Origin of the sequence: Curtobacterium ammoniigenes NBRC 101786 (assembly GCF_001571045.1) — a bacterium.
Lineage (GTDB): Bacteria > Actinomycetota > Actinomycetes > Actinomycetales > Microbacteriaceae > Curtobacterium > Curtobacterium ammoniigenes.
The window spans coordinates 173,015-230,685 of the sequence record NZ_BCSV01000004.1 but is presented as its reverse complement, the minus strand read 5'-3'; the positions used below and the strand labels follow the sequence as shown (position 1 = coordinate 230,685).

The following is a 57,671-nucleotide window of genomic DNA, read 5'->3' as shown; positions in this document are numbered from 1 at the left end:
GATGACGAGCAGCACGCCGGACGACAGCACCCCGCCGACGATCGTGCGGAGTCGGACGACGGCGCGGCGCGTCGAGAGGAGGGCGCCGGAGAGCGCGCCGATCGCAACCATCGAGTTGAACAGGCCGTAGCCTCCGGCCCCGACGTGGTACACCGTCGAAGCGAACGCCGAGAGCAGGACCGGCATCGTCAGCGCGAAGACGGAGAAGAAGGCGACCATGATCACCGGGACGATGATCGTCGGCTTCGAGATCGCATAGCGCAGGCCCTCGGCCAGCTGCCCCTTCGATCGGGGGATCGACGGCATCGCGTGCAACTCAGACACTCGAAGGAACGCCAATGTCACGACGACGGCGACGCACGCAGCGGCATTGATACCGAACGACCAGCCGGCGCCGACGGTCACCAGCAGGACCCCGGACAATGCAGGACCGATCATGCCGCCGAGTTGGAACACGCTCGAGTTGAGGCTGATCGCGTTCTTGAGGTGCTCGCTCCCGACGATCTCCGTGACGAATACCTGACGGGCGGGGTTGTCGATCACGGTGACGATGCCGATGAAGAACGCGATCACCCAGATGTGCCACGCATGGACCACCCCCGTCAGCGTCAGGGCGGCGAGGATGCCGCTGAGGACCGCGAACGACGCCTGCGTGAGCATCATCAGCGCCCGTTTCGGGTACCGGTCGACGAACACACCCCCCAGGAGTCCGAAGAAGAGCATCGGAGCGAACTGGCATGCGACGGTGATCCCGACGTCGGCGACCGAACCGGTCAACTGCAGGACGAGCCAGTCCTGCGCGATGCGCTGCATCCAGCTGGCGGTCATTGCGACGACGTTCGTCGCCGTGAAGATCCGGAAGTTCGGAACGCTCAGTGCGATGAGGGTGTGGCGCCACGGCGGGCGGGTCGACTGGACGGGGAGCGGTTCGGTCGGCGGGGAGAGGGGTGCGGCGGTCGTTGGCGCGCTCACGGTGGTGCTCCGACGGTTGAAGGCGGGTGGTTCCGTATTCGAACATAACGGTTCAATCATCATTGCCTTCCCCTATGGTTGGAATCACTGCATTGCGATTCGTAATAGGTGAGGTGCGAGATGCTCGACCCGGTCCTCCTCGAGACCTTCCTCGCGGTCGCGGACACGCAGAGCTTCACGCGGGCGGCCGAACGCTTGGGGCTCAGTCAGCCGACCGTGAGCCAGCACGTCCGCCGGCTCGAAGCAGCGGTGTCTCGCACGCTCGTCGCCCGCGATACGCGCGGCGTCGCGCTGACCGACAACGGTGACGCGATGGCCGGCTTCGCCCGGACGATCCTCGCGGCGCACCGCACCGCGGACGCATACTTCTCCGGCGTCGCCGCGCGCGGCCGACTGCGGTTCGGCGCGGCCGATGACCTCGCGCAGACGCAACTGCCGAGGATCCTGCGGGACTTCCGGCGCCTGCACCCCCAGGTCGACCTCGAGCTGACGGTGGCGCAGTCCGGACAGCTTCTGCGGCGCCTGCACGCCGGGCACCTGGACCTCGTGTTCATCAAGCAGACCGCTGGTGAATCCGCCGAGGGGACGAGGGTCGCGACCGACCAGATGGTGTGGATGGCGCAAGACGGCATCGCCGTCGAGCCGGATCAGCCGGTGCCGCTCATCGTCTACCAAGCGCCGAGCCTGAGCCGGCAGATGGCGATCAACGCGCTCGAGGCCGCGGGGCGAACCTGGCGGATCACCTGCAACACTCGCGACGTGAACGGCGTGCTCGCGGCCGCTCGGGCAGGGATCGGCGTCGCGGTCTTCCCGCACTCACTGATCCCGCCCGATCTCGTGAAGGTCTCGGTCCGGCTCGCGTTGCCAGAGCTGCCAGCGGTCGACTATGTGCTGATCGCGAATCCCTCCGCTGCGGCCGAGGCGACGGAGGCCCTGACCAGCGCGATTCTCACCCGGGGTGTCACGCGCGCGATCTGATTCGTCTCGTCGCTTCCGCCTGACTCGGACTGCACGAGCCCCAATCAGCGGGCTGCTCGAGGCCCAATCAGGCGGCGTCAGAGGCCGAGGTGCGGCGCGATCTCGCTCCCCGTGAGGTTCGGAACGTGGATACCGGCAGCCGGTCCGGCTGCGAGCGCGACGGCGTAGAGCAGAACGACCGTGCCGACGATCGCGAGCACGAGACCGAGCAGTCCGGCGGCCCGATGCCATGCCGATGCGTCCTGACGGCGCAGTGGTATCGCTGAGAGCACGATGCCGAGCAGTCCGAGGAGCACCGCCGCGCCGTGCACGGTTGCGGGGGTGGTGAACCAGATCCCAGCGATTGCGATCGTGAGGACACCCGCGAACGCTCCGATGAGCGCTGCCGGGCCGGATCCGACGCTGATCGCGAGGTGGTGACCCGAGGGTGCGACAGCCGCCGTGGCGGGTCCGATGGACGGTCCAGGAATCCGGTCCGCTCCGCCCCGTTCAGCGCTGCGGGCTGCTCGTGTGTCGAGTCGGCCGGTTCGGGCCGCGCCGCGCTTCGAGCGCTCAGCGCCCGCGTCTCGCGTGGATCGTGGGGCGACGTCGTTCGGCGCGACGGCAGCCGTCGCGGATGGCGCCGGTGGTGCTGCTGCGCGGCGGCGACCGCTCGGCGCCGCCCCTCGCGCGCGTCGACGCCGACGATCTGTTGCCCCGTCAGCGACATGACGCCGTTGGCGGCGGGGTGTGGTCTCCGCTGCTCCGGAATGGTCCGGCGCTTCCGATACTGGCGACGAGGCGCTGAGCACCGCCCGTGCCGACGCGTCGTCGTTGTGCTCCTGGATTTCGGCCGCGTCGCCGGCGACGGCGGCGCGGAACGGGAACGGGAATGGAGCTGACGGTGCGTCGCCTTCCCCGGCAGTCGGAAACGCAACCGGAGGCGCGACCGTTTCGTCCGCCGTCGGGACCGGAACGGGAGGCGCGATCGTCTCGCTGGCCGTCGGGACCGAAGCGGAAGGCGCAATCATTTCGTCCGCCGACGGGACCAGTACCGATGACGCGGAGGGCTGAAGGGACGCCGTCGTCGCAGTGGCGGGGAGCGAGCGCGGCTCGGCGAGCTCGGGGTCTGCGCGACCCGCACGAGCGGGAGGCGCGGTCGGGGTGGTGCGGATCGGCTGCGGATCGGGGGAGGTCGGCAGCTCGCCCGGGGTCAGCATGTGCTCGAGTCCGGGAACCGAGAACCGAGGGCGTCCCGGTGCTTGCGGAATGCCACGCGCGGGCGGCGCCTCGAGCGCGCCGGCTGGCGCGGCGGGGTTCGCGATCGACGACGGCGTCCGCGCGAGCGCCGCGGCCGGAGCGGCACCGCCGAGAGGCGGTGACGTCGGTGCTGGGGGGAGGGCGTCGAGGTCTGGTGCGTGCTCGGGGATGACGACTCGCGGCCGCGGTCGAGTTCGTTCCTCGCCGTTCGTGCGTGTTGCGCTCGGGTCCGACCCGACAGTGGCGGCCGGGGGCAGGGGCGCTCCGCCGGCGCTCGAGAGGGACCGGTCGGCGGGAGGCGGCGTGGTCACCCAGGCAGGGATCACACGCCTCGCCTGGGACGGTTGCGGTTGCGGTTGGAGGCGCGCGGCGGGAGGTGCGGGAGCGTCGGCAGCGACGTCCTGGTTGTCACTCGCGTCGGGTGAGCGATGGGGAACCACGGGAGCGCTCCTTGAGGAGATCTTGTTTGAAACTCTGTTCTATCCACAGCGCAGGAGCCCCGCATGCCCCAGTGAAGGGGGTGCGGATAGGGTCGAGATCATGGCAGCTGTCGAATATCGCAACCTCGGTCCCTCTGGTCTTGTCGTCTCCACCGTGGGGCTCGGATGCAACAACTTCGGCCGCCCGGGCACGGCCACCGAGACGCAGGCCGGTACAGACGCCGTCATCGGGGCGGCGATCGACGCCGGCGTCACGTTGTTCGACACCGCTGACATCTACGGCGGTGAGCCGGGGCGGTCGGAGTCGATGATGGGCAAAGCGCTTGCCGGACGCCGCGAACAGATCGTTCTCGCCACGAAGTTCGGCATGGACATGCACGGCTCGAATGGTCCTGACTGGGGTGCGCGTGGGTCGCGCCGATACATCCGTCTCGCCGTAGAGGGCTCGCTTCGACGACTCGGCACGGACTGGATCGATCTGTACCAAATGCATGCCCCGGACCCGTCGACGCCGATCGAGGAGACGCTCGCCGTCCTCGACGATCTCGTGCGGGAGGGCAAGGTTCGCTACATCGGTCATTCGAACTTCGCGGGCTGGCAGATCGCGGAGGCCGAGCTCACGGCCTCCATCGCAGGAACGACTGCGTTCGTCTCGGCGCAGAACGAGTACAGCCTGCTCGCGCGTCACAGTGACCGGGAGGTCCTGCCTGCCGTCCGCGCCTATGCGCTCGGATTCCTGCCGTACTTCCCGCTGTACAACGGGCTGCTCACCGGGAAATACACCGAGGGCGGCGCTCCTGAGGATGGACGGCTGACCCGGCTGAAGCCCGAGGTTCTCGCGTCGGCGCCGTGGGGGACGCTCTCCGCCTACCAGCGGTTCTGTGATGATCGCGGCATCACGATGCTGCAGGCGACGTTCGCTTGGCTGCTCGCGCAGCCCGGCCTGACGAGCGTCATCGCTGGCGCGACCCGTCCGGAGCAGATCGTCCAGAACCTCGACGCCGGAACAGCGTGGACCCCCTCCGACGACGATCTCGCCGAGATCGAACTGCTCTTCGCCGGTGACACGCGCGCGTAAGCGTCCCTGATGCGGATCGGCCCGCACCCCGAGCGCGGGGAGCGGGCCGATCGACAGTCATCGACGTCACATGTCGCGATAGCGCTTCGCGTTCGCGACGGCGTTCTCGAGATCGATGGCGGCGTACGGCTTCACGTATCCGGGCGTATCACGCTGGATGCGCCAGCCCTCCGACAACCGACCGATGTCGACCGCGTCGAACCCGAACTCGTCGATCAAGTCGGCGACGGTCTTCTTCGCATCCGCATCGTCGCCGGCAACGATCAACGCGCGCCGCCCCTCTGACCCGCTCGGCGTTCCCTGCGTGGTCAGGTCGGCCGCGGCGATGTGATTGAACGCCTTGACGACGTGCGAGGCGGGAAGATGCCGCTGCAGCATCTCGGACGTGGTCGTCGACTCGTCGTCGAGTTCCGCGATCTGACCGTCTCGCTGCGGGTAGTAGTTGTTCGTGTCGATCACGACCTTGCCCGCCAGCGGTTCGACGGGAACGGTGTCGATCGCGTGCAGCGGGATGGTGACGACGACGATGTCGCCGGCAGAAGCGGCCTCAGCGACCGTGCCCGCGGTGGCGTGGTCACCGAGTTCCGTCACGAGATCCTGGAGCGTCTCCGGTCCGCGCGAGTTGGACATCACGACGTCATAACCGCGGCCCACCGCGAGCCGGGCAAGTTGAGAGCCGATATTTCCTGAGCCGATAAATCCGATGGTGGTCATGTCTCAAGCAAACGCTCCATCGGTCGGAGCATTCCAGGTGGCTTCCAATCGGCGTATCCCGCGCGTCCGCACATCGCTCGATGCGGCCCGGAGAGGTGCAGGATGTGTCCATGGCTATCGAGTTCCGCAATGAGACCGACCAGAGCCGGTACGCGATGTACGTGGACGGAAACCTCGTCAGCGTCGCGGACTACCGCATCAACGGCGACTCGATCGCCTTTCCGCACACGTATACCGTGCCCACGTTTCGCGGGAAAGGCTACGCGGCGGACGTCGTCGGGTTCGCGATCGACGACGTCGAGGAGAACAGCGCCCGCCGAGTCGTCCCGATGTGCTGGTACGTCGGCAAGTGGTTCGACGAGCACCCCGATCGCGCAGGCCTGCTGACCCGCTGAACAACGCTCGACGAAGGAGTCGACCATGCAACACATCGTCCCGTTCCTCTGGTACGACGGCCAGGCCGAGGCAGCGGCGACGCTGTACACCTCGGTGTTCCCGAATTCGCAGATCGATTCCGTGCAACGGCTTCCCGACGGTCGGACCGCGGTTGTCGAATTCACGCTCTTCGGACAGCCGTATCGGGCCATGGACGGCGGTCCGGGGCACCCGCACTCGGACGCCATCTCCTTCCAGGTGGACGTCGACGATCAGGCGGAACTCGATCACGCCTGGAACGCCTTGATGGCGGACGGCGGGCGTCCCCTCGCCTGCGGCTGGCTCACGGATCGATGGGGAGTGGCGTGGCAGATCACGCCGCGTCGGCTTGGCGAGCTGCTCGCAACCCCGGACGACGGCGTCCGTGCTCGCGTCTTCGCAGCGATGCTCGAGATGGTGAAGATCGACCTTCCCGCCCTGGAGGCCGCTGCCGCACACGTCGATTAGGGCAGGCGTTCCCGAAGCCAGCGGGGACCGATCGTCTCGGCACCAAGCGCCGAGACGCGGTCCCGGAGTTGCCGATCGGCGGTCACCACATACGCCGGCGCCGCGCCGATCTCGATGGCGCGCCGCGTGGTCTCGACGATCGCATCGTCTCCGGACCCCGGCGCGATCGTGACCTCGACGGCGGCGGAGGATGCGCTCATTGCATGTTCCGCGCCGCGCCCGGAGGGGTCGTCCGCTGCACGAGCTGCTCCTTCGAGCACGACGTTCCACCGCGGCCACCAGTGCGCGAAGGGCAGGCCGAGCATGCTCGCCGGCGTTCCCTCGTGCGCGATCGCCTGCACCCCGGCGAGGAGCCTTGCTGCTGCACCGGCTCGGTCGCGCCACCAGCCATCCGGTTCGCTGCCGACGACATTCGCGGCGTCCACGATGATCGTCGGGCGCACGTCGAGCGCCTGCCGAAGCGCCGGCCAGCTCGAGCCGAATCCGGGGTGCAAGGGCAACGCGTCGACCGCTCCGACTGGCACCCACTCGAGGGCGAGACTCTCGCGATCACCGAGTACGGGTTCGAACGGGCGAGTCGCTGTCGCGAGCACCGTCGTATACGTCCAGAAGTCGAGGTCCAGCACCGAAGTGGCTCGTACGTGGAGCGCTGCGGCGGGTACACCCGCCTCCTCGGCCGACTCGCGGAGTGCACCGCGCACGGCGTCCTCATGCTGGTGGCGGGCGCCGCCCGGAATGCCCCAGGTGCCGCCGTAGTGGCTCCACTCGACGCGGTGCTGGAGGAGCACACGACCGGCACCGTCGTCGACGAGGAGACCCGCCGCCCCGAACAGGCCCCAGGCTTTCCTGCCGTCGGGTCCGTATGCCCACGCGTCGCCCGGATCTCGCGGCCCAGGAGGAGGGCCACTGGGCCGGCCCGGCGGCACGGGAGGGTGCTCAAGCGGCGTCTGCTCGTCGTGCCGCTCGTCACCCATGGGTCAAGCGTCGCACGCGGGAGCCGCCCGTGTCATCGGAGCGGTCATGCAATCGCGCCTGCCGGCACCGCGGTGTCGGGCGCTGGGTCGAGCGCTGCATCCACCATCGCGCGGAGCCCGGCGGCGATGAGGTGCAGTGCGACGACCGGTGTGCCGTCATTGTTCGCCGGGCTGGTCTCGGGCGTCGCCGGCACGTGCACGAATCCGGATCGAACGGGACTGCCCGCGGTGATCGACTGCAGCACGGTGAACACGTGGTTGCAGACGTATCCGCCCGCCGTCGAGGACAGCGCCGCAGGCGCGCCCGCGGCCTGCGCAGCGGCGACCATGCGCTTGACCGGAAGGGTCGAGAAGAACGCGGCCGGCCCTCCTGGCACCGAAGGACGGTCGACCGGCTGAGCGCCGTCCGCGTCGGGGATGCGCGCATCGTCGAGGTTCACCGCGACGCGTTCGGGCGTCAGCGCAGCACGCCCTTCCGCCAGCCCGGTGGCGATCACGATGTCGGGGACGAAGGACGCGATCGCGTCGCGCAGCAGGTGGCCGGCGCGTTCGAACGCGACCGGCAAGAGGAGCGTCTGCAGGTCCGCCGCACCCTCCCAGGCGGCTGCCACCGACTGCACAGCGTCCCAGGAGGGATTCCGCGCAGCGCCCGCAAACGGTTCGAAACCGGACAGGAGGATCGTCGTCACCCCCGCAACGATACGGGTACGTGAAAAGATCACGTAACGATAACGATCCGGTGCGGCTACGCTGACGAGACGGTGTCGATGATGACGCCGGGGCTGGAGGGCTCCCATGGAACGCATCACTCGGGCGGATGACCGGATTCACCGGCCTGCCGGGCCATGGACGCCGACGGTGCATCGGCTCCTCGCGCATCTCCACGAGCACGGTTTCGTCGAGGCGCCCGAGCCCATCGAGGTCGGGCATGCGCTGGAGACCGTCTCGTTCATCCCCGGGATCGCCGGCAACTACCCGTGGACCGAGGATGTCGCGTCGGAAGCCGCGCTCGTCACCTGCGCGCGGCTGCTGCGGAACTACCACGACGCTGCATCCGCGTTCATCCACGACGCAGAGCTCGACACCTGGTCGCAGGCGCCTCGGCTCCCGGTTGAGACGATCTGCCACGGCGACTTCGCCCCCTACAACGTCGTGTTCAACGGCCGATCTGCCGTCGGCATCATCGACTTCGACACGGCGCACCCGGGCCCCCGGGTGTGGGATGTCGCCTCCGCCGTCTATCGGTTCGCTCCGTTCACGACCGCGCCCGACCGCCCTCGATCAGTGACGACATTCCCCGCGCAGCTCTCGCGCGCCGTTGAGTTCTGCCGCGCGTACGATCTCGATCCGGCCGGCCGCGCCACGATCGTCGAGGCGATGGTCGGCGGCCTTGTCGCACTGGTGACCTGGATGGAAACCGAGGCAGCAGCGGGCAACCCCAAGTTCATCAGCGATATCGAACACGGCGACGCCGATCTGTACCGCGCCGACGTCGCCTACATCGAAGAACACGCAGCAAGCATTCGGGAAGCGCTCGCCTGACCGATAGCTGCGGGAGAGGGCGACTCGATATCCTCTCCCGGTCATGAGCGATTCCCCGGCCGACGCCACCCCCTACGAAGTGCTCGGCGTCCTGCCAACGGCCGACGATGAGTCGCTTCGTCGCGCGTATCGCCGAGCGGCACGCGAGCGCCACCCGGACCTCGGCGGCGATCCCCATGCGTTCCGGCAGCTGCAGGACGCGTGGGAGCAGATCGGCACGCCCGCTGCTCGTCGTGCGTACGACGCCGGCGCGACGAGTCGCGCATCGTCGCGCGTCCCCGCGGGCGGCCGGGCAGACGGGGCCTTCGTCGGGTTCGCGCCGCCGTCTCCACGCCGCGACTCGCGCCCTCGGGCCCGGTCGTACGGGCATCCGGGAGGCCGTTCCCGCGAGATCTTCCTCGCCGCCCTTCGCGAGTGGGTCGGTCTCGGCGACCCCATCGACGATCCGTACGATCCAGCGCTGATCCGGTCAGCCCCGCCGGGCGTTCGCCGACTCATCGCGGAGGCGCTCGCCGAAGAGTCGACGGCGGGCCTCGTTGCCGATCTCGGCATTGCAGTGACCGTATGGCACGACGTCGACGCCGGACCCGACGGCAAGCTCGATCACATCGTGCTCTCGCCGAACGGACTCTGGGCGATCGAATCGATCGACTGGGGTGGGCGGGTCCGCGTTGAGCATGGCGAGATCGTCGGCCCGACGCTCGCGCCGGGGGAGCGTCCGGTGCACGCGCTCGTGCGCGCGTCACGCGCCGTGCAGCGCGTCACGCGCATCCGCTTCACCGGCCGCTTGCTCGTCGTTCCGGACAGCGCGGTGGACGACGACATCCAGGTCGTCGGTCATGCGCGCAAGCCGACCGCGTTCGTGGTCCGGCGCAGCGCGCTTCGCGCAGTGCTCAACACCCCCGCGGCGGAGCCCGGGACCGTCGACGTGTTCGCAATTCGCGACCGATTGCAGCAGACCGTCCGATTCATCTGAGGGGTCCGCGCCGCAGCGCACGGCGAGGTAACCGGCCCCGGCCCCATCGCGGCGCAGACCCCGGTGCAGCACGGATCGGGGATCGCGGACCGGGGATCGCGGATCGCGGATCAGTATCCCCGCAGGCGCTCGATCTCGCGTCGGTCGCGTTTGCTCGGCCGTCCCGCGCCCCGGTCGCGCACGGCGAGGAACGCGGTCTCCGTCGGTGACGGCGGCGGGGGCGTGTGGTCCTCGAGGCACGTGGCGGCGACGGCAGCCCCCAACCGTTTCAGCACGATGGCGCGAACCACGACAATCCGGTCGAACCCGTTCTGACGCACCCGCACCTCATCGCCAGGCGCAACCGTTTGCGCCGGCTTGGCGCGCTCGCCGTTGACGCGCACGTGCCCGGCTCGACACGCCGCCGTCGCGGCCGATCTGGTCTTCGTCAGTCGCACCGCCCAGATCCAGACGTCCACCCGGACTCGATCGGCGGCGGTGTTCGGCATGCCGTCATGGTAGGCGTCCCGGCGCGTAGCATCGCGGAATGGACTCGGCCGCCGCAGCCCTCCGGTCTCGGGGGCTCGTCGTACTCGGGTCGGTGCCGATCGGTACCCGTGTGGTTGTCCGCGCGCATGATGCCGACGGCGCGGTCGATGCCCTCGGCACGCTGGCAGCGCGAGATCCCGGGCACGTCACCGTCGACACCCGGCGCGGCCTCGTCGTGATTGCGCTCGAGGCTGTCATCGCGGCGAGGCCGGTGCCCCCGCCGCCCGGCGCACGCGAGCGTGGCCTCGCTCCGCGGTCGGCACCGAATCCGGAAGCATTCCCGTGATGCGACGCTGAGCGCATCCCGGGCATCGCGCGTGCCGCGACCGGTGATTCGAACGCGCGCCCGTACCGTGGAGGAATGGTCGCTGCCAGTCTCGCCGAACTCGGACCCGTGTCTGAGGAACGCACGGCCACCGTCCGATTCGACCGACCGGAGCATTGGCGTCGCCTCGGCGCCGAGGTCGCGCCGCTCGGGTCGCAGCATGCCGCCACGTCGCCCCAGGCGGAGCTGCGCATCGGCAACGAGGCGACGCAGGTCCGGATTCGCTCGCGGCCGAGCGACAACAGCATCGCCGACGAGTGCCTCGCCCTCCTCGCCCGCCTCCCGGGCGCCGGCGACGGGGTGATCGTTGTGGGGTGCGACGTCTGGACGGCGGCCGGTGCGCCAGCGCGCCTCGTCGAGTATGTCCGCCTCGGGGGGAGCACCCGAGAGTCGGTGTTCACATCGCATCTGCTGATCGCGGACGGCCGCAATCGAACGGAATGCGTCGTCGACCGCTCGCTCGTCGGGCTCGGGGATGCCGATGGCGTCGTATTCGCGTTCCTTGAGACGGTGCGCGCGCTCGTCCACACGCGTGGCGGCGACCATCGTCGCGAACCGCTCCCGAGCCTCCCGACCGCTCCGGTGCAGCCGAGCATCGAACTCGACGCGGTGGCGTTCGAGGCGTTGCAGGCCCTCGCGGGCAAGCGGTGGACTCCGAGTGCGCTCCGGTCAGCGGGTGGACGCACGCTCGTCGACGCGGGTCTGGTCTCGCGCTTCGGGGCGGTCCCGACGTCGACGTCGGAGCTCATCGAACCGTTCACGGCGGATCGCGCGCCGCTCGTCCTCGAGCAGCGGAGCGATGACGGCGCCGTGACGCGCCTCCGAGCGTTCGCCCGTCCGCCGCGAAGTGCCGGCGCAGAGGCTGGCTTCACCGTCGTCATCGGGGATGACACCGTGGGCTACCGCATCGGCGCCATGAGCACGCCGGACCTGTTGCGCACGCTGGCCGGGAGGCTCGGCGTGCGCCCGACGTGGACGTGGGCGTTTCGCACGCCGCGGCTCCCGGCGGCCGTGTTCGACGCCCGTGCCGGTGCCGGTGCCCGTGCTGGCGCCGGTGCTCTTGCCGGTGCCGCTGCTCCCAAGATCGCTGCGTCGGAGCGACTTCCTGAGGCGCTCCAGCGCGACGAGGCACTCGCCCGGTTCTGGGCTGCTCCGTGGACGGTTTCCTCGCTCCACCGACCCGGCGATGAGACCGGCGCGCGGATCGTCCGCGCCCATGGGGTCGGGTTCGCGCGCGTCGGTCGCGCCACCGGCGGCCAGGTCGCGTTCCGTGTGGAGGCACCCGCGAACGTCTTCCGGACGCTGGTCGGCGCCGTCACCGCCGCCGAGGCGGGGTGACGGCGCCGATCGAGTGAAGTCAGGCAGCGGGTCCTGCGACCAGCGTCACCGACACGGTCGAGGAGCTGCCCGAGGCCGAGCTGTACGTGACGGACAGCGTCGAGCCGATCGAGTGCGCCTGGATCAGCGAGGTCAGCTGGTCGGCGCTCGTGACACTCGTCCCGTCGATGGCCGTGATGACGTCGCCGGCGGCGAGTCCGGCCCCGGCCGCGGGGGAGCCCGTGACGACGCCAGCGATCTGCACTCCACCGCTCGCGGTCGACGTGCCCTGCACCTCGACGCCGAGGAAGGCTGGCAGGCCGATCATGACGGTCGACGATGCCTTGCCGGCGATGATCTGGTTCGCGACGGAGGAAGCCGTCGTGATCGGGATCGCGTAGCCGGTGACGTCAGCCGTGCCCGACGACGCTGCTGTTGCCATGCCGATGACATCGCCGGAGCTGTTCAGGATCGGACCGCCGGAATCACCGGAGACGACGTCGGCCGAGACTTCGATGAGGTTCTTCAGCGACTCGGTGCCGCTCCCGGAGTCGCTCTGGACGGTGATGCTCTGGCCAGTCGCGACGACGCTGCCGGTGGCAGCGACGAGCTGACCCTGACCTTCTGCGTTACCGACGTCGGTGACGCTCTGACCGGCACTGACCGAATCGCTTGTGCCCAGCTTGACGGGGGTCAGACCTGACGCGTTCTGGAGCTTCAGCACCGCGACGTCAGCGGTCTTGTCCTCGCCGACGACGTTCGCTGTGTAGGTCTTCCCGGTGGACTGGACGGTCACCTGGATCGCGGTGGCGCCCTCGATGACGTGGTTGTTCGTGAGGATCTCGCCATCGGACGTCAAGATCATGCCGGTGCCGGCCGCTTCGCTCTGCGCGCTGTAGTTGAGCTGGGACACGATGGTCACAAGCCCCGCCTTCTGCGCCGCGGTCGCCGCGGTCTGGGCGCTCTGGGAGCCGCTGCCGGCGCCGGTTCCGCTGCCGGGGAGCGTGCCGCTGCCGGGAAGGCTGCCGCTGCCACTGGACCCGCCGTTGCCGCTGATGCCCCCACTGCCGCCGAGGCCGCCGTAGCCGGGGACGGAGGGCGCGCTGTGCGACGACGATCCGCCGGACCCGGACGACGTGGTCTGGTCGGACGGCCGAGTGACCAACCCAAACGCCGTTCCACCGGCCGCTCCGAGCACCGCGAGCGCGGCGATGCCCGACCCGATCGCCAGTCCAACACGACGCCGGTGCGAGCGACCCGCGTCTGCGGCCGGACCGAACGGGCTGCGGGTGCCGTAGCCCTGCGCGGCCGGGCTGCCCATGAGGTAGGGGCCGCGACCGTCGTGCGTGTAGGTGTAGGGGCCGGATCCGTCGGGCGCGTAGAGGTATGGGCCGGAACCATCGAAGGCATACGCGGACCGGAGCGTCGACGGATCCGCGTGGGGTGCTTCCGCGTAGGCGTGGGAAGCGTGTTCGTTGCGGGAGTCGTCGTGGTCGTAGTAGTCAGTCATCTGCTATCTCCGGTGGTTGCTTCGATTGCCCGGTTGGGGCGTCGATGCATCTAGTGAAGAACTCGTTCCGATGAAAAACCTATGAGCGGTCCGAACGTGCGCTCCGGGTCGGGTTGGGGAATTGTGAGTTGATCGGTCCACGACGGCGCGGGGCGCCGGGCACGGGCGCGGAAGCGTGCGCGAATAGGTAAGGTAAGGCTGTCCTAATCCGCTCGATCAGGAGGCCCGACTATCCACCGCGCCCACCGCGAATTGCCACCCCGTCCCCGAGACCGCGCGATGGTCGCCGGAACCGTCGTGATGATCGCGCTCATGCTCGCCGCCGCCTGCGTGGCGAGCCTTGCGGTCGGCGGTCGGAGCATCGCACCCGCCGAGGTCGTCCGGGTCCTCCTGCACCCCGATGACTCGGAGACTGCGCTCATCGTCGTGGGGACGCGGATTCCGCGCACCGTGCTCGGCCTCATCGGTGGCGCGGCGCTCGGCGTCGCCGGAGTGGTGATGCAGAGCATTACCCGCAATGCGCTCGCGGATCCGGGGGTGCTCGGCGTGAACGGTGGCGCGGCGCTCGCCGTCGTCTTGGGCATCACCATCGGTGGCGTGACGTCGCCACTCGCGCAGATTCCGCTCGCGGTTGCGGGGGCGGCTGCCGCGGGAGCCGCAGTGTTCGTGATCGCATCGGGGCGCCGTGGGAAGCCGACGCCGGTGGCCATCGCGCTTTCCGGTGCTGTCATTGCCGGCGCGCTCGGTTCCGCCACGACCGCCGTGCTGCTCAGCCATGCAGCGGCGCTCGACGCGCTGCGCTTCTGGCAGGTCGGCGGCCTCAGTGGTCGTGGCTGGCCAGTCGTCACGGCCACCGTCCTGCCGATTGCGTTCGGGATCGCCGCCACCGCTGCGCTCGCTCGACCACTCGACGTCCTCGCGCTCGGCTCGTCGACTGCTGCCGCGCTCGGGCAGCGCGTCGGGCTCGCCCGTCTCATGGGAGGCGCTGTGGCTGTGCTCCTCGCAGGGACTGCGACCGCCGCCATCGGACCCGTCGCGTTCGTCGGCCTGGCAGTGCCACACCTGGCGCGGCGCGCCGTCGGAGCCCGGACAGGGCCTGTGATCGCGATCACCGCGCTCGGGTCGCCGGTGCTCGTCCTCGTTGCCGACGTCCTCGGCAGGGTCCTGGCGTGGCCCGGCGAAGTACCGGTCGGTGTGCTCACAGCCGCCATTGGAGCGCCGGTGTTCATCCTCATCGTCAGGAGTCGATCGGCCGGGACCCTGTGAGGACCCGGTCGCACCCTGCTTCGCAGGCACCCCTCGGCCCGTCAAGTCGCCGACAGCGCCGCAATCTGCTCGTGCTCCTTGCAGCGCTTGCCGCGTGCGTGCTGCTCGCCGGTGTCGCGCTCTCCGTCGGGGCGGTTCCGTTGACGCCCGGACAGCTCGTGCAGGGTGCATTCGGCCACGGCGATCGCGTGGCAACGCTTGTCGTCACCGTGCTGCGCGGCCCTCGCGTCGCTGCGGCTGCGCTCGTGGGGGCAAGTCTCGCGGTCGCCGGGGGCATCGTGCAGAGCGTTGTGCGAAACCCGATCGCGAGCCCGGACGTGATGGGGATCACGACCGGTGCGAGCGCAGCAGGGCTCGCCGCACTTGCGTTCGGAGGCGCCACGGGCCTCCTGCTCGTCGCCGCGGTCCTGTTCGGAGCGCTGGCGACCGCCGCGCTCGTCGGCGTCCTCGCGTGGCGCGGCAGCATCGAATCCACGCGTCTCATCCTTGTGGGCATCGGCGTCGCGGCACTTGGAGCAAGCGTCACCGGGTGGGTGCTGACGCGTGGCTCGGTCGAGCAGGCGGCGGTCGCGCTGCAATGGCTCACGGGATCCGTGAGCGCGGTCGACCCCCGGGCAATCGGCGTCCTTGCGATGCTGCTCGTCGTCGGGCTTGCTGCCGCGATGCTGCATCGTCGAGCGCTTGCGAACTTGGCGCTCGGGGACCCCATGGCGGCTGCGCTCGGCGTCCCGGTGCAGAGCACGAAGATCGTGCTGCTTGCGATCGCGGTGGTGCTCACCGGTGCCGCTGTGGCAGTCGCCGGCCCGGTCGCGTTCATCGCGCTCATCGCCGCTCCGATCGCGCGCAGGCTGCTCGGCGACGGCCGACCGGCACTCGGCACGGCGGCTGCGGTGGGCGCGGCCCTCGGCCAGGCAAGCGACCTCATCGGACAGTTCGCAATCCCGAACGTCGAGCTGCCGATCGGAGTCGTGACCGGGATAGTCGGCGCACCATATCTGCTTTGGCTTATCGCGCGCAGTCGGTAGTCGGCGCGTCCGAGCAATCATGCGGTAAACCGCACAGCGCAAGATCACCCCCGTTCGGGGGTCCGCACAAATGCCGACAGTTCTATACGCTAATCGCACTGGACTACCCGACAGCGCACTACCCGAAGGTGCGCTGGTCCAGCACCCGAAGGACACCCATGTCGAAAACGCTCGACGCTGCGCCTGCGCGCAAACGTCAGTGGGGGTCCGAGCGGCGCACGCAGCCGCTGGACACCCTCCATGCCCGCCCCTCTGACCGGAAGGTCGTCATCGGACGCCTGGCGATCATCGCCACGATCGCGTTCTGGGTGGCGTACCTCGTCTACACGGTCATCCGGCAGTTTCTCAACTACGGCACTGAGAGCTTCCGGTTCACCACAGAGGCGATCTCGTACCTCGTCGTCGTCACGTTCCTGACGTTTTCGGCGCTCATGCATCTCGTCGCACGGCAGGGAGCGCTCGAGCGCTTCCAGACGCACGTGCGGGTACCGCGCGCCGAGCTCGACCGTCATTTCGGTGTCGGCCACGAAGCGCCGCTGACCGTCCTCGTCCCGTCGTATGCGGAAGAGCCCGATGTCATCGCGACGACGCTCTGGTCGGCAGCGCTGCAGGAGTATCCGGCCCTTCGGGTCGTGCTCCTGCTCGACGACCCGCCCACATCGTCCGACCCGGTGGTCGCCGAGCGGCTGCGCCGGACGCGCGCGGTCACGGCCGACATTCAGGCCCAGCTCGCGGCTCCGTCGCAGCGCTTCCAGGAGGCGCTGCTCAGTGCCGAGGTGGAGGCAGAGCACTCGCCGTTCGCGACCGTCGAGGCGGTCGCAACGCTGCTCGACCATCACCGGTGGGCAGACGCGTGGCTCCGCCGCCACGCCCGCGAGCGTGAGGTGCTCGACCACGTCGACACCTTCTTCCACGACCAGGTCTTGATCGCGCTGGCTGACGAGCTTCGGCTCACCGCCGACGCACTGGAGGCGGCAATCGCCGACGCCGGCGACGAGCCGTTCACGGCGGTCCCGTCGCATCGCATCGTGGAACTGCAGCGCCGCCTCGCGTGGACGTTCACGGCCGAGCTGACGACGTTCGAACGGAAGCGCTACGCCAGCCTCTCGCACGAGGCGAACAAGGCGATGAACCTGAACTCGTACATCGGGCTGCTCGGTGGTTCATACGTGTACGAGGACAGCGCCGAGGGCATCATCCTTCGGCCCGTCTCGGATCAGAAGGTCGCCGATCTCGTGATCCCGGCCTCCGACTACATCCTGACGCTCGACGCGGACTCGATCCTGCTTCGCGACTACTGCCTGCGCCTGGTCTACTTCCTCGAGCAGCCGGAGAACGCTCGCGTCGCGGTCACGCAGACGCCGTACTCCTCGTTCCGTGGGGCCCCGACGCGCATCGAGCGCCTCGCCGGTGCGACCACGGACATCCAGCACATCCTCCACCAGGGCATGTCGGCGCATGGCGCGACCTTCTGGGTGGGCGCGAACGCTGTGATCCGCACCCGGGCGCTTCGCGACATCGAAGAGGTCGAGACGGTCGGCGGATTCGAGGTCAAACGGTACGTCCAGGACCGCACGGTCATCGAGGACACGGAGTCGAGCGTCGACCTCGGCATGCACGGCTGGAACCTCGTCAACTATCCGGAGCGTCTCAGCTATTCGGCCACGCCACCGGACTTCGGTTCGCTGATCGTGCAGCGTCGACGGTGGGCGAACGGCGGACTGCTGATCCTTCCGAAGTACCTCCGGCAGATCCGCGAGCGTCGTGCGCGTGGTGAGCGAGTGCCGTTCACAGAGATCGCGCTGCGGATCAACTACATGGCGAGTATCGCGTGGGGGAGCTTCGGCCTGATCTTCCTGCTCGCGTACCCGTACGACTCCCGCCTGCTCAGCCCCGTCGTGCTCCTCGCGGCGCTGCCGTACTTCATCATGTTCGCTGCGGACTTGAAGTACTGCGGCTATAAGGCGACCGACATCCTCCGGATCTACGGCTTCAACATCATCCTGATGCCGGTGAACCTCGCGGGCGTTCTGAAGAGCCTCGAGCAAGCGCTCACGAGCAAGAAGATCCCGTTCGCGCGCACGCCGAAGGTCCGCGACCGGACCGCAGCGCCCGTACTGTATGTCGTCGCCCCGTACGCGATCGTCGCCTTCAGCGTGTTCACGTTCGTCCGCGACTACTACGCGGCGAACTGGGGCAACGCCGTCTTCGCGGCCTTCAACGCGATCGTGTCGTCCTACGCGATCGTCGCCTATCTCGGCATCGGCAACTCGATCGTCGACGTCTGGATGTGGGCGACCCGCTGGATGTACTTCGACCCGGCACAGAAGGCCGCAGCGAAGGCGGAGCGTCGTCGCGAGCGCGAGGATCGTGCCTCCCGTCGCAAGCTCGCGAAGGCCGGCATCCTCGTCGACGAGCCGTCGACCGAGGCGGCCGTGGACTGGCGGGCGGTGCTCTACTTCGGGCACGCCGGCAAGTCCCTGCCGCGCCACGTCGACATTCCGTCGACCGTCGAGCCCCAGCCAGAACGATCGGCGGCGTGACATGGCTGCGATGAATCGTCCACGGCTGTCCTGGATCCGCGTCATGGTCGCGGTGATCGTTCCGGTCCTGGTCGCTGCCGGCGGCTACTACGGTTTCAACTGGTGGCAGTCGGCGCGTGCCGAGGCAGCCACGAAGCCCTGGTTCGCCTCTTATGTCGACGTGACCGCGACCCCGCAGTACGCCTTCGAAGCACTGAAGAGCGTCTCCGACCGCGATGTCATGTTGTCCTTCGTCGTCGCTGACCCGAACAGCGCCTGCGCGCCGTCCTGGGGCGCCGCCTACTCACTGAACGACGCGTCGAGCACGCTCGACCTCGACCGCCGCATCGCCCGCCTTGAACAGCAGAAGGGTGCCGTGGGTGTCTCCTTCGGGGGCCAGGCGCACGACGAACTGGCGACGACGTGCACCGACGTGTCGAGCCTCCAGAGCGCGTACGCGAGCGTGGTGAGCCGATACGACCTGTCCACCGTCGACTTCGACGTCGAGGGGTCGAACCTCACCGATCACGCTGCCGGACAGCGTCGGGCGGAGGCGGTGGCCGCGTTGCAGAAGGCGCGTCGCGCGTCCGGCCACCCGCTCGCCGTCTGGCTGACGCTGCCGGTCTCGACCGACGGATTGTCGACGGACGGGACGACGCAGGTATCGCAGTTCCTGAAGGCCGGGGTCGACCTGGCCGGCGTGAACGCCATGACCATGGACTACGGGCAGTCGAAGGGGTCGAGCGAGACGATGGCGGCGGCGTCGGAGCAGGCGCTGCAGCAGACGCAGCGACAGCTCGGCATCCTCTATCGGATGGCGAAGACGCCCCTCTCCGCCGCAACGCTCTGGAGCAAGGTCGGCGCGACCCCGATGATCGGGCAGAACGACATCGAGAACGAGGTGTTCTCGATGAAGGATGCCAGCACGCTGAATGCGTGGGCGGTGAAGCAGGGCGTCGGTCGCATGTCCATGTGGTCGCTCAACCGGGACACCACCTGCGGGACGAACTATCCGAACGTGTCCGAGGTGTCCGACGCCTGCAGCGGTGTGAATCAGAACGGTGTGCTCTTCGCCGACACGCTGTCGAAGGGATTCACGGGGCGCATCAACGATGCGGCGTCGAAGATCACCACGGCCGACCCGTCCGCGACGGTGCAGCCGACGGACAACCCGGCGACGAGCCCGTACCCGATCTGGAACTCGCAGGCGGCCTACCTGCAGGGAACGAAGGTCGTCTGGCACCACAACGTGTACCAGGCGAAGTGGTGGACGCAGGGTGACCTGCCCGACAACCCGGTCCTGAGCGCCTATCAGACGCCGTGGAACCTCATCGGGCCGGTCCTCCCCGGCGAGAAACCGATCAAGCCGATCACGCTTCCGGCAGGCACCTACCCGGCCTGGTCCGGAACGGCCACCTACAACACCGGGCAGCGCGTGCTCTTCGACGGCATCCCGTACCAGGCGAAGTGGTGGAATACCGGCGACAGCCCCCAGGCATCGAGCTCGAACCCAGATGGCTCGCCGTGGGTTGCCTTGAAAGACTCGGAAATCAAAGCGATCGCGAACGCGATCAAGCAGGGCAAACCGGTGCCGTCCGGAACGTCCACTCCGAGCGCGAACGGCTGACGCCGGACGCAGCGGCCGGTGCGCGCCGACCCGTATGATTTCGGGTTCGGGTCGTCGCGCGCGCCGGCCGCCACGCTGCGGGGCGCTCGAGTCGTCCTCCACAGCATTCCGCACCGCCGGGAGGCGCAGCATGGTCCCCCGAAAGGGCTCCCGCTGCCCGGGCGGTTTCCGATACCCTGGACGACCAGGAACGAGGAGGAGCCGATGCCAGATCCAGTGGGGCAGCAGCCGACCGGTGACGACCCGCGTCGGCACGTGGTTGACACGACCCTCACCTTCAGCATGGACGTCGGTCAAGCGCTCGCCGCTGAGACCGGCGTCACCGCCGAAGAGCGGGACGCAATCGGTGCGCTCCCGTCGGGGTCCGCGCTGCTCGTCGTGCGCCGCGGTCCCAACGCCGGCGCGCGATTCCTGCTCGACTCCGACGTCACGACCGCCGGACGACACCCGGACGCCGACATCTTCCTCGACGACGTCACGGTCTCCCGCAAGCACGCGCAGTTCCTTCGCCACGGCACCACGTTCAGCGTGAAGGATCTCGGTTCGCTCAACGGCACGTACTTCGACGGTGTGCGCATCGACGAAGCCCTCCTCTCAGACGGAGCGGAAGTGCAGGTCGGCAAGTTCCGCCTGACGTTCTACGCATCCCGCGTCGACCTGGCGCGTCTCGCGACCGCATAGTGGCGGGCCGATCCTCCGCAGCCCGTCAGATCGTCGGGGGCGGTGCTCCCGACGTGGTCGCGTCGCGGGGAGCGCGCACTGCGAACCGAAGCGATCTCCTCACGATCGGTCAGGTCATCGCTCGGCTGAGCCCTGAGTTTCCCGACCTCACCAGCTCGAAGCTTCGCTTCCTGGAGGAGCGGGAACTGGTCACGCCGATCCGCACGAGCAGTGGCTACCGCAAGTTCTCCCAGTCTGATGTCGAGCGCCTCCGGATCATCCTCGGACTGCAGCGCGATCACTACCTGCCGCTGAAGGTGATCAAGGAGTACCTGGAGGCGCTGGACTCCGGCCGCGAGCCGGTCCTCCCGGGCGGCGTCGGCGGACCTCGCCCGACGAGCGCGCCGGCCGAGCGGCGCTACTCTCGCGAGGACCTCATTCGCGTCGCGGGCGCATCGCCGCTGCTCCTCGCCGACGCTGTGTCGTCCTCGCTCATTCCGGCGCAGGACCACTTCGGCGAGGAAACCGTCACGGTGCTGAAAGCCCTCGTCGAACTGCAGCGATCCGGCATCGAGCCGCGGCATCTGCGAGCGTTCCGCGCAACGACCGAACGTGAACTCGGTCTCATCGAGTCGGCGCTCATGCCGGTGCGGCGCCGCCGGGACGGCACGTCGAACGCCCGCGCGGCGGAGCTAGCACGGGAGATCGCAGGTCATCTCGAAACCGTCAGGTCGAGCCTCATCCGCGCGGCCCTCGGGCGCCTCGACACGTGACCGACGGACGCCCGCGGGCTGGACGCCCCACGGTTCGGCGGCTTATCCTCGACACGCCGACGCTCCGACGGCGGATGTGCCGCACGGTCGACCTCCGACTCGCTAGCGTGGACACCGGCACAACTCTCAACCGCGCATTGAACGTTCGGATGGGGGCTCGAACGTCCTGGAAGGCAGTCTCATGAGCGCGAATGACACGTCCGGTAGTCCGGCGGAGCCGGGCCGCTATGACCTCGAACTCCTGTTCACCGACGGCCTGCCTGAGCACGACGAGTCCAACGGGTATCGAGGAACGGTTGCCGCGCGGGCGGCAGGAATCAGCTACCGGCAACTCGACTACTGGGCTCGCACCGGCCTCGTCGAGCCCACGATTCGCGGCGCTGCAGGGTCCGGTTCGCAGCGGCTCTACGGATTCCGAGACATTCTCGTCCTGAAGCTCGTCAAGCGCCTCCTCGACACCGGGATCTCCCTGCAGCAGATCCGGACCGCAGTGAACCAACTCCGCGAGTCTGGAGTGAACGACCTCGCCGAGACGACACTGATGTCGGATGGCGCATCGGTCTACCTCTGCACCTCGAACGACGAGGTCATCGACCTCGTGTCGCGGGGTCAGGGCGTGTTCGGCATCGCCGTCGGCAAGGTGCTGCGCGAGGTCGAGACGAGCCTGGTCGAGCTGGACGCATCACCCGCGGCGGATCCCGCGGACGAGCTCGCTGCTCGTCGCGCATCGCGCGCGTCCTGACGAGCGCCTCACAAGGCGAAGACGCCGAACCGCGCCGGCGAACTCCTCGCGTCGACGAACTAGACGCGCGCGACGCCCTCGGCGTAGTCGCCGATCTTCCCCGTGCGCATGATGCGCTCAAGCAGCTGGTCGAAGTTCCGTGCCATCTCTTGCGCGGACTCGCCGGGCCACACGTGCAGCGGCTTCGCGGCGCCCTGCGCCTGCTGCAGTGACGTGCGCTCGGGCAACTGCGGCGAGAGCACGAGCGGCCCGAACATGTCGCGCAGCTCTTTGATCCGGAACTGATGCTCGAGCGACTGCACACGAGCGCGGTTGACGATGATGCCGAGCGGCTGGAGGCGCGGTGAGAGTCCGCGACGGATCTCCTCGATGGCACGAAGCGCGCGGTCGGCGGCTGCGACGGAGAAGAGCCCTGGCTCGGTGACGACGGAGACGCGGTCGGACGCGGCCCACGCCGTGCGAGTGAGCGCGTTCAGGGACGGGGCGCAGTCGATGAGGACGAGGTCGTAGTCGGCCTCGACGTTCGCGAGCGCCTCCTCGAGCTTCCAGATGTCGCGGATCGACGGGTGCGGGCCGTCGAAGTTGATCGCCGACGGCGATCCGACCATGACATCGATCTTGCCCTGCGAGCCCTTCGTCCACCCGGACGGGGCGATCGCCTGACGGACGATCTTCTCCTTGGGATTCTCAAGCACGTCAGCCACGTTGAGATGGCCGGCGATGGAGATGTCGAGGCCCGTGGAGACATCGGACTGCGGGTCGAGGTCGACCACCAGCGTCCGCAGCCCTTTGGCGAACGCGGCGGACGTCAAGCCGAGCGTGACCGTCGTCTTGCCGACGCCGCCTTTCAGGGAGCTGACGCTGAGAACATGCACGTCGAGAAACGATAGCGCCACTAGGGTTGAAGCACCTCAACCTCCGCTGAAAGGCTCAGTGTGTTCCGGAAGATCCTGGTCGCGAACCGAGGCGAGATCGCGATTCGTGCCTTCCGCGCGGCGTACGAGCTCGGGGCCCGCACTGTCGCGGTCTACCCGTACGAGGACCGCAACTCGCAGCACCGCCTCAAGGCCGACGAGGCCTATCAGATCGGCGAGCCGGGACACCCTGTCCGTGCCTACCTCGACGTCGCGGAGATCATCCGCGTCGCGCGCCTGGCCGGCGCGGACGCGATCTACCCCGGCTACGGGTTCCTGTCCGAGAATCCGGAGCTGGCAGCGGCCGCGGCGGCGAACGACATCACGTTCATCGGCCCGGGGGAGCACGTCCTTGAGATGGCCGGAAACAAGGTCACCGCGAAGGAGCACGCGGTCGCAGCGGGCGTCCCCGTTCTGCGCAGCACCCCGGCCAGTCGTGACATCGACGAGCTGCTCGCCGGTGCCGACGAGATCGGTTTCCCGGTCTTCGCGAAAGCGGTCGCCGGCGGCGGCGGTCGCGGGATGCGCCGTGTCGAGACGAAGGAGGAGCTCCGTCCGGCGCTCGAGGCGGCCATGCGCGAGGCGGACAGCGCGTTCGGCGATCCGACGATGTTCCTCGAGCAGGCCGTCCTCCGGCCCCGCCACATCGAGGTCCAGATCCTCGCGGACGCGACCGGCACTGATGCCGGGACGATCCATCTGTTCGAGCGGGACTGCTCGGTGCAACGGCGCAACCAAAAGGTCATCGAGATCGCGCCTGCGCCCAATCTCGACCCGGCCATCGGCGCCGCCCTTCACCGGGATGCCATCGCTTTTGCGCGGTCGATCGGCTACGTGAACGCCGGAACGGTCGAGTTCCTGGTGGATACCGTGGGGGACCGTGCGGGCCAGCACGTGTTCATCGAGATGAATCCGCGCATCCAGGTCGAGCACACGGTCACCGAGGAGATCACCGACGTCGATCTCGTCCAGTCGCAGATGCGCATCGCGGCCGGTGAGACTCTCGCGGATCTCGGACTGACGCAAGAGACCGTCGCCGTGCACGGAGCCGCGCTGCAATGCCGGATCACGACCGAGGACCCGACCCAGGGCTTCCGTCCGGACACCGGGCGCATCACGACCTACCGCAGCCCGGGCGGGTCGGGAGTCCGTCTCGACGGCGGCACCGTCGCCACCGGGGCTCAGATCAGTCCGCACTTCGACTCGATGCTCGTCAAGATGACGTGCCGCGGGCGAACATTCCCGGCGGCCGTCGCTCGCGCTCGTCGGGCCCTTGCCGAGTTCCGGATTCGCGGCGTTTCGACGAACATCCCGTTCCTGCAGGCGGTGCTCGAGGACTCCGACTTCGCGCGTGGCGACGTCTCGACGGCGTTTATCGAAGAGCGGCCACAGCTGTTCAGCGGTCATGTCTCGAGAGACCGCGGCACGAAGATCGTGAACTGGCTCGCCGACGTGACGGTGAACCAGCCCAACGGGGACGGGAGCGGGGTCGTCGACCCGATGCTGAAGCTTCCCGGCATCGACCTGTCCGCGCCCGTGCCGGAGGGCCAGCGCGACCGCCTCCGCCTCCTCGGTCCGGCCGACTGGGCCCGGGCGCTGCGCGCGCAGACCGAGCTCGCGGTGACCGAAACCACCATGCGCGATGCGCATCAGTCCCTGCTCGCCACCCGCGTTCGGTCGAAGGACCTCATCGCCGTGGCGCCGTACGTCGCCCGGCTGACCCCCGAGCTGCTCAGCATGGAGGCGTGGGGCGGCGCCACGTACGACGTCGCCCTCCGCTTCCTCGGTGAGGACCCCTGGGAGCGCCTCGCCGCGCTGCGTGCGGCGATGCCGAACATTCCGATCCAGATGCTCCTCCGGGGCCGCAACACGGTCGGCTACACGCCCTATCCGACCGAGGTGACCGACGCGTTCGTCGCCGAAGCCGCCGCCACCGGCGTCGACATCTTCCGCGTGTTCGACGCGCTGAACGACGTGGCCCAGATGCGACCCGCTCTGGAGGCCGTGCTCGCGACCGACACGGCCGTCGCCGAAGCCGCGCTCTGCTACTCCGGCGACCTCCTGAACCCGGCCGAGGATCTCTACACGCTCGACTACTACCTCCGTCTCGCGGAGCAGGTGGTCGAGGCGGGGGCGCACGTCATCGGCATCAAGGACATGGCCGGGCTGCTGCGCGCGGGAGCGGCCGAGACGCTGGTGCGGGCGCTCCGGGAGCGATTCGATCAACCCGTCCACGTGCACACGCACGATACGGCGGGCGGGCAGCTGGCCACACTGTTGGCGGCCTCCCGAGCGGGCGCGGACGCCGTCGACGTCGCGAGCGCGCCGATGGCGGGAACCACCTCGCAGCCGTCGATGTCGGCGCTCGTCGCAGCGCTCGCGCACACGGATCGGGATACGGGGCTCTCGCTCGAGGCGGTCAGCGATCTCGAGCCGTACTGGGAGGCTGTGCGTCGCGCCTACAAGCCGTTCGAGTCCGGACTCCCCGGGCCGACGGGGCGGGTCTACAAGCACGAGATCCCCGGAGGGCAGCTGTCCAACCTCCGCCAGCAGGCGATCGCGCTCGGCCTTGGGGATCGGTTCGAGGCGGTCGAGGACTGGTATGCCGAGGCGAACCGGATCCTCGGGCGCCCGACCAAGGTGACCCCGTCCTCCAAGGTGGTCGGTGACCTCGCCCTGCAGCTTGCGGCGATCGACGCGGACCCTCACGATTTCGAGGAACATCCCGACAAGTACGACCTTCCCGACTCAGTGGTCGGGTTCATGGCCGGCGAGCTCGGCGACCTGCCTGGCGGCTGGCCGGAACCGTTCCGCTCCAAGGTGCTCGCCGGCCGCACTGTCTCGATCGAGATCACGCCGGTGCCCGCGAGCGAAGCCGCGTCGCTCGCCGAACCTGGACCCGAGCGCCGCGCGGCGCTGAACCGCCTGCTGTTCCCCGGCCCGACGAAGCAGTTCGAGCGCGTTCGCGAACAGTATGGCGATCTGTCGGCAGTGAACACGGTCGACTACCTGTACGGCCTCCGTCAGGGCGAAGAGCACGTCGTCGAGCTCGCGCCGGGCGTGTCGCTCTTCGTCGGTCTGGAGGCGATCGGTTCCGCCGACGACCGCGGCATCCGAACCGTGATGGCCACCCTGAACGGGCAGCTGCGGCCGGTGGCCGTACGCGACCGGTCGGTCGCCGTCGCGACGAAGGACGCGGAGAAGGCCGACCGGGCCGACCCGGGACACGTCGGAGCGCCCTTCGCGGGCGTCGTCACGCTGAGCGTCGCGGTCGGCGACACGGTCGAGGCCGGGCAGGCCGTCGCGACCATCGAGGCGATGAAGATGGAGGCTGCGATCACCGCACAGCATGCAGGAACGGTTCGCCGACTCGCGATCCCGACGACACAACAGGTCGACGCCGGCGATCTCCTGGTGGTGCTCGCTCCCCGATGACCGTTCGTCCGATCCGCCTATTCGGCGACCCCATCCTCCGTTCCGCCACCGACCCGGTGCGCGTCGGCGCACCCGGCATCCGCGACCTCGTCGACGACCTCATGGACACCGTGCGCGAGCCAGGACGCGCCGGCGTCGCCGCGAACCAGATCGGTGTGGGACTCCGCGCGTTCTCATACAACGTCGACGGTGAGGTCGGCTACATCATCAATCCGGAGATCGTCGAGGTCCGCGGTGATCGCGAACTCATCGACGAAGGGTGCCTGTCCGTTCCCGGCCTCGCCTATCCCACCCCGCGCTATCCCTACGCCAAGGTGCGGGGCGTCGACGTGGACGGCAACGAGGTCGTGCTCGAAGGTGAAGGGCTCATGGCGCAGGCGCTGCAGCATGAGACCGACCACCTCGACGGCACCGTCTACGTGATGACCCTGGAGCCGGCCACCCGCCGGGAGGCCCTGCGGGCCATCCGGGAGCAGGACTGGTTCCACTAGACCAGTCCTGCTCCCGGATCGGCGGCTCTTAGCGGCCCCGGCGCCGGTGCTCCACGACCGGCACCGCCGTCGTCTGGACCTTCGATCCCGAGTAGATGTGATCGATGTCGACGGCGAAGTCCTTCAGGACCGGCGCGCGCTTGATGGTGAGCTTCGGGGTCAGGTGACCCGACGCCTCCGTCAATTCGGCATCGAGGATGGTGAAGGAACGAACCGACTCGGCCCGGGAGACGCGAGCGTTCGCCGTATTCACGGCATCCTGCACCGCCGCATGAACCCGATCGTCGTAGACGGCCTCGCGAAGGGACAGGGCGGGCGTGATGCCGTTCGCCGCGCACCAGCCCGGCAGCATCTCACGGTCGAGCGTGACGAGCGCCGCGACGAACGGCTTGCCTTCGCCGACCACGATCACCTGAGCGATGAGCGGGTGCTCCCGGATCGCGTCCTCAAGCGGCGCAGGCGCGACGTTCTTCCCGCTTGCGGTGACGATCAGTTCCTTCGCGCGTCCGGTGATGGTCAGGATCCCGGCGGCGTCGAGCTCGCCCAGGTCGCCGGTGTGGAACCAGCCATCGACGAACGCCTCCGCCGTCGCGTCGGGCCGATTCCAGTACCGGTCGAACACGTCGACACCGCGGACGAGGACCTCGCCGTTGTCGGCGATCCTGAGCTCCACGCCCGGCAGGGCACGACCGACCGTCCCGATCTGCACCTCAGCCGCGCGGTTCACCGTCGCCGGCGCGGTCGTCTCGGTGAGCCCGTACCCCTCGAGGATGAGAACGCCGACCGAGCGGAAGAAATGCGCGAGCCGGGGCGAGAGCGGGGCTGAGCCGCTGATCGCGTACTGGACACGGCCTCCCATCGCGTCACGCAGCTTGGAATAGACGAGCCGATCGAACAGCGCGAACTTCAGCCGGAGGCCGAGCGGGACCCGGCCCGCCGCGAGCGCTTCAGAGTGCGCGACGGCGACGTCCGTGGCGGCCTTGAACGCGCCTCCCCGCCCGGCGAGTGCGGCGCGCTGCTCCGCCGAGTTGTAGATCTTCTCGAAAACGCGCGGCACCGCGAGGAGGAACGTCGGCTTGAACGTTGCAACCGCATGCATGAGATCCTTCGTGTCCGGCTCGTGACCGACGAGGACGCCGCTGGCAACGCTCATCACGGCGATGAATCGTGCGAAGACGTGCGCCATCGGAATGAACAGCAGTGTTGACGATCCGTCCGCCAGCACCTCGGCCATGCCGTCCTGCGCACCCTCGATCGTGCCCGTGAAGTTATCGTGCCGGAGGACGCATCCCTTCGGACGTCCGGTGGTGCCAGACGTATAGATGATGGTCGCGTCATCGGTTCCACGCACCGCGGCGACTCGAGCATCGAGCGTGAGATCCGGCACGTCAGACCCGAGCGCAGCGAGGTCGTCGAGACCGCCCCCGTCGATCGTCCAGTGCTGCTTGAGATGCGGGAGATCCGGGGCGATGCTGCTCACTCGGCGCGCGTGCTCATCGTTTTCGACGATGATCGCCACGGCCTCCGAGTCCGCGAGGATGTACCGGATCTGATCCGGGGAACTGGTCTCGTAGACGGGGACGGAGACGAGGCCCGCGAGCCAGATCCCGTAGTCGACGACCGTCCACTCCAAGCGGGTCCGAGACAGGATCGCGACATGCGCGCCCGGCTCGAGGCCGGCCGCGATGAGCCCGCGCGCGATCGCACGAACCCGGTCAAGCGTCTCGCGCGCCGTGATCGGCGACCAGTCGTCACCGGTACGGACCGCAAGGATCGGACGATCAGGCGTCGCGCTTGCGCGTTGCAGCAGTGTCGTCGCTGCGGAGCCGCGGTCTGCGGCGTGCGTGGTGGCGGTCACCTGGTCGGGCTGCTGATCGGTCACGGCAACTCCTTTGTCAGCCGGTTCGATAGTCGCGCACCGCGATCGGCGGTGCGTCGCCTCAGCATAGAACCCCACTCGGAGCGCGAGCGGTGTGCCGGAGGCGATTACGCCGACGGAACTCCGAGCGGCCGGTAGGCTCAGCATTCGTGCACGCCATCGGTATCGACATCGGGGGAACGAAGATCGCTGGCGCGGTCGTGTCCGAACTCGGCGAGATCATCGCCGAGGATCGGGTGGCGACCAATGCAGCCGACCCCGTCGCGATGCTCGACGATGTCGTCGGCATGGTGCAGCGGCTGCGCAGCGCCCACGAGGTCGAGGCCGTCGGGGTCGCAGCACCCGGGTTCATCGACGCCTCGCAGTCGATCGTCTACTACACGCCGAACATTCGATGGCGGAACGAACCGTTGCGGCAGCGCTTGCAGGATCGGCTCGGCGACATCCACATCACGGTGGACAACGACGCGAACGCGGCCGGGTGGGCAGAGTTCCGCTTCGGTGCCGGTCGCCTCGTCAGCGACATGACGATGCTGACGATCGGGACCGGAGTGGGCGGGGCCATCGTGACGGAGGACCGGCTGTTCCGCGGCGGCTTCGGCACCGGCGGGGAGCTCGGGCACATGCGCATCGTCCCGGGCGGCCTCCCGTGCGGGTGCGGCGCCCGCGGATGCATCGAGCAATACGGGTCCGGCCGCGCCCTGCAGCGGATGGCGAACGACGTCGCCGACGCAGGTGGGATCGGTCAGGCCCTCGCCGACGCGCGAGCGGCGAACGGCGGCGAGCTCGACGGAGCGACCATCGGCAATCTCATCCTCGCGGACGATCCCGGGGCACTCGCGGCGCTCCGCCGACTGGGACGGCACCTGGGGGAGGCCTGCGCGTCGCTCTCCGCGATCCTCGACCCGCAACTGTTCGTGTTCGGCGGCGGTGTCGCAAGCGCGGGGGAGCGCCTCCTGGAGCCGATTCGACAGGCCTACCTCGGCAATCTGCCGGCGCGCGGCTATCATCCCGAACCAGAGTTCGTCATCGCCGAGCTCGTCAACGATGCGGGTGTCGTCGGCGCCGCTGACCTCGCGCGCATCCACGCGCGGGCCGCGTGAGTCCCCGCCGGATACGGAGCCGACGATGCTGTACTGGATCCTGAAGAACTTCTTCCTGGGCCCGCTGATCCTGACCCTGTTTCGTCCGTGGGTCGTCGGCCGCGAGAACGTGCCGGCGTCCGGTCCGGTGATATTCGCCTCGAACCACGTGTCGTTCATCGATTCGGTGATCCTGCCAGCGGTGCTCGACCGTCGGATCTCGTTCCTCGCGAAGAGCGACTACTTCACTGGGCGCGGCCTCAAGGGCTGGTTCACGCGCGTGTTCTTCAATGGCATCGGTCAGTTGCCGATCGACCGATCGGGCGGCAAGGCCTCCGAAGCATCGCTTCGAACCGGGCTGCAGGTGCTGGCACGCGGCGAGCAGTTGGGGATCTATCCCGAGGGCACGCGCAGTCCTGATGGGCGGCTCTATCGCGGACGGACGGGGGTCGCCCGCATGGTGCTCGAAGGGCGCGTCGTCGTCGTCCCAGTCGCGATGGTCGGCACCCGCGAGGTGCAGCAGATCGGTCAGCCGCTGCCGAAGATCAAGCGCGTGGGTGTCGTCTTCGGCAAGCCGCTCGACTTCTCGCGCTTTGCGGGGATGGAGTCCGACCGATTCATCCTCCGCAGCGTCACCGACGAGATCATGCACGAGCTGCGGCAGATCAGCCGGCAGGAGTACGCGGACGTATATGCCTCAAGCGTGAAGGAGGCTGCAGCCGCACGTTAGGCTTGCAGCGCCGTCCGTCCGCGGGCGGCACCTCCCGATCAGGCCGCTCCGGTCGTCCGGGCTCGCCCGGTGGCCGTGCCACACACCGTTACGAGGATTTGCCGTTGTTCGAGATCGACACCGTCGCCCCGCAGGATCCGGACGTGCTCGAAGGTCTCGACTATTGGCGCACGCTGCCGATCAAGCAACAGCCTGCATGGCCGGATGCTGCCGCGGCGGAGGCGGCTTCCGCCGAGATCGCCACGCTGCCGCCGCTCGTCTTCGCGGGCGAGGTGGACGTGCTTCGATCACGCCTGGCTGAAGCTGCCCAAGGGAAGGCCTTCCTCCTCCAGGGCGGGGACTGCGCCGAAACGTTCGCGGGTGCGACGGCGGACTCGATCCGCGACCGCGTCAAGACGATTCTGCAGATGGCTGTCGTTCTGACCTACGGCGCGTCCATGCCGGTGATCAAGATGGGGCGCATGGCGGGGCAGTTCGCCAAGCCTCGCTCGAGCGACTTCGAGACGCGCGGTGACGTCACCCTGCCCGCCTACCGCGGCGACATCATCAATGGATACGACTTCACCCCCGAGTCCCGGCAGGCCGACCCGCGGCGGCTGATTCGTGGCTACCACACCGCCGCGTCGACTCTGAACCTCGTCCGCGCGTTCACGCAGGGTGGCTTCGCGGATCTGCGGCAGGTCCACTCCTGGAACAAGGGCTTCGCCGAGAACCCCGCGAACGCGCGCTACGAGCACCTCGCAAAAGAGATCGATCGCGCGATCCGCTTCATGGACGCGTGCGGTGCCGACTTCGACGAGCTTCGGCACGTCGAGTTCTACGCCTCCCATGAGGGACTGCTCATGGACTACGAGCGCCCGATGACCCGTATCGATTCACGGTCTGGGCTTCCGTACGACACGTCCGGTCACTTCATCTGGGTCGGGGAGCGCACCCGCGACATCGACGGTGCCCACGTCGATTTCCTGTCCCGCGTCCGCAACCCGATCGGCGTGAAGCTCGGCCCGACGACCAGCGTCTCCGACATGGAGGCATTGATCGATCGCCTCGACCCGGAGCGCGAGCCTGGCCGCCTCACCTTCATCACGCGGATGGGCGCTGGCAAGATCCGCGATGCACTGCCGCCGCTCCTCGAGGGAATCAAGGCGATGGACGCGAACCCGCTCTGGGTGTCCGACCCGATGCACGGCAACGGGCTGACCACGCCGACGGGCTACAAGACGCGGCGCTTCGATGACGTGGTCGACGAGGTGCGCGGCTTCTTCGAGTCGCATCGAGCGGTCGGCACCTACCCGGGTGGCATTCACGTCGAGCTCACCGGCGACGACGTGACCGAGTGCCTGGGCGGCTCCGAGCAGATCGACGAGGCAACGTTGGCGACGCGGTACGAGAGCCTGTGCGACCCGCGACTGAACCACGTGCAGTCGCTGGAACTCGCATTCCTCGTCGCGGAAGAGCTCTCCAGCCACGCGCGCTGAGCGACGCGCACGCCTCAGCTTGACTATTGCTTGTAGTCGAGCGTGATCGTGTCGCCGCGGCGCACGACGGTCCCCGGAGCCGGATTGGTGCCGGAGACCGGCAGGGTCGCCTTCCAGTCGTAGAAGGCGCACAGCACGTTCGTGCAGTCCGGGTAGGTGACCTTCAGACCGAGGCTCTGCAGTGTCGATGACGCGCGGTTGATCGTCTCGTGCGTCACGTCCGGCAGCGTGATGGGTGCCGGCCCGCGGGACACCGTGAGCGTCACGGTCGAGCCCTGGACGACGGGGGATCCGCTCGGCGTCGCGCTGATCACGACACCGGCCGGCACCGTGTCGCTGTACTGCTGGTGTTCCGGTGCGACGACAAGCCCGACGTTCTGGAGGGCCGTGGTCGCGTCCTGCAGGCTCTTTCCGGTCACGGCGGGCACCGGCCCGAGCGAGACGGTGAGCGTGATCTGGCCCCGCTGCGGATAGGTGTGCAGGGTCGTGAGGTCGACCGCCGACCCGTCGCTGTTCGTTCCGGTCGCCCCGAGGACGGTATCCGGGGCCGCGTCGTCGAACTGCTTCTTCAGCGGCTGCAGATGGAAGTTCGGTGCCAGGGCTGCGCGAACCGTCGAGAGCGGTTGTCCGACGATCGCAGGCAGTGAGATCATCCGAGGGCCGTTCGACAGCACGAGCTCGACGGTTGTGCCGCGCGTGACTTGACGATGCGCCGCCGGTCGTGTCGTGGCGACCGACCCCTTCGGGATGATCGCGTCGAACTGCGACCCCTCGGTGGCCGCGGTGTGCAGTCCTCGGGCTTCCAGCAGCGCGGTCGCCTGGGCGATCGTCTTGCCGGCCACCGCTGGGATCCGGACGTTCCCGCCGGGGCCAGGCCCGAACCACCAGGTCGTTCCGGCAGCGGCTAGCGCGACCGCGAGCACGATGGCGAACAGCACCCACCCGCGGCGTCGCCGCCGGGCACTCTTGTCAGCCAGCCGCTGTCCGGCCGGCGTGAACACCTGCCCTTCGGCGATCTGCTCGGCTCTCGTGGGCACGGCACCGCTGCCCGCGGTCGGGGGCTGTGGCCAGACCGGTGGGACGGTGGTGGTGGGCCCTGACGATGACGGTCGCGCCGGAGGAACGACGGAGGTCGGCCCATCGTCCCAAGCGGTCCCCGCCATCGCGCCGCCGGCGGTTGCGGGCGCGAACACGGCTGTGGTCGCGTCCCCCCGCGGGAGGACCGCGGTGTCGTACCGCTCGGTGAGCATCGGTGAGATCTGTTCGACGCGGTCGAGCATCGCGCGCGCGTCGTGGGGTCGTGCGGCGGGATCGCGCTCGGTCGCCCACTGCACGAGGTCGTCCAGCTGCGGCGGCACCGACGGGACGGCGCGACTCGGGAGGGGGACCTGATCGTGCGCATGCTGGTAGGCGATCTGCATGGGCTGCTCGCCCTTGTACGGCTGCTCGCCGGTGAGCATCTCGTACAGCATGATGCCGATCGCGTAGATGTCGCTTCGAGCGTCGGCCTGTCCGCGCGTGACGAGTTCCGGCGACAGGTATGCGATCGTGCCGAGGAGCGCTGCGCCCGTCGCGGTGTTCGCGCTCGCGGCACGAGCGAGCCCGAAATCCCCCAGCTTGATGCGTCCGTCGTCGGCGAGCAGGACGTTCTCCGGCTTGAGGTCGCGATGCACGATGCCCGCACGGTGCGCCGACGCGAGACCGGCGAGCACTGCCTCCAGAATGTCGACCGCCTGCGTGCTGGTCAGTGCACGGTGCTCGTGGAGCAGGTCCCGGAGGGTGATACCCGGGATGTACTCCATGACGATGTACGTGCAGTCCTGCTCCTGGCCCTGGTCGTAGACCCCGACGAGGTTCGGGTGCGACAGCCGTGCGGCCGATCGTGCCTCTTGGATGAACCGATTGCGGAAGCCGGGATCGTCCGCGAGATGCCCGTGCATGATCTTGATGGCGACGCGACGCTCGAGGCGGACGTCCGTCGCGAGGTACACCGTGGCCATCCCGCCGCGAGCGATCCGCGAGCGCACGCGATACCGCTGATCGATCATGCGACCGATCATCGGATCCGAGGTGGCATTCGACGTCATCGGCGGCATTCTATGAAGGTGCGCTCGACGTCTGTCTGTCGACCCGCTGAGCGTGATCGAATCTCGACCTTTCGCCGCGTGGCCCTGCAGTGCACGTGCTCACGTGCCGGTGCTCAGAGGCTGGCGAGCCAGTGCGTCGCCGCCTGCTGCCACTGGCCGTACGCGTTCGGGTAGGCGGAGACCTGAACCGCCTGTGCGGCTTGGGTGACGGTCATCGATTGCCACCCGGGAACGTCGAGGAGGCCGCGGGTCGTCCCGGCATTCGGGTTGTTCGGGCCGCCGAAGAAGAGCGTTGCCGCGTACCGCTGGTTCTGCAGCTGGACCGGGGTTCCCCACCCCTGGCTCGGACGCTGCTGGAACAAGCCGACCGAGTCGCGGTCCCCGCCTGCGAGATTGCGGAGGCCCGACTCCTGCATCGCGGCTGCGAGCGCGACCACGATGCCCTGCGGCGGGACGCCGAGTTGACGCCCGACGCTGACGATGATCGCGGCGTTCGCGCGCTGCTCCGCGGTGAGCGCGTAGCGGTCGACGGGGATCACGAGCTTCGCACCCGCGTAGATCGTGCTTGTGTAGGTGAGGCCGTTCGCAGCGAGCAGCGCGGAGACGCTCACGCCGTTCGCCGACGCGATGGAGGCCGCGGTCTGTCCCGGCGCGATCGTCACGGATCCCGCGATGGCTGGCTCTCGAGCCGGCGCGGGCGCGGGTGCGTTCGACGTGGTCGTCGCAGCGGCGGGAGCAGGTGCGGCCGGTGCTGTGGTCGGCGCGGCGGGAATGATCAGCGTCTGACCGGCGACGATGCGCCCATCTGCGGGCAGGGCGTTCGCTGCGATTACCGCGGCATTGGAGACGCCTGCGCGTCGCGCGATCGCGGTGACCGTGTCGCCGGGAACGACACGGTACGAGATCGTTGGCGGCGCGGGCTGCGCGGTGGGCGTCTGCGCAGACCGGAGCTGGAGCTGCTGGCCGGGATGGATGATCGTGTTCCAGCGCAATCCGTTGCGTGCGAGCACGTCGTTCGCCGCGAGACCGAAGCGCTCTGCGATTGCACTGACCGTATCGCCCTGCTGGACGACGTAGGTCGACGGCACGGTGATGATCGCGCTGACCGTGCTGACCGTGCGCCCGGTGGCCTGCGCGTTCGAAGCGCTCACCGTCAACGCGGCGCGACTCACCGGCCCGGCAGTGATATCCGTCCCCGCACGGTCCGGGGCAGGGCGGCGATGCGTGTCGCGCTCGGCGTCATGGCGTGGGGCAGCGTTGGCGACCGGGCCGGTCAACCCTGCCGTCACAGCGATCGTGCCGACGAGCACGATCGGCACCGTCGCGAATCGCGCGACACGTGCGCGCCGCGCGAGTTCGTCTGGGTTCTCCACGGCGATCCTCCGGCTGACGAGTGAGTGGGCTCGCGCCCAGGCTGATTCGGGTCAACCGTGGCACGTGGGGTAACAGGAGTCAACCAGAGATGTCAATGTTATGGATGTGACTGAAGAGAATTCAGTCCTCGATCCTGGCGGTGGCCGGGAAGTCTGGCACGATGGTGGGGTGAGCGAAGCACTCCCCAACGACGGTGCCGACTCCGAGCGGTGGCTGACGGTGCCGGACCTCGTCGAGATCCTCGGTGTGAGCCCGGGGCGCATTCATCGACTCTTCGAGCAGCGTGCCTTGCTCGCCGCCAAAGTGGACGGCGTGCTGCGGGTGCCGGCGTCATTCCTTGACGGGGCTGAGCCGTTGCCGGAGCTGCGCGGCACGCTGATCGTGCTGGGAGACAACGGCTTCTCCGACGACGAGGCCGTTCGGTGGATGATCACGGTCGAGGACTCGCTTGGGGATTCGCCCATCGCAGCGCTCCGAGCGGGCCGGAAGGCCGAGGTTCGCCGCGTCGCCCAGTCGCTGCTCTGACGAGCCCGCGGGCTCTGCCGCTCGCGCACGGCGCTGGCGCGCACCGGGCTCTCTTGCCGACGCACGGCGCTGACCGGCGGCGGACTTAATCGCTCGCGCACGGCGATCACGCGCAGGCCGTCAGGCGACGCGACGGGTGACGGTGTCGGCGAGCGCCGCGAGTTCCGCACGCCCGGACGGCGTCAGCGGCGCGGCATCGAGGGCAGCTTTCGCACGGGTTACATGTCGCTCGATCGAGCGCTCGACGGCGGCCACCGCACCAGATTCGGTGAGTGTGGCGCGCAGCATCGCGATCTGATCGTCGTCGAGCGTCGGGTCGCCGAGTAGTTCGTCGAGGATCGCGCGCGCGTTCGCGGGCAGGGATTTGCGGGCCGTTGCGATGAGAACGGTCCGTTTGCCTTCGCGAAGGTCGTCGCCCGCGGGCTTCCCGGTGACCGCGGGGTCGCCGAAGACACCGAGGAGGTCGTCACGCAGCTGGAACGCGACGCCCAGCGGAAGCCCGAACGAGCGCAAACCGTCGAGCTGACGCTCGTCGGCGCCGGCGATCAGCCCCCCGATGGCGAGCGGGGCCTCGATGGAGTACTTGGCGGACTTGAACACGATGACGCGCTGCGCGCGCAGCAGCTGCTCCGCCTCGTCCACGGTCGGCCACGCATGTTCTTCGTGGATGTCGAGGTACTGGCCCGCTGTGACGTCGAGACGCATCGTGTGGAACTCGTTCCGGACGATGCGTGCTCGGGCTGGGTCGAGCAGCGCGAGCGCCTCGTCGAACACGGCGTCGCTCTGCGACAGCAGCAGGTCGCCCAACAGCAGCGCCGCGTTCGTCCCGTACAGCTCGGCGTCGCCGGACCAGCCGTGGAGGCGGTGCTCGCCCTCGAACCGTCGGTGCGCCGCCGGTCGTCCTCGGCGACTGTCGGACCGGTCCATGATGTCGTCGTGCACGAGCGCAGCTGCGTGGAAGATCTCGAGCGCGGCCGCTGCGGTGACCACGGCCTCGGCGGTCGTCTGACGCGCGCCGGACGCGAGCGGATCGGCGGCGCCGGACCGGCCGGCGACCGCCTGCCAGCCCCAGTAGCAGAACAGCGCACGGAACCGCTTGCCCCCGGCGAGGAGGTCGCGGGCGAATTGCGAGAACGGCTCGAGGTCCGGGCTGATTGCCGAGAGGCGGATCGCTTGATCGGAGAGCGCCCGGTCGATGCGGGCTGCGACGAGATCTACTAAGCGCGTACTCTCAGCCACGCTCTCTACCCTACTGGGTGGCCGAGACATACAATCGGTCCACTAGACACACGCGTCGATCCCAGGGATAACAAGGGAGCCAAGATGCCACTCTCGGAGCAAGAGCAGCGCCTCCTCGAGGAGATGGAGCGCAGCCTCTATCAGAACGACTCCGACTTCGTGGCGCGCGTGACGCGCAGGGTGGGTCGTCCGACGTACACCTCGATCACGCTCGGCGTGCTGGTCGCACTCGCCGGAGTCGCGGCGGTGATCGTCGGCTTGGCGCTGCGCCAGCCATGGATCGGTATCGGCGGGTTCGTCCTCATGCTGCTCGGGGTCCTGTGGGCGCTGCGCCCGGGCATGCGCGTTGCGGGGCGGGCTGGCTCGCAGCGTGCCCGGTCGTCTCGATCGAACGGCCGGTTCATGGATCGCATGAACGACCGCTGGGATAAGCGAAACCAGCAGAACTAGCACGTCATCAGGACGGGGTCGGCCAGGGGCCGGCCCCGTTTTTCGTTGCGCTCGGGATCGCCCTCAGGGTCGGGATCGGAAGCGGGCTCGCTGATCCGCGCGGGCCAGCGCGAGGTCGCTCCACATTCCTCCACTCGGGCCGGGGCCGCTCGACGCCGTGCTTCCGGGCACGCGAACCCGCGGTGCGACGTGCCCCGCCGCTCACCGGCGCTGCCCCGAAGGCTCGCAGCGGCAGGCCCTCCGCGATGCTCCCGCGCCCCAAAACGGGGCACAGGGGAGGTCTGTGGTGCGAAATCTCCCCGATTTGGAGCGTGGTGGAGTAAAGTGGAGGAACAAGGTGGCCGCTGGAGCGAGAGGGGGTCGACGTGCTGCTCGGTACGTATGCCCCGAAGCTCGACGAGAAGGGTCGCGTGATCCTTCCGGCCAAGTTCCGCGATGAGCTTTCCGGTGGCCTCGTCATGACACGGGGTCAGGAGCGCTGCATCGTCGTGTACAGCACGCGGGAGTTCGAGTCCCTGCACGACCGGCTCCGTCAAGCTCCGCAGACGAACAAGCGCGCTCGCGACTACCTGCGGCTCTTCCTGTCCGGCGCCAGCCCTGAGCAGCCCGACAAGCAGAACCGGGTCACGATCCCGCAGAACCTGCGCGACTACGCCGGTCTGGAACGCGATCTCACCGTTATCGGCTCCGGCGACCATGCCGAGATCTGGTCGACGCCGGCCTGGGAGACCTACTACGCGCAGGTCGAGAACGAATTCGCCGACACCGACGAGGAGGTGATCCCCGGCATCTTCTGACGCCGCGCCTCCGGACTCCCAGCCGTCCGCCCTGGCACACCTTCCCCGGTGCCAGGTCGGGATGGATGGGGATCCGGAGGCACGGAACAGAGGGCGCGAGGGCCGACATGGCAGCAGCCTCCGAACCGTACCCGCACACCCCGGTACTCCTGGACCGGGTGGTCGACCTGTTCCAGCCCGCGCTTGGCGGCGCGGGCAAGGTCGTCGTCGACGCGACGCTCGGCATGGGCGGCCACGCAGCGGGTCTCCTCGAGCACTTTCCCGAGGTCACCCTGATCGGGCTGGACCGCGATACCGACGCGCTTGCCATCGCCGGTGAGCGTCTCGCGACCTTCGGCGGGCGCGTGCACCTCGTGCACGCCGTCTACGACGAGATCGCGTCGGCGATCGACGGCCTCGGATTCGACCGCGTCCACGGTGTCTTCTTCGATCTCGGCGTCTCGTCGCTGCAGCTCGACCGTGTCGAACGCGGGTTCGCCTATAGCAAGGACGCGCCGCTGGACATGCGCATGGACCGCACCGCTGGTGTCACCGCCGCGGACGTGCTCGCGACCTACGACGAGGCGGACCTCCGGCGGATCTTCCAGCGGTACGGCGAGGAGCGCCTGGCCGGCCGGTACGCGCACGCGATCGTCGAACGCCGAGCGGAGCAGCCGTTCGAGCGGTCCGCCGACCTCGTCGAGGTGCTCACGCGAGCGACTCCCGCTGCCGTGCAGCGACAGGGGCACCCGGCGAAGCGCGTGTTCCAGGCGCTCCGCATCGAGGTCAATGCGGAACTCAGCGTGTTGGAGCGCGCCATCCCGGCCGCGATGGATCTGCTCGAGATCGGCGGTCGACTCGTCGTCGAGTCCTACCAGTCGCTCGAAGACCGGATCGTCAAACGCGCGATCGCGGAGCGGTCCACCTCGACAGCACCGCACGACCTTCCCGTCGAACTCCCCGAGCACCGACCGACCTTCCGCCCGGTCATCAAAGGTGCGGAACTCGCGGACGCCGACGAGCGCGCCGCGAACCCACGCGCCACCCCTGTCCGCCTCCGGGCGGCCGAACGGATCAGGAACTGACATGAGCACGAACCTCGCCGTCGACCTTCGCTCGGTCCGCGCGCACGCCGAGCCGTCGCCACTGCCCGGGTCGCCGGAGCGTCGACGTCCCGATCTGATCGAGGTCACCCCGACACGAGCCCAGCGTCGAGCACGACCCCGGATCCTCGCAGCCGCGATCGCCGTGGGATCCCTCGGCATCCTGCTCCTCGCGCAGCTCGGGATCAGCATGATGCTCAGCCAGGGCGCGTACACGTTGAGCGCCCTCACCGCGCAGCAGACGCAGCTCACGCAGTCGCAGCAGGCGCTCGACGAGCAGCTCAGCGTCCTCGAGTCGCCGCAGAACCTCGCGCGGAATGCACAGGCGCTCGGCATGATCGCGAACACCACGCCGGTCTACCTCGACCCGAAGACCGGACAGGTATTCGGGACGCCGACTCCCGCGAAGGCATCCGACTCAACCGCGAGCCAGCCGAATCAAGTCGCGAACTCGCTCCTCGACGGAGTGAACGTGGTCGCGAAGCCCGGTGCGACGGCGACGAGCAAGGAGCAGGCGAGCGCCGCGGGCGCGGCGACACCGGCGGACGCGACCACAGCCTCCGGAGCGGCGCAGAGCGCCCCGTCGGCAACGACGACCGGAGCCGGTTCGAATGCTGTGAACACGGCGGAGCCGGGCGCGCCGTCCGCAGCGTCCGCGAACTCCTCCGTAGCCTCGAACCCGAACGAGCTCCAGGCGCCGTCGACGCGGTGAACCAGGGGCGTCCCGCACCGCCTCGTGAGGAACCGACGTGAGGAACACGCTCCGGCATCGCCGCATTCGCTACAGCGTGGTGATGATCGCCGTCATCGCGCTTGTCGCAGTCTTCGTCATTCGGCTGGTGGACATCCAGGTCGTCCAAGCGGCCACCCTGACGAGTGAGTCCGTCGCGAAGACGAGCGTTCCGCAGACGCTCTACGGTGTCCGAGGATCGATCGTGGATCGGAACGGCACGCCACTCGCGGACAGCGTGACGCGCTACAACATCACCACCGCGCCCAAGATCGTCGCCGGCTTCTCCGGGAAGCTCGGCGGGACGCGGATCAAGACGGTGAGCGTGCACGATGCGCTCGCGGCCCTCGCCGCAGTCTCGGGCGGGGATCTGGCGACGATGGAGAAGAACATCTCGGCCGATCCGAACTCGAACTTCACCTACCTCGTCAAAGGCCTCGACGTCCCTACTTACCGGAAGGTCATGGCGCTGTCCATCCCGTGGATCTATCCGGAGAAGCAAGCCGCGCGGGTATACCCCAACGGTGCGACCGCCGGAAATCTCACCGGGTTCATGGGTACCGACGGCGCGCAAGCGGGGCTCGAGTACTCGTACAACCAGTGCCTCAGCGCGACGAACGGCTCCGAGACGTACGAGCGTGGACTCGACGGCGTGATGCTTCCCGGCAGCAAGGTGACAACGAAGGAACCGGTCAACGGAGGCACGCTGCAGACCACGATCGACGAGGATCTGCAGTACATGGCGGAGCAGGACATCGCCACCGCGGCCCAGTCGCTCAAGGCGACGTCGGCGACCGCGACGGTATCCAACGCGAAGACGGGGGAGGTGCTCGCCCTCGCCGACTATCCGACAGTGGACCCGAACAACGTCACGCCCACCGCCCAATCCGATCCGGGAGCGCTCGGCTCTCGGGCGCTGACGGCAGCCTATGAGCCCGGATCCACGATGAAAGCGATCGTGGCGTCGGCGCTCATCCAGGAGGGCAAGGCGACGCCGACCTCCGGCGTCACCGTTCCGTACTCACGCACGTTCCCCTGGGGCGGCCGGATCTCGGACGCCGAGCTCCACCCCACTGAGAAGCTCACGATGACCGGCGTGCTCGCGCAGTCCTCCAACGTCGGGATCACCGAGCTCGGCGACCAGCTCAGTGCGCAGACGCGGTTCGACTACATGAAGAAGTTCGGGCTCTTCCAACAGAACCCGGACATTCAGTTCCCGGGCCAGCCGTCGTGGCCGAATCAGACCAGTCCGAACTGGGACCCGCAGACGAACGAGAACTCGATGTTCGGTCAGGGCATCGCAACGACCGCGCTCCAGGTCGCGAATGTGTATCAGACGCTCGCCAACGGCGGTGTCCGCATCCCGCTGCATTTCGTCAAGGGCTGCACCAAGCCCGACGGCACCGTTATCGATGCTCCGAAGGCGACGCCGACTCGCGTCGTGTCGCAGTCGACCGCCACGCAGGTGGTCGACATGCTGCAGAGCACATTCAAGGCGGACGCGAACGGCACCCTCGCAAGCATGCAGCCGATTTCGGGGTACAACATCTCCGCGAAGACGGGCACGGCACAGGTCGCATTGCCGAACGGGAAGGGCTACGGTCCGGACACGATCATCTCCGTGGTCGGAATGGCACCGACCGAGGACCCCCAGTATGTTGTCACGGTGACGTTCAACAAGCCGCAGACCGACAAGTACTCGTGGGCAGCGGCTCCGGCGTTCCGCACCCTGATGTCCCAGGTGCTCGAGAAGTACCGTGTCGCCCCCTCGACTGCCACTCCGACGACCTATCCGTCGTCCTGGTGAGCGTGGAGTGAGGAAGAAGGAGCACTTGTCCGCACGGATCCCCCCGGTCCTCCGCCCGGAACACCCGATAGCCCGTCCGCTCGCCGAACTCGTGAACGCATTCCGGCTCGAGATCGTCGGAGACGCTGACGGCGTCGAGGTCAGCGGTGTCACGCTGAACGCCGCCGAGGTCGAGCCGGGTGACCTCTTCGTCGGGGTACACGGCGCCAACCAGCACGGTGCCGCGTTCGCCGCAGACGCCGCCGCGCGAGGTGCCGTCGCGATACTGACGGACGCCGACGGACTCGCCCTGGCGACCCCTGCCTCCCTGCCGGTGCTCGTCGTCGACGACCCCCGCGCGGCGCTCGGCGAGATCGCGGCGTGGATCTACCGGACAGATCAGGACGCCGACGACGCGCCCCAGCTCTTCGCCGTGACGGGCACGAACGGCAAGACGAGCACCGCGTACCTCCTCGAGGGAATCCTGCGTCAGCTCGGCCTCGTCGCCGGGCTCAGCTCGACCGCGGAACGGCACATCGGGTCACTGAGTGTGACGAGCCGACTGACCACGCCGGAAGCGAGCGAGATGCACGCGCTCCTCGCGCGCATGCGCGAAGCCGGCGTGCGCGCCGTCGCCGTCGAGGTCTCGGCGCAGGCGCTAAGCCGCCACCGCGTCGACGGCATCGTCTTCGACGTCGCCGGATTCACAAACCTGAGTCACGACCATCTCGATGACTATGCGGACATGGAGGAGTACTACCAGGCCAAGCTGCCGCTCTTCCAACCCGATCGAGCGCGTCGCGGCGTCGTCTCGCTCGACTCGCCGTGGGGTGCACGCGTCGTCCAGGACTCACGCATCCCGGTCACCACGATCACCGCGAAGCCGGACGTCGACGCCGAATGGCGGGTGGAGGTCACCGCGGCGCGCGCCGCGTACACCGAGTTCCGCCTGACCGGACCGGAGGGGCGCAGCCTCGAGGCGCGCGTCCCGCTGATCGGATGGCATATGGCCGCCAACGCGGGCCTCGCGATTGTCATGCTCGTCGAAGGCGGCTTCGAGCTCGGTGCGATCGCGCACGCGCTCGAGTCGAACCACCGCGACTACGCCGACGTCGACGCCGACGGCGAGCCCGTGCGCGCCATCGAGGCGTACCTTCCCGGCCGCACCGAGCGGGTCTCGGGCGATCGGGGCCCCAGCGTCTACGTCGACTTCGGCCACAGCCCAGACGCCTTCCTGAACACCCTCGCGGCAGTCCGGCAGTTCACACCGGGCAAGGTCATCATGCTGTTCGGCGCCGACGGCGATCGCGACGCAACGAAGCGTGCGGACATGGCACGGGTCGCAGCGGCAGGCAGCGACATCCTGGTGATCACGGACCACCACCCGCGCTTCGAAGACCCCGCGTCGATCCGCAAGACACTTGTCGACGCCGCCCGCGAGGCCTATCCCGAGCACGAGCTCTACGAGGTCAGTCCTCCCGAAGCGGCGATCCGGACCGCCGTCGGGCTCGCCGGTGACGGCGACTCGATCCTGTGGGCGGGCCCGGGCCATCAGGACTACCGCGACATCCGCGGAGTCCGGACCGAGTACTCCGCCCGCGACGAAGCGAGGACAGCGCTCCGCGAGGCCGGGTGGGCAGAGTGATCCCGCTCACGCTGACCGACATCGCGGAGGCGGTCCGTGGAACGATCGTTGCGGGCGATCCGAACGCGCTGATCTCGGGCGTCGCCGAGACCGATTCGCGGCTCGTCGAAGCCGGCGGCCTGTTCTTCGCGCTCCGCGGAGAGTCCACCGACGGGCACCGATTCGTCGAGCAGGCAGTCGACCGCGGCGCGTCGCTCGTCGTCACCGAGCACGAGGTGCCGTCCGGAGGCAGCGCGCAGATCGTCGTCGCGAACGGCTATGACGCGCTCGCGGCCCTCGCGCACGCCGTCGTCGGACGCGTTCGCGCGCTCGGTCAGCTCAAGGTCGTCGGTATCACGGGATCGAACGGCAAGACGAGCACCAAGAACATGCTGCGCACGATTCTGGAGGCGCAGGGCGAGACGATCGCGCCGCAGGGCTCGTTCAACAATCACGTCGGTGCGCCGATCTCGATGCTGCGGATCACCGAACGGACACGGTTCCTCGTCGTCGAGATGGGGGCCTCCGGGATGGGGCACATCGCGCGACTCGTTCGAATCGCCGAGCCCGACGTCGGGGTCGTCCTCAAGGTCGGATTGGCGCACGCGGGCGAGTTCGGCGGCATCGAGATGACGCAGCGCGCGAAGAGCGAGATGGTCACCGACCTGCCGTCGACGGCGACCGCGGTGCTCAACGCCGACGATGACCGCGTCATGGCGATGCGAGCGCTCACCGCAGCGCGCGTCGTGACATTCGGTACCGCTGCGGACGCCGATTACCACATCGGCTCGCTGACGACCGATCGCACCGGCACCGCGTTCACACTGACGAACGGCGCCGATCAGGTCCAGGTCCGCCTCGCCATCCTCGGCGAGCACCATGCGATGAACGCCACCGCGGCGCTCGCTGTCGCGCACGAGTGGGGTGTCCCGCTCGACGACGGTGCGCGAGCGCTCTCCGCCATGACCCGCGCGGAGCGGTGGCGGATGGAACTGCTGCAGGGCGGGCCCGACGAGGTCACGATCATCAACGACGCGTACAACGCCTCGCCCGATTCGATGGCTGCGGCGCTTCGGACGCTCGCGCAGATCGCCGGACCAGGAGAACGGACGATCGCGGTCCTCGGGGAGATGGCCGAGCTCGGCGAATTCTCACAGGAAGAGCACGATCGCATCGGCCGGCTCGCGGTGCGTCTCGGGATCCACCAGCTCGTCGTCGTCGGAGCGGGTGCCGCGGCCATGCATCAGGCCGCAACCCTCGAGGGGTCGTGGGACGGTGAGTCGGTGTACTTCGCCGACCCGGACGCCGCTGCAGACGCTGTGGAGCGGATGCTCCGGCCAGGGGATCTGGTCCTCGTGAAGTCCTCCAAGTCGGCCGGGCTCCGGTTCCTCGGCGATCGCATCGGCGGAGTGACCGCATGATCGCGCTGATGACCGGGGCTGCCGTGTCGTTGGCGTTCACGCTCCTGTTGACGCCGCTCTTCATCAAGCTTTTCCACCGACTCGGATGGGGCCAGTTCATCCGCGATGACGGGCCGCAGACGCACCACACCAAGCGGGGAACCGCCACCATGGGCGGCATCGTGCTCATCCTGGGCGCGGTCGTCGGCTATTTCGTCGGTCACTGGGTCGGGGAGGATCGGATCACCCTGTCGGGACTCCTCGTCCTCTTCCTGATGGTGGGCCTCGGCGTCGTCGGGTTCGTGGACGACTTCCTGAAGGTCCGTCGCCAGCGAAGCCTCGGCCTCGGCGGATGGGCGAAGATCCTCGGCCAGGTGATCGTCGGCGTGATCTTCGCGACGATCGCGCTGGTCGTACCGAGCGCGAACGGACGCTACCCCGCCTCGACGATGGTCTCGGCGATCCGGGACATCGGCTGGCTCAACTTCATGCAGCTCGGAACGGTGATCGGCACGATCCTCTTCCTCGCCTGGATCGTGTTCATCACCGTTTCGACGTCGAACGGCGTGAATGTCGCTGACGGACTGGACGGCCTTGCGACCGGCTCGAGCATCCTCGCGATCGCGTCCTACATCTTCATCGGCTTCTGGGAATCCAACCAGGAGTGCGGCGGACCACGCGTCGGGCGCATCGTGGCACAGGCGTGCTATCACACGACGGACCCGCTGGACCTCGCCGTCGTCGCCGCGTCGATCTGCGGAGCGTTGATCGGGTTCCTCTGGTACAACACGTCGCCGGCGCAGATCTTCCTCGGCGACACCGGGTCGCTCGGGCTCGGTGGTGCCCTTGCGGGCCTCGCCGTGCTGACGCGCACCGAGCTGCTCCTCATTCTCATCGGCGGGCTCTTCTTCATCGTCACCGGCTCGGTGATCCTCCAACGGGCCTACTTCAAACTCACGCACGGCAAGCGCATCTTCCTGATGAGTCCGCTGCATCACCACTTCGAACTCAAAGGGTGGGCAGAAGTCACCGTGGTCGTCCGGTTCTGGATCATCGCGGGGCTTTGCGTCGCGGCGGGCGTCGGCCTGTTCTACCTGGAGTGGATCACGCGTGCCGCAACCTGATCCGTCGAATGCTTCGCGTCGGCTCGGCGGCCTGACGAGCTGGTACGCGTCGGGCTGGCGGGGCCTCCGCGTTGCCGTGCTCGGGCTCGGCGCGACGGGATTCGCGGTCGCCGACACGTTGGTCGAGCTCGGCGCGGCGGTGACCGTCTATTCGAGCGACGCCCCCGGCGACCGCGTCGAGCTCCTCGACGTCATCGGTGCACGGTTCGTCCAGCACCCGCTAGACGTCGTCCCGCCCGAGCTTGCCGAGGGCGCTGTGGATCTCGTCATCGTCTCGCCCGGACTTCCGCCGACGAACCCGGTGGTCGATTGGGCGTCGCGAACGACCACGGTCTGGGGCGACATCGAGCTCGCTTGGCGCCTCCGTGACAAGGTGCGTCGCAACGGCCGCCTCGCCGACTGGGTGCTCATCACCGGCACCAACGGCAAGACGACGACGACTCAGCTCGCCGCCGCCATGTTCGCCGCAGACGGCCGCCGAGTCGCACCGTGCGGCAACATCGGCGTGCCCGTTCTCGACGTGATTCGCGATCCGGACGGGTACGACGTGCTCGTCGTCGAGCTGTCGAGCCATCAGCTCCATTCGATGCCCGTCGACGGGCCCGGCGCGCTCATCCCGCTCGCGTCCACCTGCCTGAACCTTGCCGAGGATCACCTCGCATGGCACGGCTCGATGCAGGCCTATTGGGACGCCAAGGCGAAGGTCTACGCGAACACGATCGCCGCGTGCGTCTATAACGTGGCCGATCCGGAGACACGCAGCATGGTCGAGGACGCCGACGTCGTAGAAGGATGCCGCGCCGTCGGATTCACGCTCGGCGTTCCGCTCGCCGGGGACGTCGGCGTCGTCGAAGACGTGCTCGCCGATCGCGCGTTCCTGGACGACCGGCGCAACGCGGCGCTCGAACTCGCCACCCACGACGACCTGGCCGCGGCGGGGATGGACAGCCCGCACATGGTGATGAATGTGCTCGCGGCCGCAGCGCTCGCGCGGGCCGGGGGCGTGCCTCCCGCCGGAATCCGCGACGCCGTCCGCGGATTCCGGCCGGATCATCACCGGACCGAACTCGTCGTCACCGCGCACGGCGTGACCTGGATCGACGACTCGAAGGCCACGAATCCGCACGCGGCGATCGCCTCCCTGCGCGCATTCGAGCGTGTGGTCTGGATCGTCGGCGGGTTGTTCAAGGGAGTCGACATCGATCCGCTCGTGGCGGAGTTCGGGCCGAAGGTCGCCGCGGTCATCGTCATCGGTACAGACCGCGATCCGGTTCTCGATGCGTTCCGACGACACGCGCCCGCGGTCCCGCTCGTCGAGGTCGGCGCAACCGACACTGAAGAGGTCATGCCCGAGGCGGTACGACACGCCGCATCGGTCGCGAGGCCGGGCGACACCGTCCTCCTCGCCCCGGCCGCGGCGTCGTTCGACCAGTTCGACTCCTACGCGGATCGGGGGCGCCGCTTCGCGGCCGCGGTCCACGAGCACCTTGGAGGCGACGCCGATGGCGAATCAGCTGGCTCGCCTCCGGCAGCGGATTGACGCCGTGTCGATCGCTCCCGCGCGGCGAGGATCGGCGATCGTGGTCCGCGACCTGTTCCGCGCACCGTCGAGCACCTACGCGCTGATTCTCGGCGTCACGCTCTTCCTCGTCGTCTTCGGCGTCACCATGGTGCTCTCGTCCTCGAGTGTCGAACAGTACCGCGCCACCGGTGACGCGTTCGGAGCGTTTCTCCGGCAGGGTGCGTACGCGATGATCGGCGTGCCCGCCATGCTGCTCGCCTCGCGCGTGCCGGCTCGACTCTGGCGGCGATGGGCGGGGCGTATCGTCCTCGGCGGCCTGCTCGTGCAAGCCGCTGTCGTGCTCACGCCGCTCGGCTACTCGATCCAGGGCAATCGCAACTGGATCCGCATCGGATCCTTCACCGCGCAGCCGTCCGAGCTGCTGAAGCTCGCGCTGTGCCTCGCCGTCGGGACGATCCTCTGCACGCGTCGTCGACGACTGGACGACTGGCGCGGCGCGCTCCTGCCCGCCGCGGTCGTCGCTGCGGCGGCGATCGGACTGGTGCTCGCCGGCAAGGATCTCGGTACAGCCCTGATCATGATGACGCTCGTGTTCGGCGCGCTCTTCGTCGGCGGCGTCCGGGTCCGCCATCTCGCGGTCGCCGTCGCGGTACTCGCGTCGCTGCTCCCCGTCGCGGTGCTGACGTCCGGATCGCGCTCAGGCCGGATCGCCGCGTGGCTCCGGGGCTGCCCCGGGGGAGGCCCGGACCAGGATCTCTGCTGGCAGCCCGTGCACGGCCAGTGGGCGCTCGCGCACGGCGGTGTGTTCGGTGTCGGACTCGGCAACTCGAAGATGAAGTGGTCGTGGCTTCCCGAGGCGGACAACGACTTCATCTTCGCGATCGTCGGAGAGGAGCTGGGCCTCATCGGCGGCGTCGTCGTGCTCGGCATGTTCGTGCTCCTCACGGGCGGGATGATGCAAGTGGTGCGCCGGACGACCGATCCGTTCGCGCGGGCGACCACCGGTGGCGTGTTGACGTGGATCGTCGTGCAAGCTCTCGTCAACGTCGCCGTCGTCCTCGGCCTGCTGCCGGTCCTCGGCGTGCCGCTCCCGCTCATCTCCGCCGGAGGCTCCGCGCTGATCACGTCGCTCGTCGCGATCGGCGTGGTGCTATCGTTCGCCCGCGACCTGCCTGCGTCCGTGGACAGTTCCAGCCAGCCGCACTCAGGAGAACCACGATGAGCCGATATCTGTTCGCCGGCGGTGGGACGGCCGGCCATGTCAATCCGCTGCTCGCCGTCGCCGACCGCCTCTCAGAACGCGACCCGGCGTCCGAAGTGATCGTCCTCGGGACGGCGGAAGGGCTCGAAGCTCGACTTGTGCCGATGCGCGGCTACGAACTCGAGACGATTCCGCGCCTCCCGTTCCCGCGTCGCATCAACGGTGCAGCGGTCCAGTTCCCCGCGCGGTTCTGGCGCGCCGTCGACCAGACGACGCGAATCCTGCGAGACCGGCAGATCGAGGCGGTGCTCGGCGTCGGCGGCTATGCGGCAGCACCGGCATACATCGCTGCTCGACGCGCGCGCGTCCCGATCATTGTGCACGAGCAGAACGCACGTCCTGGACTCGCCAACCGGCTTGCGGCAGTGCTCACCCGCCACGTCGGGGTCACGTTCCCGAACACGCGATTGCCGCACGGGCGAGTCGTCGGCATGCCCCTCCGCCGGGAGATCGAGACGCTCGACCGCCGACACGCGCGCGCGGAGGCACTCGCAGCGTTCGGGCTCGACGCCGATCGGCCAGTGCTGCTCGTCACGGGCGGGTCATCGGGCGCGCGGAGCATCAATCAGACGGTCCAGCGAAGTGCGGCCACGATCCTCGGAGCCGGCTGGCAGATCCTCCACATCGTGGGGCCGAAGTCGGACACCCCGGACTCGTCGCTCGACGGGTACCACGTGCTCCGATACTGCGATCGCATGGACTTGGCGTATGCGGCTGCCGACTTCACCGTGTCGCGGGCGGGCGCCGGCATGGTGTGCGAACTGACGGCTGTCGGCATGCCCGCGGTGCTCATCCCGTATCCGGTCGGCAACGGCGAGCAGCGGCACAACGCGCACGACGTCGTTCAGGCTGGAGGCGCGATCCTGCTTGCCGACGCCGCATTCACTCCGGACTGGGTCACCTTCGACCTCGTGTCGCTCCTCAGCGATCCGGCGCGGGTCGCGGACATGGCAGTGCGTGCCGCCTCCGTGGGCCACCGAGACGGAGCGGACAGGATGACCGATCTCGTGCTCGACGCGGTTCGAGACCGCGCGCAGCGACTCACCCCGGAGGACGCATGACCATCAAGCCCGACCTCTCCCAACCGATACCCGAGACATTCGGCACGGTGCACTTCGTCGGCATCGGGGGATCCGGTATGAGTGGTATCGCGCGGCTGTTCCTCGCCGCCGGTCATTCCGTGACCGGCTCGGATGCGCGCGAGACCGCGACCACGCAGCGAATGCGCGAGCTCGGGGCGGACGTCCACATCGGGCACGACGCGGCGAACCTCGGTCACGCGGACACGGTCGTCGTCACGAGTGCCCTGTGGCCGGACAACCCGGAACTCCTCGAAGCACGCCGCCGGGGAATCCCGGTGCTGCATCGCTCGCAGGCGTTGGCGGCACTCATCGCGTCGCACCGTCTGGTCTCCGTCGCCGGCGCGCACGGCAAGACCACCTCGACGGGCATGATCGTGACTGCGCTGGTGGCGCTGGGGCTCGATCCGTCATTTGTCAACGGTGGCGTGATCCAAGCGCTCGGAACCTCCTCGGGATCGGGCTCGAGCGATCTCTTCGTCGTCGAGGCTGACGAATCGGACGGATCCTTCCTGCTCTACGACACCTCGGTGGCGTTGATCACGAATGTCGATGCCGACCACCTCGACCACTACGGGAGCGAGTCCGCCTTTCTCGATGCGTTCGTCCAGTTCGCCGGCGGAGCGCGTGACCGCGTCGTCATCTCGAGCGACGACCCGGGAGCGGTGTCCGTCACCCGGCTGCTCCGGGAGCGGCACGGCGATCAGGTCATCGTGACGTTCGGAACGGACCCGCTCGCCGATGTCACGGTCAGCGATATTGCCGACGGACCTGGCGTCTCGGCGTCGATCGGATACGGCGGATCCCGCTACCCGATCGCGCTGCGCGTCCCGGGGCGGCACAACGCCATCAACGCAGCGGGCGCGTTCGCGGTGCTCGTCGGCCTGGGGATCGAACCCGGCGAGGCCGTTCGCGGGATCGAGGGATTCGGCGGCACGGAGCGACGGTTCGAACTCCACGGCGTCGAGCGCGGCGTTGCGGTCTACGACGATTACGCCCACCATCCGACGGAGGTCGCTGCAGCACTCGCCGCCGCGCGCAGCGTCGTTGGGTCCGGTCGGATCATCGCCATCCATCAGCCGCATCTGTATTCGCGAACCCGCCTCATGGCGGGTGACTTCGCTCGCGTGTACGAGGAGTCCGCGGACCATACCGTCGTGCTCGACGTGTACGGCGCCCGCGAGGACCCGGAGCCCGGGGTCACTGGCGCGCTCGTGCAGGAGCGGTTCGCCGACCAGTCGAAAGTGGACTATCTCCCCGACTGGCCGACCGCCGCTGCTCGAGCTGCAGCGTTGGCGCGCGACGGCGACATCGTGATAACGCTGAGCTGCGGCGACGTCTACCGGATCATCCCGCAGGTGCTCGAGGCGCTCCGCGCGGACAGCGAGGTGACGACGCCGTGAAGCGCCCGGAAGGCTTCGACGAGCGGCTGACACCGAGACAGCCGAGCGGTTCCGATCACGCGAAACCGGCCCCGGGCCAGCCATCGGGAGCAGCCCGCAGTGGTCGCGGGGGACGCGCTGCGGTTCGGGAGCGACCTGCATCCGCCGCGAGGGCTCGCGCGTCGTCGGGGGCTGCGACGCCGACGGACGCGAGTGCCGGCGCGAAGGACGGTGCCGGGGCGAAGGACGGTGCCGTGGTGAAGGCTGGTGCCGGGGCGAAGGACGCGACTGACGTATCCGCCACGCTCGCGGCCTCCTCTCGCGGGCCGAAGGACGAGGCGGCAGCGCGCCTCCGGCAAGAATCGGCGGCGGCGCGCGCTCGGGTCCAGGAGGCAGCGCAGGCTGAGCGTGTCGCTCGGCGGGCGCGGAAGCTCGCCGAGCGCACCGAAGTGCGGCGCTTCACGCGGCGGTCCCGTCATCGGCGAGCCGCGTGGATCACGGTCGGGGCTGTCGTCGCGGTGTTCGCGCTGTCCATCGTGGTCGCGGTCTACTCGCCGATCATGGCCTTGACGCGCATTGAGGTCGTGGGGACGAGTCGGATCGACCGCACGCAGGTGCAGCGCGCCCTCGACGGCCAGCTGGGCACGCCACTCGCGCGCGTCAATCTCGGCGAGATCAAGCAACAGCTCGCCGCCTTCCCGTTGATCGCCTCCTATGTCACAGCGGAGGAGCCCCCGCACACACTCGTCGTGACGATCACGGAGCGGCAGCCGGTCGTGGCGGTGAAGACGTCCTCGGGGTACGCGCTCGTGGATCCGGCGGGGATCGTGGTCGAGTCCGATCCGCAGAAGCCCGCGAATCTCCCGGAGGCGACGATCGATCCGTCGAAGCTCAACTCTCCGGTCTTCCGGACGATGACCGCGGTGGTGTCATCGCTCCCGGCTCCGATGCGGCCGACCGTCGCAAGCGTGACAGCGTCCACCGCGGACGACGTGACGCTCACGCTGACCTCGGGCTCGAATGTGGTGTGGGGGAGTCCCGAGCACTCTGCCGCGAAGGCGACCCTGCTCGCCGCACTCATCAAGGACCATCAAGCGCGCGATCCACAGACCAAGGTCGAATACGACGTCTCCGCGCCCGACAATGGAATCATTCGATCGCAGGGCTGAGCACCCCGCTGGGCACGGACTTTCGCAGCGTTCCGACGACACGCGGCGTGGCGTTCGGCGCCGCTCCCGGGGCCGCCCGTAGCGTCGTGGACAGCAACTATTAGCAGCAAAATCTCTCAACTTCAAGTGTAGGTTGAGGGTTTTCCACCGGAGGCCGACTGACGTGACCACGAACCACAACTACCTCGCCGTCATCAAAGTCGTCGGTGTCGGCGGCGGCGGCGTCAACGCCGTCAATCGCATGATCGAACTCGGCCTTCGCGGCGTCGAGTTCATCGCGATCAACACGGACGCGCAGGCGCTGCTGCTCAGCGACGCCGACGTCAAGCTCGATGTCGGCCGTGAGATCACCCGCGGTCTGGGCGCCGGCGCCGACCCCGAGGTCGGTCGTCGCGCCGCCGAAGACCACGCAGAAGAGATCGAAGAGGCGCTCGCGGGCGCCGACATGGTGTTCGTCACCGCCGGAGAAGGCGGCGGAACCGGCACCGGTGGAGCGCCGGTCGTCGCCCGCATCGCGAAGTCGATCGGCGCGCTGACGATCGGTGTCGTCACCAAGCCATTCAGCTTCGAAGGGAAGCGTCGCCAGTCGCAGGCCGAGAACGGGGTCGCAGCCCTCAAGGACGAGGTCGACACCCTGATCGTCGTTCCGAATGACCGCCTGCTCGAGATCAGCGACCGCGGCATCTCCATGGTCGAGGCGTTCGCCACGGCAGACCAGGTGCTCCTCGCCGGTGTGCAGGGGATCACCGACCTCATCACCACGCCGGGGCTGATCAACCTCGACTTCGCTGACGTCAAGTCCGTCATGCAAGGAGCGGGGTCGGCGCTCATGGGCATCGGCTCCTCCCGGGGCGCCGATCGCGCGATCAAGGCGGCCGAGCTGGCCGTCGCTTCGCCGCTCCTCGAAGCGTCGATCGACGGTGCGCACGGCGTGCTCCTGTCGATCCAGGGCGGTTCGAATCTCGGAATCTTCGAGATCAACGATGCTGCACGGCTCGTCCAGGAGGCCGTCCACCCCGAGGCGAACATCATCTTCGGCGCCGTCATCGACGACACGCTCGGCGACGAGGTCCGTGTCACGGTCATCGCGGCCGGATTCGACGGAGGCGAGCCGAGCGGACAGCAGAAGGACCGCCGTTCCAGCTGGGTCGACCCCGAACGTCCCGCAGCACACGCAACCGGAGCGGTCGAGGATTCGGCACCGTCCTGGTCGTCGCACGAGCACGAGGCGCCAGCGCAGCGTGCCTCGGACCCGGCCTTCGACGACGACGATGACGAGCTCGACGTTCCCGACTTCCTGAAGTAGCGGGAGCTCGTGGTCGACGACGCAGCGCCGGATCCCGCGCTCGCGGCTCGACTTGCGCGCGCACGGGCGGCTATCGCCGATGCCGCACGTGCGGCGGGACGCACTCCTGAGGAACTGACGCTCATCGTCGTGACGAAGTTCCACCCGGCGTCGCTCGTTCGCGACCTCGTCAGCCTGGGGGTCCTCGACGTCGGTGAGAATCGGCACCAGGAAGCGCAACGCAAGGCTGCGGCCCTTGCCGACCTGGACCTCCGATGGCATTTCATCGGGCAGTTGCAGACCAAGAAGGCGCGGCAGGTCCGCCGGTATGCCAACGTCATCCAGTCGATCGACCGGGAGGCCCTGGTCGACGCGCTGTCCGGTCCCCTCATCGACGCTCCCGCACTCGTGGACGGATTCGTGCAGGTGAATCTCACCGACGATCCCGAACGCGGAGGCGTCGCACCCGACGGCGTGGAGGCGCTCGTCGAACGCGTGCTCGAGACCTCATCCATTCGGTTGAGGGGTGTCATGGCGGTCGCTCCGTTCGGCGAGCCGCCGCGTCCTGCCTTCGCGCGGCTCCGGCGCATCTCGGAGCGCGTGCAGCAGATCGCCCCCGACGCGACGGCGATCTCCGCGGGCATGAGTGGCGACTTCGTCGAGGCGGTAGCGGAGGGCGCGACACACCTTCGCATCGGCACGGCAATCACCGGAAATCGCCCTGCTGCGATCTAGCCTCACTGCAGGGAATCACCGTCACCGATCCTCCGGAGGAACCAATGGCCAACCCGCTCAAGAAGACGATGGTCTACCTTGGCCTCGCCGACGAGGAACTCGAGTACGACGATCCGATCGAGGCCGAGCCCGAGGCTCCTCGAGCGGGCGCGCATCAGGCGCCCCCAGCCGCGCCGGTCGAGAAGGCCCCGGCTCCTGCCGCACCCGTGGCAGTTCCCCATCAGCAGCGAGCGCAGGTCACCCCGCTGCGCCGTGTCTCCGCACAGAAGGCGACCCCGGTCCAGGAAATGAACGAGATCCTCACCGTCCACCCGCGCGAATACAAGGACGCGCAGTCGATTGCCGAGAGCTTCCGCGACGGCATCCCGGTGATCATCAACCTCACGCAGATGACCGAGGGCGACGCGCGCCGGATGATCGACTTCGCGTCGGGCCTGTCGCTCGGCCTCTTCGGGAAGATCGAGCGGGTGACGAACAAGGTATTCCTGCTGTCGCCGGCGCACATCGCAGTGAGCGGTGAGTCGTCTGCGGTAGAGTCCGACACCGAGGCGTCGTTCTTCGCCCAGTCCTGAACCACCGCACCCGCATCGGGTGCCCAGATCGAGCGAGTTGATGATCGACCGATGGCCTTTGTCGCGACGATCATCTACTTCCTCCTTCTGATCTATTTCTTCGCGCTCTGGGCACGCTTTGCGCTCGACCTCGTCCGGTCCTTCAATCGGGGCTGGCGTCCGCGAGGTGGGCTCCTCGTTGTCGCGGAGGGCGTATTCACCGTGACGGATCCGCCGATCCGGCTGGTGCGTCGGGTCCTGCCGCCGCTCCGGTTGGGGCAGATCGCGCTCGACTTCGGATGGACGATCGTCATGCTGCTCGTCATCATCCTCATGGACATCTTCGGGGCGCTCCGCGGGTGACCCGGATGCCGGCGCGCGAGCCTTGCGCGGCCCGAGGCTTCTGCTGAGGCGGACCAAAGGCACCTCGCGCATGCGTCCGCGGCGCGCCGGGGCCGGGCCTGGTTCGCTGTCGAGCGGACAGCGCGGTGTACCGTATATGCGACCCGGTGCACGCGTGCGAAGCACCCGCGACCGAGCGGACGGCTGGTAGATTCAGGTCCACCCGCACGGTTCTCCCCAACGATCAGCAGTTCTATTGAGGTGACGGCAATGGCTTTGACGCCGGATGACGTAGTCAACAAGCGGTTCCAGCCGACGAAGTTCCGCGAGGGCTACGACCAGGACGAGGTCGACGACTTCCTCGACGAGGTCGTCGGCGAGCTTCGTCGCTTGAACCAGGAGAACGAAGAGCTGCGCCAGCGGCTGCAGGCCGCCGAGTCGGCCGCGCAGCAGGCACCGGCCGCATCTGCACCGGAGGCTCCGGCCGCCGCGCCGACCCCGGCTCCCGTTCCCGTCGCAGCGCCGGCGGTCAATCCGGACGATGACACCGAGGGCACGTCCAACCTGCTGCAGCTCGCCCGCCGTCTGCACGAGGAGCACGTGCGCGAAGGTGCCGAGAAGCGCGACGCGCTCATCGCGGAGGGCCACGCACAGGCCGCACGCCTGGTGGCAGACGCCGAGGCGAAGCAGCGCCAGATCGTGTCTGAGGCCGAAGCCCGTCAGCGTCAGCTGGTGACCGAGGCTGAGACGCAGCAGCGCCAGATCCTCGCGAGCCTCGACCGTGAGCGTACGACGCTCGAGTCGAAGATCGACGATCTCCGCACCTTCGAGCGCGATTACCGATCGCAGCTCAAGAGCTTCATCCAGGGTCAGCTGCACGACCTCGACGCGTCCGGTGGCGAGCAGAACGGTTCGCTCCAGCCGGCGCCCGCATCGGCACAGAGCTTCGGCTCGAACTGACGCGTTGACGGATTCGGTTCCACCGGCCCCGCAGGGCCGCACCGCGAAGGTCAGCGGGCGCGCAATCGCGCTGCTGGCCTTCGCGGCTGTCTGCGTCTGGGCATTCGATCAGATCGCGAAGGCGGTCGTGGTGACGTCCCTCCCGTACGGGACGACCGTGAACGTCATCGGGACCCTGCTGCAGTTCCACTACGTACGGAACCCGGGAGCAGCATTCTCGTTCGGCGTCAGCATGACCTGGGTCTTCACCATCGTGGCGGTCGGCGTGATCGTGGCCATCATCGTCACTGCGCGACGCATTCGGTCCTTCTGGTGGGCGCTGATGCTCGGCATGCTGCTCGGCGGTGCGCTCGGCAACCTCACCGACCGTCTCTTCCGGCCGCCCGGGTTCGGCGTGGGCCACGTCGTCGACTTCATCTACACGCCATGGATGATGCCCGCGATCTACAACGTCGCTGACTCGTTCATCTGCATCAGCATGGCGATCTTCGTGCTGCTCACACTGTTCGGCGTGGGGCTTGACGGCACGCGAGCACCGAGTCGTCGTCGGGACGTCGGACACGACACCCCGTGACCGAATCTCGCAGCCTTCCCGTGCCCGACGGACTGGCGGGCGAGCGGGCTGACGCCGCGCTGGCCAAGCTGCTCGGCTTCAGTCGGACGTTCGCGGGCGAGGTGCTTGCGTCGGGTGGAGCGCGGCTCGACGGGCAGGTGTTGCAGAAGTCCGACCGGCTCGTGGCCGATGCGTGGCTTGAGGTTGCGTGGACGCCCCGCGACGCCCCGCGAGTCGTTCCGGTCGAGGTACCCGGGATGACGATCGTCTACGACGACGCGGACATCGTGGTGATCGACAAGCCGGTCGGAGTCGCCGCCCACCCGTCGCCGGGCTGGTCCGGACCGACCGTGCTCGGGGGGTTGGCTGCAGCGGGCTTCGCGATCGCGACCTCCGGGTCGGCGGAACGGGCAGGGATCGTGCACCGGCTCGACGTCGGCACATCCGGGCTCATGGTGGTTGCGAAGAGCGAGCTCGCATACTCGCGACTGAAGCGCGCGTTCAAGGAACGGACC

General features: G+C 68.6%; 53 protein-coding genes (2 of these 53 running past the window's edge). 41 read left to right on the top strand and 12 right to left on the bottom strand.

Annotation, left to right across the window (positions count from 1 at the left end; translation table 11 throughout):
* A protein-coding gene (locus CAM01S_RS10120) for an MFS transporter (protein WP_066520623.1) crosses the window boundary here: on the bottom strand, nt 1-972 show its 5' portion. The gene continues 357 nt to the left of window position 1, outside the view; 972 of the gene's 1,329 nt are visible here — the first part of the coding sequence; it begins with the start codon at nt 970-972; its stop codon lies beyond the left edge, outside the window.
* A gap of 120 nt (nt 973-1,092) precedes the next feature.
* Between CAM01S_RS10120 and CAM01S_RS10115 the strand changes: the two genes are divergently transcribed.
* On the top strand, nt 1,093-1,950 hold the full coding sequence (locus tag CAM01S_RS10115; RefSeq protein WP_066520618.1) for a LysR substrate-binding domain-containing protein: 858 nt from the start codon (nt 1,093-1,095) through the stop codon (nt 1,948-1,950).
* A 77-nt stretch (nt 1,951-2,027) separates the two neighbouring features.
* On the opposite strand, the gene CAM01S_RS10110 is transcribed toward CAM01S_RS10115, so the two are convergent.
* Nucleotides 2,028-3,629, bottom strand: coding sequence for a hypothetical protein (locus CAM01S_RS10110; RefSeq protein ID WP_066520613.1), 1,602 nt, complete (start codon nt 3,627-3,629; stop codon nt 2,028-2,030).
* Nucleotides 3,630-3,729: 100 nt separating this feature from the next.
* Between CAM01S_RS10110 and CAM01S_RS10105 the strand changes: the two genes are divergently transcribed.
* A complete protein-coding gene (locus tag CAM01S_RS10105) occupies nt 3,730-4,707 on the top strand; it encodes an aldo/keto reductase (protein ID WP_066520608.1) in 978 nt (325 codons plus the stop codon).
* A gap of 66 nt (nt 4,708-4,773) precedes the next feature.
* On the opposite strand, the gene CAM01S_RS10100 is transcribed toward CAM01S_RS10105, so the two are convergent.
* A complete protein-coding gene (locus CAM01S_RS10100; protein ID WP_066520605.1) occupies nt 4,774-5,421 on the bottom strand; it encodes an NADPH-dependent F420 reductase in 648 nt (215 codons plus the stop codon).
* A 110-nt stretch (nt 5,422-5,531) separates the two neighbouring features.
* Here CAM01S_RS10100 and CAM01S_RS10095 point away from each other — a divergent pair, with 110 nt between their 5' ends.
* A complete protein-coding gene (locus tag CAM01S_RS10095; protein WP_066520598.1) occupies nt 5,532-5,816 on the top strand; it encodes a GNAT family N-acetyltransferase in 285 nt (94 codons plus the stop codon).
* A 25-nt stretch (nt 5,817-5,841) separates the two neighbouring features.
* Entirely contained in the window at nt 5,842-6,303 is a 462-nt protein-coding gene (locus tag CAM01S_RS10090) for a VOC family protein (RefSeq protein WP_066520597.1), read from the top strand.
* Here CAM01S_RS10090 and CAM01S_RS10085 read toward each other — a convergent pair.
* Both CAM01S_RS10085 and pcp read right to left on the bottom strand, forming a co-directional pair.
* On the bottom strand, nt 6,300-7,277 hold the full coding sequence (locus CAM01S_RS10085; RefSeq protein ID WP_066520592.1) for an NUDIX domain-containing protein: 978 nt from the start codon (nt 7,275-7,277) through the stop codon (nt 6,300-6,302). The two genes, CAM01S_RS10090 and CAM01S_RS10085, sit on opposite strands and share 4 nt — an antisense overlap.
* A gap of 44 nt (nt 7,278-7,321) precedes the next feature.
* A complete protein-coding gene (pcp, locus tag CAM01S_RS10080) occupies nt 7,322-7,966 on the bottom strand; it encodes a pyroglutamyl-peptidase I (RefSeq protein ID WP_066520590.1) in 645 nt (214 codons plus the stop codon).
* A gap of 106 nt (nt 7,967-8,072) precedes the next feature.
* Here pcp and CAM01S_RS10075 point away from each other — a divergent pair, with 106 nt between their 5' ends.
* Together CAM01S_RS10075 and CAM01S_RS10070 are read left to right on the top strand one after the other, a co-directional pair.
* Nucleotides 8,073-8,819, top strand: a complete 747-nt coding sequence (locus tag CAM01S_RS10075; RefSeq protein WP_066520585.1) for a phosphotransferase enzyme family protein — start codon at nt 8,073-8,075, stop codon at nt 8,817-8,819.
* Between the two features lie 43 nt (nt 8,820-8,862).
* On the top strand, nt 8,863-9,795 hold the full coding sequence (locus CAM01S_RS10070; protein WP_066520579.1) for a DnaJ domain-containing protein: 933 nt from the start codon (nt 8,863-8,865) through the stop codon (nt 9,793-9,795).
* A 110-nt stretch (nt 9,796-9,905) separates the two neighbouring features.
* Here CAM01S_RS10070 and CAM01S_RS10065 read toward each other — a convergent pair whose 3' ends face one another.
* Nucleotides 9,906-10,283, bottom strand: a complete 378-nt coding sequence (locus CAM01S_RS10065; RefSeq protein WP_066520576.1) for an RNA-binding S4 domain-containing protein — start codon at nt 10,281-10,283, stop codon at nt 9,906-9,908.
* Nucleotides 10,284-10,321: 38 nt separating this feature from the next.
* On the opposite strand from CAM01S_RS10065, the gene CAM01S_RS10060 reads away from it, so the two are divergent.
* Both CAM01S_RS10060 and CAM01S_RS10055 read left to right on the top strand, forming a co-directional pair.
* Nucleotides 10,322-10,609, top strand: coding sequence for a hypothetical protein (locus CAM01S_RS10060; protein WP_066520574.1), 288 nt, complete (start codon nt 10,322-10,324; stop codon nt 10,607-10,609).
* A gap of 75 nt (nt 10,610-10,684) precedes the next feature.
* Nucleotides 10,685-11,986 (top strand): hypothetical protein, encoded by a 1,302-nt coding sequence (locus CAM01S_RS10055; RefSeq protein WP_066520572.1) that lies wholly within the window; start codon nt 10,685-10,687, stop codon nt 11,984-11,986.
* A 19-nt stretch (nt 11,987-12,005) separates the two neighbouring features.
* Here CAM01S_RS10055 and CAM01S_RS10050 read toward each other — a convergent pair whose 3' ends face one another.
* Nucleotides 12,006-13,475 carry a S1C family serine protease gene (locus CAM01S_RS10050; RefSeq protein WP_245631605.1) on the bottom strand — a complete coding sequence of 490 codons (1,470 nt, stop codon included), beginning with the start codon at nt 13,473-13,475 and terminating at the stop codon, nt 12,006-12,008.
* 279 nt (nt 13,476-13,754) lie between these two features.
* Here CAM01S_RS10050 and CAM01S_RS10045 point away from each other — a divergent pair, with 279 nt between their 5' ends.
* From CAM01S_RS10045 to CAM01S_RS10015, 7 genes are all read left to right on the top strand, one after another.
* Nucleotides 13,755-14,741, top strand: coding sequence for a FecCD family ABC transporter permease (locus tag CAM01S_RS10045; RefSeq protein WP_066520569.1), 987 nt, complete (start codon nt 13,755-13,757; stop codon nt 14,739-14,741).
* Between the two features lie 71 nt (nt 14,742-14,812).
* The gene (locus CAM01S_RS10040; protein WP_245631604.1) at nt 14,813-15,766 is read left to right on the top strand and encodes a FecCD family ABC transporter permease; all 954 of its coding nucleotides are present in this window, start codon (nt 14,813-14,815) and stop codon (nt 15,764-15,766) included.
* Nucleotides 15,767-15,924: 158 nt separating this feature from the next.
* Nucleotides 15,925-18,309: a glycosyltransferase family 2 protein gene (locus CAM01S_RS10035; protein WP_083527930.1), complete on the top strand. Its 2,385-nt coding sequence runs from the start codon at nt 15,925-15,927 to the stop codon at nt 18,307-18,309.
* 1 nt (nt 18,310) lies between these two features.
* The gene (locus tag CAM01S_RS10030; RefSeq protein WP_066520568.1) at nt 18,311-19,915 is read left to right on the top strand and encodes a chitinase; all 1,605 of its coding nucleotides are present in this window, start codon (nt 18,311-18,313) and stop codon (nt 19,913-19,915) included.
* Between the two features lie 204 nt (nt 19,916-20,119).
* A complete protein-coding gene (locus tag CAM01S_RS10025; RefSeq protein WP_066521215.1) occupies nt 20,120-20,596 on the top strand; it encodes an FHA domain-containing protein in 477 nt (158 codons plus the stop codon).
* Nucleotides 20,597-20,649: 53 nt separating this feature from the next.
* Entirely contained in the window at nt 20,650-21,348 is a 699-nt protein-coding gene (gene ftsR / locus CAM01S_RS10020) for a transcriptional regulator FtsR (protein ID WP_066521212.1), read from the top strand.
* Nucleotides 21,349-21,529: 181 nt separating this feature from the next.
* On the top strand, nt 21,530-22,090 hold the full coding sequence (locus CAM01S_RS10015; protein ID WP_066520566.1) for a MerR family transcriptional regulator: 561 nt from the start codon (nt 21,530-21,532) through the stop codon (nt 22,088-22,090).
* A 59-nt stretch (nt 22,091-22,149) separates the two neighbouring features.
* Here CAM01S_RS10015 and CAM01S_RS10010 read toward each other — a convergent pair whose 3' ends face one another.
* The gene (locus CAM01S_RS10010) at nt 22,150-22,965 is read right to left on the bottom strand and encodes a ParA family protein (protein WP_066521203.1); all 816 of its coding nucleotides are present in this window, start codon (nt 22,963-22,965) and stop codon (nt 22,150-22,152) included.
* A 60-nt stretch (nt 22,966-23,025) separates the two neighbouring features.
* Between CAM01S_RS10010 and CAM01S_RS10005 the strand changes: the two genes are divergently transcribed.
* On the top strand, nt 23,026-26,439 hold the full coding sequence (locus CAM01S_RS10005; protein ID WP_066520564.1) for a pyruvate carboxylase: 3,414 nt from the start codon (nt 23,026-23,028) through the stop codon (nt 26,437-26,439).
* Nucleotides 26,436-26,930, top strand: a complete 495-nt coding sequence (locus tag CAM01S_RS10000) for a peptide deformylase (protein WP_066520563.1) — start codon at nt 26,436-26,438, stop codon at nt 26,928-26,930. The genes CAM01S_RS10005 and CAM01S_RS10000 overlap by 4 nt, the downstream gene beginning before the upstream one ends.
* A gap of 28 nt (nt 26,931-26,958) precedes the next feature.
* Here CAM01S_RS10000 and CAM01S_RS09995 read toward each other — a convergent pair whose 3' ends face one another.
* Entirely contained in the window at nt 26,959-28,812 is a 1,854-nt protein-coding gene (locus CAM01S_RS09995) for an AMP-dependent synthetase/ligase (RefSeq protein ID WP_245631603.1), read from the bottom strand.
* Nucleotides 28,813-28,958: 146 nt separating this feature from the next.
* Between CAM01S_RS09995 and CAM01S_RS09990 the strand changes: the two genes are divergently transcribed.
* The 3 genes from CAM01S_RS09990 (at nt 28,959) to CAM01S_RS09980 (ending at nt 32,099) form a co-directional block, all read left to right on the top strand.
* On the top strand, nt 28,959-29,912 hold the full coding sequence (locus CAM01S_RS09990) for an ROK family protein (RefSeq protein WP_066520555.1): 954 nt from the start codon (nt 28,959-28,961) through the stop codon (nt 29,910-29,912).
* Between the two features lie 25 nt (nt 29,913-29,937).
* The gene (locus tag CAM01S_RS09985) at nt 29,938-30,621 is read left to right on the top strand and encodes a lysophospholipid acyltransferase family protein (RefSeq protein ID WP_066521199.1); all 684 of its coding nucleotides are present in this window, start codon (nt 29,938-29,940) and stop codon (nt 30,619-30,621) included.
* Nucleotides 30,622-30,764: 143 nt separating this feature from the next.
* A complete protein-coding gene (locus CAM01S_RS09980; protein WP_066521197.1) occupies nt 30,765-32,099 on the top strand; it encodes a class II 3-deoxy-7-phosphoheptulonate synthase in 1,335 nt (444 codons plus the stop codon).
* Between the two features lie 23 nt (nt 32,100-32,122).
* On the opposite strand, the gene pknB is transcribed toward CAM01S_RS09980, so the two are convergent.
* Nucleotides 32,123-34,186: a Stk1 family PASTA domain-containing Ser/Thr kinase gene (pknB, locus tag CAM01S_RS09975; RefSeq protein WP_066521195.1), complete on the bottom strand. Its 2,064-nt coding sequence runs from the start codon at nt 34,184-34,186 to the stop codon at nt 32,123-32,125.
* 113 nt (nt 34,187-34,299) lie between these two features.
* Complete coding sequence (locus CAM01S_RS09970; RefSeq protein WP_066520554.1) at nt 34,300-35,559, bottom strand: LysM peptidoglycan-binding domain-containing protein; 1,260 nt, start codon at nt 35,557-35,559, stop codon at nt 34,300-34,302.
* Nucleotides 35,560-35,728: 169 nt separating this feature from the next.
* Here CAM01S_RS09970 and CAM01S_RS09965 point away from each other — a divergent pair, with 169 nt between their 5' ends.
* Nucleotides 35,729-36,085: an Rv2175c family DNA-binding protein gene (locus CAM01S_RS09965; RefSeq protein WP_066520548.1), complete on the top strand. Its 357-nt coding sequence runs from the start codon at nt 35,729-35,731 to the stop codon at nt 36,083-36,085.
* A gap of 120 nt (nt 36,086-36,205) precedes the next feature.
* Here the strand turns inward: CAM01S_RS09965 and CAM01S_RS09960 are convergent, their stop codons facing one another.
* Entirely contained in the window at nt 36,206-37,324 is a 1,119-nt protein-coding gene (locus CAM01S_RS09960) for a polyprenyl synthetase family protein (RefSeq protein ID WP_066520546.1), read from the bottom strand.
* Nucleotides 37,325-37,408: 84 nt separating this feature from the next.
* Between CAM01S_RS09960 and CAM01S_RS09955 the strand changes: the two genes are divergently transcribed.
* From CAM01S_RS09955 to CAM01S_RS09860, 20 genes are all read left to right on the top strand, one after another.
* Nucleotides 37,409-37,774 (top strand): SCO2097 family morphological protein, encoded by a 366-nt coding sequence (locus CAM01S_RS09955; RefSeq protein ID WP_066520543.1) that lies wholly within the window; start codon nt 37,409-37,411, stop codon nt 37,772-37,774.
* A 365-nt stretch (nt 37,775-38,139) separates the two neighbouring features.
* A complete protein-coding gene (gene mraZ / locus CAM01S_RS09950; RefSeq protein ID WP_066520536.1) occupies nt 38,140-38,571 on the top strand; it encodes a division/cell wall cluster transcriptional repressor MraZ in 432 nt (143 codons plus the stop codon).
* A gap of 107 nt (nt 38,572-38,678) precedes the next feature.
* On the top strand, nt 38,679-39,635 hold the full coding sequence (rsmH, locus tag CAM01S_RS09945; protein ID WP_066520533.1) for a 16S rRNA (cytosine(1402)-N(4))-methyltransferase RsmH: 957 nt from the start codon (nt 38,679-38,681) through the stop codon (nt 39,633-39,635).
* A gap of 1 nt (nt 39,636) precedes the next feature.
* The gene (ftsL, locus tag CAM01S_RS09940) at nt 39,637-40,365 is read left to right on the top strand and encodes a cell division protein FtsL (protein ID WP_066520525.1); all 729 of its coding nucleotides are present in this window, start codon (nt 39,637-39,639) and stop codon (nt 40,363-40,365) included.
* A 37-nt stretch (nt 40,366-40,402) separates the two neighbouring features.
* Nucleotides 40,403-42,190: a peptidoglycan D,D-transpeptidase FtsI family protein gene (locus CAM01S_RS09935; RefSeq protein ID WP_066520518.1), complete on the top strand. Its 1,788-nt coding sequence runs from the start codon at nt 40,403-40,405 to the stop codon at nt 42,188-42,190.
* A 25-nt stretch (nt 42,191-42,215) separates the two neighbouring features.
* Entirely contained in the window at nt 42,216-43,814 is a 1,599-nt protein-coding gene (locus CAM01S_RS09930) for a Mur ligase family protein (protein WP_066520516.1), read from the top strand.
* Nucleotides 43,811-45,214 (top strand): UDP-N-acetylmuramoyl-tripeptide--D-alanyl-D-alanine ligase, encoded by a 1,404-nt coding sequence (locus CAM01S_RS09925; protein WP_066520514.1) that lies wholly within the window; start codon nt 43,811-43,813, stop codon nt 45,212-45,214. Before CAM01S_RS09930 ends, CAM01S_RS09925 begins: the two co-directional genes overlap by 4 nt.
* The gene (gene mraY / locus CAM01S_RS09920) at nt 45,211-46,317 is read left to right on the top strand and encodes a phospho-N-acetylmuramoyl-pentapeptide-transferase (protein ID WP_066520507.1); all 1,107 of its coding nucleotides are present in this window, start codon (nt 45,211-45,213) and stop codon (nt 46,315-46,317) included. Before CAM01S_RS09925 ends, mraY begins: the two co-directional genes overlap by 4 nt.
* Nucleotides 46,304-47,857 carry a UDP-N-acetylmuramoyl-L-alanine--D-glutamate ligase gene (gene murD / locus CAM01S_RS09915; protein ID WP_066520505.1) on the top strand — a complete coding sequence of 518 codons (1,554 nt, stop codon included), beginning with the start codon at nt 46,304-46,306 and terminating at the stop codon, nt 47,855-47,857. The genes mraY and murD overlap by 14 nt, the downstream gene beginning before the upstream one ends.
* Nucleotides 47,820-49,061, top strand: coding sequence for a putative lipid II flippase FtsW (gene ftsW, locus CAM01S_RS09910; protein ID WP_083527926.1), 1,242 nt, complete (start codon nt 47,820-47,822; stop codon nt 49,059-49,061). Before murD ends, ftsW begins: the two co-directional genes overlap by 38 nt.
* Nucleotides 49,058-50,161 carry an undecaprenyldiphospho-muramoylpentapeptide beta-N-acetylglucosaminyltransferase gene (gene murG / locus CAM01S_RS09905; RefSeq protein WP_066520502.1) on the top strand — a complete coding sequence of 368 codons (1,104 nt, stop codon included), beginning with the start codon at nt 49,058-49,060 and terminating at the stop codon, nt 50,159-50,161. Before ftsW ends, murG begins: the two co-directional genes overlap by 4 nt.
* On the top strand, nt 50,158-51,582 hold the full coding sequence (gene murC / locus CAM01S_RS09900; protein WP_066520500.1) for a UDP-N-acetylmuramate--L-alanine ligase: 1,425 nt from the start codon (nt 50,158-50,160) through the stop codon (nt 51,580-51,582). The genes murG and murC overlap by 4 nt, the downstream gene beginning before the upstream one ends.
* Nucleotides 51,579-52,730: a cell division protein FtsQ/DivIB gene (locus tag CAM01S_RS09895; protein ID WP_066520498.1), complete on the top strand. Its 1,152-nt coding sequence runs from the start codon at nt 51,579-51,581 to the stop codon at nt 52,728-52,730. The genes murC and CAM01S_RS09895 overlap by 4 nt, the downstream gene beginning before the upstream one ends.
* A gap of 163 nt (nt 52,731-52,893) precedes the next feature.
* Nucleotides 52,894-54,036 carry a cell division protein FtsZ gene (gene ftsZ, locus CAM01S_RS09890; RefSeq protein WP_066520493.1) on the top strand — a complete coding sequence of 381 codons (1,143 nt, stop codon included), beginning with the start codon at nt 52,894-52,896 and terminating at the stop codon, nt 54,034-54,036.
* A gap of 9 nt (nt 54,037-54,045) precedes the next feature.
* A complete protein-coding gene (locus CAM01S_RS09885; RefSeq protein WP_066520486.1) occupies nt 54,046-54,750 on the top strand; it encodes a YggS family pyridoxal phosphate-dependent enzyme in 705 nt (234 codons plus the stop codon).
* Between the two features lie 44 nt (nt 54,751-54,794).
* The gene (locus CAM01S_RS09880; protein ID WP_066520483.1) at nt 54,795-55,322 is read left to right on the top strand and encodes a cell division protein SepF; all 528 of its coding nucleotides are present in this window, start codon (nt 54,795-54,797) and stop codon (nt 55,320-55,322) included.
* A gap of 51 nt (nt 55,323-55,373) precedes the next feature.
* On the top strand, nt 55,374-55,664 hold the full coding sequence (locus CAM01S_RS09875; RefSeq protein WP_066520480.1) for a YggT family protein: 291 nt from the start codon (nt 55,374-55,376) through the stop codon (nt 55,662-55,664).
* Between the two features lie 249 nt (nt 55,665-55,913).
* A complete protein-coding gene (locus CAM01S_RS09870; RefSeq protein WP_066520469.1) occupies nt 55,914-56,603 on the top strand; it encodes a DivIVA domain-containing protein in 690 nt (229 codons plus the stop codon).
* Between the two features lie 4 nt (nt 56,604-56,607).
* Nucleotides 56,608-57,177: a signal peptidase II gene (gene lspA, locus CAM01S_RS09865; protein WP_245631602.1), complete on the top strand. Its 570-nt coding sequence runs from the start codon at nt 56,608-56,610 to the stop codon at nt 57,175-57,177.
* Nucleotides 57,174-57,671: the 5' portion of an RluA family pseudouridine synthase gene (locus CAM01S_RS09860; protein ID WP_066520462.1), read on the top strand. 429 nt of this gene lie beyond the right edge of the window; 498 of the gene's 927 nt are visible here — the first part of the coding sequence; it begins with the start codon at nt 57,174-57,176; its stop codon lies off the right edge, out of view. Before lspA ends, CAM01S_RS09860 begins: the two co-directional genes overlap by 4 nt.

Bases quoted from the DNA above. Each gene is read 5' to 3' on its own strand.
- CAM01S_RS10070 (WP_066520579.1), top strand. From the start codon at position 8,863: ATGAGCGATTCCCCGGCCGACGCCACCCCCTACGAAGTGCTCGGCGTC.
- CAM01S_RS10000 (WP_066520563.1), top strand. From the start codon at position 26,436: ATGACCGTTCGTCCGATCCGCCTATTCGGCGACCCCATCCTCCGTTCC.
- CAM01S_RS09985 (WP_066521199.1), top strand. From the start codon at position 29,938: ATGCTGTACTGGATCCTGAAGAACTTCTTCCTGGGCCCGCTGATCCTG.
- CAM01S_RS09955 (WP_066520543.1), top strand. From the start codon at position 37,409: ATGCCACTCTCGGAGCAAGAGCAGCGCCTCCTCGAGGAGATGGAGCGC.
- CAM01S_RS10025 (WP_066521215.1), top strand. From the start codon at position 20,120: ATGCCAGATCCAGTGGGGCAGCAGCCGACCGGTGACGACCCGCGTCGG.
- CAM01S_RS09870 (WP_066520469.1), top strand. From the start codon at position 55,914: ATGGCTTTGACGCCGGATGACGTAGTCAACAAGCGGTTCCAGCCGACG.
- CAM01S_RS10030 (WP_066520568.1), top strand. From the start codon at position 18,311: ATGGCTGCGATGAATCGTCCACGGCTGTCCTGGATCCGCGTCATGGTC.
- CAM01S_RS09880 (WP_066520483.1), top strand. From the start codon at position 54,795: ATGGCCAACCCGCTCAAGAAGACGATGGTCTACCTTGGCCTCGCCGAC.
- CAM01S_RS10105 (WP_066520608.1), top strand. From the start codon at position 3,730: ATGGCAGCTGTCGAATATCGCAACCTCGGTCCCTCTGGTCTTGTCGTC.
- ftsL (WP_066520525.1), top strand. From the start codon at position 39,637: ATGAGCACGAACCTCGCCGTCGACCTTCGCTCGGTCCGCGCGCACGCC.
- CAM01S_RS10015 (WP_066520566.1), top strand. From the start codon at position 21,530: ATGAGCGCGAATGACACGTCCGGTAGTCCGGCGGAGCCGGGCCGCTAT.
- CAM01S_RS10095 (WP_066520598.1), top strand. From the start codon at position 5,532: ATGGCTATCGAGTTCCGCAATGAGACCGACCAGAGCCGGTACGCGATG.
- CAM01S_RS10035 (WP_083527930.1), top strand. From the start codon at position 15,925: ATGTCGAAAACGCTCGACGCTGCGCCTGCGCGCAAACGTCAGTGGGGG.
- CAM01S_RS10115 (WP_066520618.1), top strand. From the start codon at position 1,093: ATGCTCGACCCGGTCCTCCTCGAGACCTTCCTCGCGGTCGCGGACACG.
- CAM01S_RS10045 (WP_066520569.1), top strand. From the start codon at position 13,755: ATGGTCGCCGGAACCGTCGTGATGATCGCGCTCATGCTCGCCGCCGCC.
- CAM01S_RS10065 (WP_066520576.1), bottom strand. From the start codon at position 10,283: ATGCCGAACACCGCCGCCGATCGAGTCCGGGTGGACGTCTGGATCTGG.
- CAM01S_RS10075 (WP_066520585.1), top strand. From the start codon at position 8,073: ATGGAACGCATCACTCGGGCGGATGACCGGATTCACCGGCCTGCCGGG.
- CAM01S_RS10050 (WP_245631605.1), bottom strand. From the start codon at position 13,475: ATGACTGACTACTACGACCACGACGACTCCCGCAACGAACACGCTTCC.
- murC (WP_066520500.1), top strand. From the start codon at position 50,158: ATGACCATCAAGCCCGACCTCTCCCAACCGATACCCGAGACATTCGGC.
- ftsW (WP_083527926.1), top strand. From the start codon at position 47,820: ATGGCGAATCAGCTGGCTCGCCTCCGGCAGCGGATTGACGCCGTGTCG.
- CAM01S_RS09875 (WP_066520480.1), top strand. From the start codon at position 55,374: ATGGCCTTTGTCGCGACGATCATCTACTTCCTCCTTCTGATCTATTTC.
- murG (WP_066520502.1), top strand. From the start codon at position 49,058: ATGAGCCGATATCTGTTCGCCGGCGGTGGGACGGCCGGCCATGTCAAT.
- CAM01S_RS10085 (WP_066520592.1), bottom strand. From the start codon at position 7,277: ATGGGTGACGAGCGGCACGACGAGCAGACGCCGCTTGAGCACCCTCCC.
- CAM01S_RS10100 (WP_066520605.1), bottom strand. From the start codon at position 5,421: ATGACCACCATCGGATTTATCGGCTCAGGAAATATCGGCTCTCAACTT.
- CAM01S_RS10090 (WP_066520597.1), top strand. From the start codon at position 5,842: ATGCAACACATCGTCCCGTTCCTCTGGTACGACGGCCAGGCCGAGGCA.
- CAM01S_RS10055 (WP_066520572.1), top strand. From the start codon at position 10,685: ATGGTCGCTGCCAGTCTCGCCGAACTCGGACCCGTGTCTGAGGAACGC.
- CAM01S_RS10060 (WP_066520574.1), top strand. From the start codon at position 10,322: ATGGACTCGGCCGCCGCAGCCCTCCGGTCTCGGGGGCTCGTCGTACTC.
- mraY (WP_066520507.1), top strand. From the start codon at position 45,211: ATGATCGCGCTGATGACCGGGGCTGCCGTGTCGTTGGCGTTCACGCTC.
- rsmH (WP_066520533.1), top strand. From the start codon at position 38,679: ATGGCAGCAGCCTCCGAACCGTACCCGCACACCCCGGTACTCCTGGAC.
- pknB (WP_066521195.1), bottom strand. From the start codon at position 34,186: ATGACGTCGAATGCCACCTCGGATCCGATGATCGGTCGCATGATCGAT.